52 protein-coding genes, 2 tRNA genes and 1 riboswitch (2 of these 55 running past the window's edge) are annotated in these 57,671 nt (G+C 58.8%); of the genes, 15 read left to right on the top strand and 39 right to left on the bottom strand.

Annotation, left to right across the window (positions count from 1 at the left end; genetic code table 11):
* The 8 genes from ileS to GOX21_RS18380 all read right to left on the bottom strand — a co-directional run.
* On the bottom strand, positions 1 to 639 hold the 5' end (the start) of the coding sequence (gene ileS / locus GOX21_RS18415; RefSeq protein WP_170379035.1) for an isoleucine--tRNA ligase. The gene continues 2,274 nt to the left of window position 1, outside the view; the window shows 639 of its 2,913 coding nt (coding positions 1-639); its start codon is at positions 637 to 639; its stop codon lies off the left edge, out of view.
* 165 nt (positions 640 to 804) lie between these two features.
* The gene (locus GOX21_RS18410) at positions 805 to 3,492 is read right to left on the bottom strand and encodes a DUF2339 domain-containing protein (protein ID WP_170379033.1); all 2,688 of its coding nucleotides are present in this window, start codon (positions 3,490 to 3,492) and stop codon (positions 805 to 807) included.
* A gap of 93 nt (positions 3,493 to 3,585) precedes the next feature.
* Complete coding sequence (locus GOX21_RS18405; RefSeq protein WP_170379031.1) at positions 3,586 to 4,065, bottom strand: DUF2269 family protein; 480 nt, start codon at positions 4,063 to 4,065, stop codon at positions 3,586 to 3,588.
* Positions 4,065 to 5,372 (bottom strand): SDR family oxidoreductase, encoded by a 1,308-nt coding sequence (locus tag GOX21_RS18400; protein ID WP_254428613.1) that lies wholly within the window; start codon positions 5,370 to 5,372, stop codon positions 4,065 to 4,067. Before GOX21_RS18400 ends, GOX21_RS18405 begins: the two co-directional genes overlap by 1 nt.
* A 93-nt stretch (positions 5,373 to 5,465) precedes the next feature.
* Entirely contained in the window at positions 5,466 to 6,176 is a 711-nt protein-coding gene (locus tag GOX21_RS18395; RefSeq protein ID WP_170379029.1) for a VIT1/CCC1 transporter family protein, read from the bottom strand.
* A 54-nt stretch (positions 6,177 to 6,230) separates the two neighbouring features.
* The gene (locus tag GOX21_RS18390; RefSeq protein ID WP_170379027.1) at positions 6,231 to 7,220 is read right to left on the bottom strand and encodes a YcjF family protein; all 990 of its coding nucleotides are present in this window, start codon (positions 7,218 to 7,220) and stop codon (positions 6,231 to 6,233) included.
* Complete coding sequence (locus tag GOX21_RS18385; protein ID WP_170362419.1) at positions 7,213 to 7,668, bottom strand: GNAT family N-acetyltransferase; 456 nt, start codon at positions 7,666 to 7,668, stop codon at positions 7,213 to 7,215. Before GOX21_RS18385 ends, GOX21_RS18390 begins: the two co-directional genes overlap by 8 nt.
* Positions 7,665 to 9,077, bottom strand: coding sequence for a YcjX family protein (locus GOX21_RS18380; RefSeq protein ID WP_170379025.1), 1,413 nt, complete (start codon positions 9,075 to 9,077; stop codon positions 7,665 to 7,667). Before GOX21_RS18380 ends, GOX21_RS18385 begins: the two co-directional genes overlap by 4 nt.
* 107 nt (positions 9,078 to 9,184) lie before the next feature.
* On the opposite strand from GOX21_RS18380, the gene truA reads away from it, so the two are divergent.
* Positions 9,185 to 9,952, top strand: a complete 768-nt coding sequence (truA, locus tag GOX21_RS18375; RefSeq protein WP_170379023.1) for a tRNA pseudouridine(38-40) synthase TruA — start codon at positions 9,185 to 9,187, stop codon at positions 9,950 to 9,952.
* On the opposite strand, the gene GOX21_RS18370 is transcribed toward truA, so the two are convergent.
* From GOX21_RS18370 to GOX21_RS18360, 3 genes are all read right to left on the bottom strand, one after another.
* Positions 9,949 to 10,884 (bottom strand): nickel/cobalt transporter, encoded by a 936-nt coding sequence (locus GOX21_RS18370; RefSeq protein WP_170379021.1) that lies wholly within the window; start codon positions 10,882 to 10,884, stop codon positions 9,949 to 9,951. The two genes, truA and GOX21_RS18370, sit on opposite strands and share 4 nt — an antisense overlap.
* Positions 10,869 to 11,468 carry a DUF1007 family protein gene (locus tag GOX21_RS18365; RefSeq protein ID WP_254428612.1) on the bottom strand — a complete coding sequence of 200 codons (600 nt, stop codon included), beginning with the start codon at positions 11,466 to 11,468 and terminating at the stop codon, positions 10,869 to 10,871. The genes GOX21_RS18370 and GOX21_RS18365 overlap by 16 nt, the downstream gene beginning before the upstream one ends.
* Positions 11,469 to 11,589: 121 nt before the next feature.
* Positions 11,590 to 12,396, bottom strand: coding sequence for a thioesterase family protein (locus tag GOX21_RS18360; RefSeq protein WP_170379017.1), 807 nt, complete (start codon positions 12,394 to 12,396; stop codon positions 11,590 to 11,592).
* A 152-nt stretch (positions 12,397 to 12,548) separates the two neighbouring features.
* Between GOX21_RS18360 and GOX21_RS18355 the strand changes: the two genes are divergently transcribed.
* Positions 12,549 to 13,484, top strand: a complete 936-nt coding sequence (locus tag GOX21_RS18355; protein WP_170379015.1) for a 2-hydroxyacid dehydrogenase — start codon at positions 12,549 to 12,551, stop codon at positions 13,482 to 13,484.
* 7 nt (positions 13,485 to 13,491) lie between these two features.
* On the opposite strand, the gene GOX21_RS18350 is transcribed toward GOX21_RS18355, so the two are convergent.
* Positions 13,492 to 13,848, bottom strand: coding sequence for a hypothetical protein (locus GOX21_RS18350; RefSeq protein WP_170379013.1), 357 nt, complete (start codon positions 13,846 to 13,848; stop codon positions 13,492 to 13,494).
* 363 nt (positions 13,849 to 14,211) lie between these two features.
* Between GOX21_RS18350 and GOX21_RS18345 the strand changes: the two genes are divergently transcribed.
* The 4 genes from GOX21_RS18345 to GOX21_RS18330 all read left to right on the top strand — a co-directional run bounded on the left by GOX21_RS18345 (position 14,212) and on the right by GOX21_RS18330 (position 21,755).
* Positions 14,212 to 14,535 carry a hypothetical protein gene (locus tag GOX21_RS18345; protein WP_170351739.1) on the top strand — a complete coding sequence of 108 codons (324 nt, stop codon included), beginning with the start codon at positions 14,212 to 14,214 and terminating at the stop codon, positions 14,533 to 14,535.
* Positions 14,536 to 14,589: 54 nt separating this feature from the next.
* A complete protein-coding gene (locus tag GOX21_RS18340; protein ID WP_170379011.1) occupies positions 14,590 to 15,576 on the top strand; it encodes a type I glyceraldehyde-3-phosphate dehydrogenase in 987 nt (328 codons plus the stop codon).
* A gap of 294 nt (positions 15,577 to 15,870) precedes the next feature.
* Entirely contained in the window at positions 15,871 to 17,676 is a 1,806-nt protein-coding gene (locus GOX21_RS18335; protein WP_170379009.1) for an autotransporter assembly complex protein TamA, read from the top strand.
* Complete coding sequence (locus GOX21_RS18330) at positions 17,673 to 21,755, top strand: translocation/assembly module TamB domain-containing protein (RefSeq protein ID WP_254428611.1); 4,083 nt, start codon at positions 17,673 to 17,675, stop codon at positions 21,753 to 21,755. Before GOX21_RS18335 ends, GOX21_RS18330 begins: the two co-directional genes overlap by 4 nt.
* Here GOX21_RS18330 and GOX21_RS18325 read toward each other — a convergent pair.
* The 7 genes from GOX21_RS18325 to ychF form a co-directional block, all read right to left on the bottom strand.
* Positions 21,752 to 22,264, bottom strand: a complete 513-nt coding sequence (locus GOX21_RS18325; RefSeq protein ID WP_170379007.1) for a thioesterase family protein — start codon at positions 22,262 to 22,264, stop codon at positions 21,752 to 21,754. The two genes, GOX21_RS18330 and GOX21_RS18325, sit on opposite strands and share 4 nt — an antisense overlap.
* Positions 22,257 to 23,045: a cyclase family protein gene (locus tag GOX21_RS18320; protein ID WP_170379005.1), complete on the bottom strand. Its 789-nt coding sequence runs from the start codon at positions 23,043 to 23,045 to the stop codon at positions 22,257 to 22,259. The genes GOX21_RS18325 and GOX21_RS18320 overlap by 8 nt, the downstream gene beginning before the upstream one ends.
* Positions 23,046 to 23,157: 112 nt before the next feature.
* Entirely contained in the window at positions 23,158 to 25,941 is a 2,784-nt protein-coding gene (fdhF, locus tag GOX21_RS18315) for a formate dehydrogenase subunit alpha (RefSeq protein ID WP_170379003.1), read from the bottom strand.
* A gap of 13 nt (positions 25,942 to 25,954) precedes the next feature.
* Positions 25,955 to 27,658 carry an NAD(P)H-dependent oxidoreductase subunit E gene (locus tag GOX21_RS18310; protein ID WP_170379001.1) on the bottom strand — a complete coding sequence of 568 codons (1,704 nt, stop codon included), beginning with the start codon at positions 27,656 to 27,658 and terminating at the stop codon, positions 25,955 to 25,957.
* An 85-nt stretch (positions 27,659 to 27,743) separates the two neighbouring features.
* Positions 27,744 to 28,625, bottom strand: a complete 882-nt coding sequence (locus tag GOX21_RS18305; protein WP_170378999.1) for a LysR family transcriptional regulator — start codon at positions 28,623 to 28,625, stop codon at positions 27,744 to 27,746.
* A gap of 95 nt (positions 28,626 to 28,720) precedes the next feature.
* Positions 28,721 to 29,179, bottom strand: a complete 459-nt coding sequence (locus GOX21_RS18300; RefSeq protein ID WP_170351747.1) for a hypothetical protein — start codon at positions 29,177 to 29,179, stop codon at positions 28,721 to 28,723.
* A 217-nt stretch (positions 29,180 to 29,396) separates the two neighbouring features.
* On the bottom strand, positions 29,397 to 30,494 hold the full coding sequence (gene ychF, locus GOX21_RS18295; RefSeq protein ID WP_170378997.1) for a redox-regulated ATPase YchF: 1,098 nt from the start codon (positions 30,492 to 30,494) through the stop codon (positions 29,397 to 29,399).
* A gap of 198 nt (positions 30,495 to 30,692) precedes the next feature.
* Here ychF and GOX21_RS18290 point away from each other — a divergent pair, with 198 nt between their 5' ends.
* The 7 genes from GOX21_RS18290 to GOX21_RS18260 all read left to right on the top strand — a co-directional run bounded on the left by GOX21_RS18290 (position 30,693) and on the right by GOX21_RS18260 (position 36,694).
* Positions 30,693 to 31,178, top strand: coding sequence for an acyloxyacyl hydrolase (locus GOX21_RS18290; protein WP_170351749.1), 486 nt, complete (start codon positions 30,693 to 30,695; stop codon positions 31,176 to 31,178).
* 79 nt (positions 31,179 to 31,257) lie between these two features.
* Entirely contained in the window at positions 31,258 to 32,049 is a 792-nt protein-coding gene (gene trpA / locus GOX21_RS18285) for a tryptophan synthase subunit alpha (RefSeq protein WP_170378995.1), read from the top strand.
* Between the two features lie 138 nt (positions 32,050 to 32,187).
* Entirely contained in the window at positions 32,188 to 33,354 is a 1,167-nt protein-coding gene (locus GOX21_RS18280) for an alpha-hydroxy acid oxidase (protein ID WP_170378993.1), read from the top strand.
* 234 nt (positions 33,355 to 33,588) lie between these two features.
* The gene (locus tag GOX21_RS18275; RefSeq protein WP_170378990.1) at positions 33,589 to 34,245 is read left to right on the top strand and encodes a 50S ribosomal protein L25/general stress protein Ctc; all 657 of its coding nucleotides are present in this window, start codon (positions 33,589 to 33,591) and stop codon (positions 34,243 to 34,245) included.
* 138 nt (positions 34,246 to 34,383) lie between these two features.
* Positions 34,384 to 35,064 carry an aminoacyl-tRNA hydrolase gene (pth, locus tag GOX21_RS18270; RefSeq protein ID WP_170378988.1) on the top strand — a complete coding sequence of 227 codons (681 nt, stop codon included), beginning with the start codon at positions 34,384 to 34,386 and terminating at the stop codon, positions 35,062 to 35,064.
* An 82-nt stretch (positions 35,065 to 35,146) separates the two neighbouring features.
* Positions 35,147 to 36,310: a serine hydrolase domain-containing protein gene (locus tag GOX21_RS18265; RefSeq protein WP_170378986.1), complete on the top strand. Its 1,164-nt coding sequence runs from the start codon at positions 35,147 to 35,149 to the stop codon at positions 36,308 to 36,310.
* A 9-nt stretch (positions 36,311 to 36,319) separates the two neighbouring features.
* Positions 36,320 to 36,694, top strand: coding sequence for a DUF2237 family protein (locus GOX21_RS18260; RefSeq protein WP_170351755.1), 375 nt, complete (start codon positions 36,320 to 36,322; stop codon positions 36,692 to 36,694).
* A 42-nt stretch (positions 36,695 to 36,736) separates the two neighbouring features.
* Here GOX21_RS18260 and GOX21_RS18255 read toward each other — a convergent pair whose 3' ends face one another.
* From GOX21_RS18255 to rpsA, 9 genes are all read right to left on the bottom strand, one after another.
* Positions 36,737 to 37,882, bottom strand: coding sequence for a slipin family protein (locus GOX21_RS18255; RefSeq protein WP_170378983.1), 1,146 nt, complete (start codon positions 37,880 to 37,882; stop codon positions 36,737 to 36,739).
* 399 nt (positions 37,883 to 38,281) lie between these two features.
* Positions 38,282 to 38,356 (bottom strand) — tRNA-Cys (locus GOX21_RS18250).
* Positions 38,356 to 38,428, bottom strand: a tRNA-Gly gene (locus tag GOX21_RS18245). The genes GOX21_RS18250 and GOX21_RS18245 overlap by 1 nt, the downstream gene beginning before the upstream one ends.
* Before the next feature lie 293 nt (positions 38,429 to 38,721).
* Entirely contained in the window at positions 38,722 to 39,969 is a 1,248-nt protein-coding gene (gene trpB / locus GOX21_RS18240; RefSeq protein ID WP_170378981.1) for a tryptophan synthase subunit beta, read from the bottom strand.
* 67 nt (positions 39,970 to 40,036) lie between these two features.
* Positions 40,037 to 40,372, bottom strand: a complete 336-nt coding sequence (locus GOX21_RS18235) for a hypothetical protein (RefSeq protein WP_170378980.1) — start codon at positions 40,370 to 40,372, stop codon at positions 40,037 to 40,039.
* A 47-nt stretch (positions 40,373 to 40,419) separates the two neighbouring features.
* Positions 40,420 to 41,061, bottom strand: coding sequence for a phosphoribosylanthranilate isomerase (locus GOX21_RS18230; RefSeq protein ID WP_170378978.1), 642 nt, complete (start codon positions 41,059 to 41,061; stop codon positions 40,420 to 40,422).
* Between the two features lie 9 nt (positions 41,062 to 41,070).
* Entirely contained in the window at positions 41,071 to 41,424 is a 354-nt protein-coding gene (locus GOX21_RS18225; protein ID WP_170378976.1) for a lipopolysaccharide assembly protein LapA domain-containing protein, read from the bottom strand.
* 3 nt (positions 41,425 to 41,427) lie between these two features.
* Entirely contained in the window at positions 41,428 to 41,712 is a 285-nt protein-coding gene (gene ihfB, locus GOX21_RS18220; RefSeq protein ID WP_037310872.1) for an integration host factor subunit beta, read from the bottom strand.
* A gap of 271 nt (positions 41,713 to 41,983) precedes the next feature.
* Complete coding sequence (rpsA, locus tag GOX21_RS18215; protein ID WP_010438032.1) at positions 41,984 to 43,660, bottom strand: 30S ribosomal protein S1; 1,677 nt, start codon at positions 43,658 to 43,660, stop codon at positions 41,984 to 41,986.
* Positions 43,661 to 43,968: 308 nt separating this feature from the next.
* On the opposite strand from rpsA, the gene GOX21_RS18210 reads away from it, so the two are divergent.
* Complete coding sequence (locus tag GOX21_RS18210) at positions 43,969 to 45,432, top strand: sulfatase-like hydrolase/transferase (RefSeq protein WP_254428610.1); 1,464 nt, start codon at positions 43,969 to 43,971, stop codon at positions 45,430 to 45,432.
* 187 nt (positions 45,433 to 45,619) lie between these two features.
* Here GOX21_RS18210 and GOX21_RS18205 read toward each other — a convergent pair whose 3' ends face one another.
* Both GOX21_RS18205 and GOX21_RS18200 read right to left on the bottom strand, forming a co-directional pair.
* Positions 45,620 to 47,305 carry a tryptophan halogenase family protein gene (locus tag GOX21_RS18205; RefSeq protein WP_170351761.1) on the bottom strand — a complete coding sequence of 562 codons (1,686 nt, stop codon included), beginning with the start codon at positions 47,303 to 47,305 and terminating at the stop codon, positions 45,620 to 45,622.
* A gap of 220 nt (positions 47,306 to 47,525) precedes the next feature.
* Positions 47,526 to 48,050, bottom strand: coding sequence for a hypothetical protein (locus tag GOX21_RS18200; protein ID WP_170378974.1), 525 nt, complete (start codon positions 48,048 to 48,050; stop codon positions 47,526 to 47,528).
* Positions 48,051 to 48,268: 218 nt separating this feature from the next.
* Between GOX21_RS18200 and GOX21_RS18195 the strand changes: the two genes are divergently transcribed.
* Positions 48,269 to 48,748, top strand: a complete 480-nt coding sequence (locus tag GOX21_RS18195; RefSeq protein WP_170351763.1) for a YHS domain-containing (seleno)protein — start codon at positions 48,269 to 48,271, stop codon at positions 48,746 to 48,748.
* Between the two features lie 18 nt (positions 48,749 to 48,766).
* Here the strand turns inward: GOX21_RS18195 and GOX21_RS18190 are convergent, their stop codons facing one another.
* From GOX21_RS18190 to GOX21_RS18150, 9 genes are all read right to left on the bottom strand, one after another.
* A complete protein-coding gene (locus tag GOX21_RS18190) occupies positions 48,767 to 49,384 on the bottom strand; it encodes a (d)CMP kinase (protein ID WP_170378972.1) in 618 nt (205 codons plus the stop codon).
* A complete protein-coding gene (gene aroA / locus GOX21_RS18185; RefSeq protein WP_170378969.1) occupies positions 49,381 to 50,727 on the bottom strand; it encodes a 3-phosphoshikimate 1-carboxyvinyltransferase in 1,347 nt (448 codons plus the stop codon). Before aroA ends, GOX21_RS18190 begins: the two co-directional genes overlap by 4 nt.
* 68 nt (positions 50,728 to 50,795) lie before the next feature.
* Positions 50,796 to 51,506: a tRNA (guanine(46)-N(7))-methyltransferase TrmB gene (gene trmB / locus GOX21_RS18180; protein WP_170378967.1), complete on the bottom strand. Its 711-nt coding sequence runs from the start codon at positions 51,504 to 51,506 to the stop codon at positions 50,796 to 50,798.
* A 132-nt stretch (positions 51,507 to 51,638) separates the two neighbouring features.
* Positions 51,639 to 52,820 (bottom strand): methionine adenosyltransferase, encoded by a 1,182-nt coding sequence (gene metK, locus GOX21_RS18175; RefSeq protein ID WP_170378965.1) that lies wholly within the window; start codon positions 52,818 to 52,820, stop codon positions 51,639 to 51,641.
* A 5-nt stretch (positions 52,821 to 52,825) separates the two neighbouring features.
* Positions 52,826 to 52,874: riboswitch (SAM-SAH riboswitch) on the bottom strand.
* A gap of 42 nt (positions 52,875 to 52,916) precedes the next feature.
* On the bottom strand, positions 52,917 to 54,413 hold the full coding sequence (gene lnt / locus GOX21_RS18170; protein ID WP_170378963.1) for an apolipoprotein N-acyltransferase: 1,497 nt from the start codon (positions 54,411 to 54,413) through the stop codon (positions 52,917 to 52,919).
* A complete protein-coding gene (locus tag GOX21_RS18165) occupies positions 54,410 to 55,300 on the bottom strand; it encodes a hemolysin family protein (protein WP_170362449.1) in 891 nt (296 codons plus the stop codon). Before GOX21_RS18165 ends, lnt begins: the two co-directional genes overlap by 4 nt.
* Before the next feature lie 35 nt (positions 55,301 to 55,335).
* On the bottom strand, positions 55,336 to 55,830 hold the full coding sequence (gene ybeY / locus GOX21_RS18160; protein WP_170351770.1) for an rRNA maturation RNase YbeY: 495 nt from the start codon (positions 55,828 to 55,830) through the stop codon (positions 55,336 to 55,338).
* A gap of 33 nt (positions 55,831 to 55,863) precedes the next feature.
* The gene (locus GOX21_RS18155) at positions 55,864 to 56,886 is read right to left on the bottom strand and encodes a PhoH family protein (protein ID WP_170378961.1); all 1,023 of its coding nucleotides are present in this window, start codon (positions 56,884 to 56,886) and stop codon (positions 55,864 to 55,866) included.
* A gap of 144 nt (positions 56,887 to 57,030) precedes the next feature.
* Positions 57,031 to 57,671, bottom strand: the 3' portion of a protein-coding gene (locus tag GOX21_RS18150; protein ID WP_170351772.1) for an outer membrane protein. The gene runs 124 nt beyond the window's last position; the window shows 641 of its 765 coding nt (coding positions 125-765); its start codon lies off the right edge, out of view — the gene reads right to left on this strand; the stop codon is at positions 57,031 to 57,033.

The following is a 57,671-nucleotide window of genomic DNA, read 5'->3' as shown; positions in this document are numbered from 1 at the left end:
GTCGTGATACTCGACCTCAGCTTCGGCCAGCGCGGTCTTTTCGATGGGCGACCACATCACGGGTTTCGAGCCCTGATAGAGCGTGCCGTTCATCAGGAACTTCATGAACTCGTCCGCGATCACGGCTTCGGCATGATAATCCATGGTGATGTAGGGATCGGGCCAGTTGCCGGTGATGCCCAGACGCTTGAACTCTTCGCGCTGGATGTCGATCCAGCCTTCGGCGAACTTCCGGCACTCCTGGCGGAAATCGACGATGTTCACCTCATCCTTGTTCTTGCCCTTCTTGCGGTATTGTTCTTCGATCTTCCATTCGATTGGCAGGCCGTGGCAATCCCAGCCGGGCACATAGCGCGCATCATGACCCATCATCTGATGGGACCGGACGATCATGTCCTTGATCGTCTTGTTCAGCGCGTGGCCGATATGCAGGTGGCCGTTGGCGTAGGGGGGGCCGTCATGCAGGGTAAAGGGCGTGCGGTTTTCTTTTTCACGCAAGCGGTCATAGACGCCGATGGTCTCCCACCGCTCCAGCCATGCGGGCTCGCGTTTGGGCAGGCCGGCGCGCATGGGGAAGTCGGTTTTGGGCAGGTTCAGCGTGTCTTTGTAATCAGGTGTCTGGATCGTGTCGGCGCACATTGGGGGCGTCCTTTGGATGATCTGGTCGTCTTATGGCTCGAAGCGGTCGGTGCGAAGTCTCAAACACCTTTGCCCGGCGTCTCAATGGGTCAGAGCGCCGGGGATATAATTCGAATAATGATGGCCATCCGGTCATACATGGCCGCGCTTATAGGACGCCCGCCCTCAATGGTCCAGAGGTTCCGGGTCCTGCGGCGAATGGCGCAGCTTGGCCCATCGGTTCAGCCATGCCAGCCCTGCCAATGCCAGGCCCAGCGCCAGCAGCGAGAACACCCGGATCAGCCCACCCAGGCCAGCGATATCGATCAGGAACACCTTGGCCACGGCCAGTCCGATCACCACCAGACCCGCCTTGCGCATCAGGTCGGATCGGCGCGCCAGCGATTGGTAGAACAGCACCGCACCAATCGCCAGCAGAGCCATGGTGTAGGTGTAAAGTTCGGGCTGTGTCACGCCGTTGCCTTCATACATCCCAGCGGCGCCCTGCCAAACATGGCGGATCATCAACCCCAGCCAAAGGGCGGCAAGTACACTGGTCAATCCCCAACTGGCACGCTTTAGCCAAAGCGGGGTTGCGTAAATGCGCCAGACCGAGAAACCGATAATCAGCGCAGGCAGCAGATAGGCCACCGCCAGCGTATTCAGAACCGGCGGTCCCAGAACCGGTGGCACGGCTGTGCCGAGCAGCGGGTTCGCCTCGACCACCGCCTGCGCCAGACGCAACAAGCCGTGGCTGGCAAAGAATGCGGCCAGCAGATAGCGGACGTAGTTCAGCTTACCCCCCAGCTCCAACCGCCGGACTTGCGCGAAGGCTAGAAGCAGCCAGATGATCGCCAGCAAGCCCAACCCCCAGTGGCTGTTGGTGGCGTTGCCTTCGCCAAAGCTTTGCAGCCAGCGCTCCAAAAGCAAGGACAGCAGAATGCCCCCGGTTGCCCAAGCCGCGCTTTCCAACAACAGGCTCGCCACCGGGCGATGCATCGGCCGCAGTAGCAACCACCCGATCACAAATCCCAAAGTGGCCCCGCCATACACCAGCGCCATCTCAGGCACCGGTGCATAGCTGGCCCAGGCAAGGCCCGGTGTCAGAACCAACCGAACGGTGATGGTGAACACGCCTGCCCAGATGAACCAAGTCATCGGTGGCAGATTGAATTGGCGATCCAGCGCCGCTGCCACCACGACCATCACAACCAGCGCAATGGTTAACGCGGCCGAGCTAAGAACAATGATGCAGGCAAAACTCAGGCAGGACAGGGCTGATATCGTAGCCAGCGCCGGACGCATCCGGTCCTCGCCATCCGCGCGTGCAAAGCGTTCCGCCAGAACGACCATCAGCACGCCCAGCGCAATTGCGTGCAAGGCCCAAGGGTATGCCCCGATGACGTGGGCCGGATGCCAGCCGACCTCAAGCGCGATGGCCAACGCGGGGGCAAACACCGCCGCTGCTCCGGCCCAGATTGCCGCGTATCTTTGCGCATTCATCGACCGCCATGCCGAAGTGATCGAAATCACCACGCCAAGGGCGATGAGAATGGTTACCACCCAAGGAAAGTCAGCCTCGGGCGTTTCTGCAAAGGTCTCGGCAAACTGGCGCAAAACGATCCCGTTGTCCAAGCCATGCATCAGGACAAACCAGACGAGACCAAGCGCAGGCAGTGCCGTAGCATCCTGCAACGCTTCCGCCCGCTGTGCCCACAACATCAATCCAAGGGTCATCCCGGATGGCAGAACAACGCCCAACCAGAACTCATCAACACTGTCCGCCCAGTGCAGCGACACAATCGCCGAGCTGACAACGACCGCGCCAAAGCCCAGTCGGGTCGGGAATTCCGGCCATGCATCGCCCTTTTTCCAGCTAACGATTTCGCAGATCATCGACCCGCCATGATTGGGCCAAACGCGCCGGACCGGAATTGCGATGGCGATCACAGCCAATGCCGTCACGCAAATCAAGTATGCGGCCTCGGTCAGGGGCGAAGACAACACCAGCAGTAGGCAGGTTGTGTAGGCCCCAAACAAGGTCAGGACCGAAATCCATGCCCATCGCCGCACCGTGTCGATTCCCAGACCCAGAACAGCGATGACAACGAAATAGGCATACAGCCAGCTTGGGTTCTCTGACGTGCCACCAACCACGAAGGGGGCAGAAAACGCACCCATTAATCCGACAGCGGCCAGCAAAGGGCCGTGAAACCAGCCCAAAACCAATCCCACCAGCGCAACCGCGACCATTGCGGTCAAAGCGACCTCGGGGCCGATCAGGTCATAAAGCTGCCGCGCGGCCAGAACGCCTCCGAACAGCGTGACCAGCCCAGCACCGGAAAAGACCGACGGCAGATAGGCAGTCGCTGTGCTTTCGTCATCACCATATCTGCGCCGGATGACCTCGCCAGCAACAATCAGCACTGCACCGAAAAGCAACGCCGCGATCACCCGAGCGAATGGCGGCAACAGCCCGCTTTCAACGCCGTACTGAACCAGAAATATCCCCGCCAGCGCCAGCGACAGGGCCGAGACTGCATAGAACCAGTTCTCGCGCAGCCAGATTGTCAGCGCGGCCAGACGATCCTCGCGGAAGACAACGGCTGCGGGTGGCGTTTGCTCGGCCACAGGTTTGACCGATTGCGCCTTGGCTGCAGACCAAGGGGCGGGTTTTGATGCCCTGTCCGGCTTTTCGGTCGGTTTGCGCGGCTCAGCCTGCTGTGGTTCCGGCGCATCGCTGCCAAGGGACAGTATTTGGCGTTCCAGATGCTCAACCCGTCGACGTAGGCGTGTGTGGTTGACTAACAGCACAACGATGGTGACCGGAATGGCCAGCACGATCAATCCGACAAGGACAAGAAGGGATTCCAATGAGTTCTCCGGGCGGTTTCGATGTCAGGCTACCCGAGGCGCACAGTCAGCAACAGCCAGAATTCCCGATAAATTGTTTGTCGGTCTTTAGGGCTACACCCAACCAATCGACGGACGGGCGATCATCAGCCAGATGATAATCAAAACCGACGCAAAGGCAGGAAATCCGCAAGCGAACCAGATGCGGAACAGACGGTGATAAGCCCAAGGCAGCGGCGCGTCCGCAACTGCAGAGGCCTGCGCCAACCTGCGCATTCGAACCTGTATCCACACCACCGGCAACCAAAACGCCCCCGCAACCGCATAGAGCACCAGCGAGGCCAAAACCCAACCTTCGGTCAAAGGCCAGCCCAACCGCCACGCCAGCAATCCGCCTGTCACCGGTTGCAGTAAAACCGCCGTTGCCGTGAACAGCAGATCGGCCAGCACCACGGTTCCTGCGGTCTGCGCGATGAACCTGGCGTCACCAGAACGATGCGCGATCAGCATGAAAAACGCGATGCCTGCCCCCGTGCCCAACAGGACGCAGGCGCCGATAACGTGTAACCAACGCAGGATCAGGTCAGGGTCCATCAGCGGCTCTGCAACAGGGGCCAGGCGATAAGCGACAAGGTCATCGCCGGCAGGATTTTGATCAACGGGCCAAGCGGGTCCAGCCACAGGTCGGGTACGGTTAAACTGGCCGCCAGCAAATAGAACAAGGCCACCGCGACCTGCGCCAGACAGGCGCGCGCAGCCCAGGGTCGCCACAGGATCGCAAGCCCCAGAAAAATGTCGACCAATGACCAGAACAAAACGCTGGCAACGGCCATTCCGGTGCTCCACCCGGCCCCGGTCAGAACCGATGTAGCCTTAGGCAGACCAATCAGCCCGAAAAAGCCGGACAGCAGCCAGAACAGGCTGAGCGCGGCGACGACCAGTGGCATCAGCAAGGACATTCGCGCAACCAGCCGATGTTCACGGGCGCAAGTCAGGCCTGCATAAACCTGGGGCAAGGGTGCCAGTGACCGGCCTGTTGCGGCGCGATATGGTTCCGGATCACCAACCACACCCTCGCCCATCACGGTCATCGCATTGCTGCGCAGAGGCGAGCGCCAACCCAAATGGCCCAACGCATCAGCGCCGCGTGCGATTATGGCTGTAACAACCGCCGGCATTCTCACAGTGAATCGCGCTGCGGGAAAACCCATCCAGCGCCGTGTCTCGGCCAGGACCTCAGATAGTGGGGCGGGTGTGTCTTCGGCCAGATCGTAAGTACCCTGTGGGGCCTCATCCGCCACGGCTGCGGTCACGGCGCGGCACAGGTCCGACATGCCGACGCATTGAACCAAAACATGCGGATACGCGATGGGTTGTACCAAAGGAACCGCTGCCAGCATGCGCAGCAGCGCTGTTCCGCCATAATCGGATTGCCCGATCACCAGACCGGGTTTAAAAATCCAAAGCGGCACATCACAGGCCCGCAGCGCAGCGTCCCCAGCCGCCTTGGTGCGCATGAAATCCGTTTCTGCATCGAGGTCAGCACCAATGGCCGAGATTTGAACCACCGCAATGCCCCTTTGCGCGCAGGCTTGCCCCAAGGCCGCAATGGCGGTGTGATGCACAGCCTCGAGATCATCGGCGGGACCGTCCTGCAATGCTCCTGCACAGTTCACGACACAGTCAACGTGCTCCAGATGCGCGCCCCAGTCCTTGGGCTGCAGACAAGCCCGCAAATCGCCTTGCACCTGCGTGACATCCGGCAGAACCTGCACCCCGGTTTTCAAGTTACGCACAAAGGCCGCCACATGCGCGCCCTCGGCTTGCAGAGATCGCGTCACCGCAGCGCCGATAAAGCCATAAGCCCCTAAAACCAGGACATTTTTATTCTCAATCCGCAATGATTGCTCAACCCGATGAACCTGCTTGCGGCAGCGTAACCGTTGGCCAGCAATTGACCAGCCCTATGGGACTCACTGCGACAATCTTGGCCGTCAGGGGTGAAACAGCGAGCCGACAAGATAAGCGATCAAGGCTGCTGCACCGCCGATCAAAAAGGTCTCGAGCCCGGACCGCCACCACGGGGACAGCGACCAATGGGCTTTGAAGGCTCCAATGGCAAAGAAAACACCCATCGTCATGCAGGCCGAGATGACAAAGGCATGATCGACCGATAAAAGGAATGGCAGCAATGGCACCATGCCCGCGACAAGAAAGGCGATGAAGGTCGCCATGGCAGCTTTGAACGGATGGGGGTCGACGCTGCCCAACCCGTATTCGCCTTCGACCATCAGGTTGATCCAATTGTCGTGGTTGGCGGTGATTGCATCGGTGGCCTCATCCAGAACGTCGCCCGACAGGCCCTTTTGGGCTAGTATCTCGCGCACCTCGCGGCGCTCGCCCTCCGGGTAAAGGCTGATGTGGCGTTCCTCGATGGCGCGGATGCGGCGGATGTTGTCCAACTCGGCCTTGGTGCCCGAGTAATTCCCGGCAGCCATGGAAAACCCGTCGGCCAGAACATTGGCAAGCCCCAGCGCCACGATGATGAACGGCGAAAGCCCCGCTCCGGCAACCCCGGCTACGATGGCAAAGGTGGTGACCGATCCGTCGATACCGCCATACACCACGTCCCGCAGCACGCCTCGCCCCGGAGGCGCATTGATCCGCGCGGCGATTTCCTGCTGGCTGTGTCCGTGATCGGTCATGGCTGGCTCCGGCTTTGTTATGCACACCAGCGAGCCACAGGACTTTGCGTCAGGTCAAGTTTTGGAAAACAACCCGCTGAGCGCGCGTTTGATCATCCCACGCGTAGATGGCTTGTGCCGGTCGGAAAACGGCAGTGGTCGGCAGACCTCCATCGCAGCCACACCAACCCGCGCGCTGAGCGCGCCGTTCACCAGCCCCTCGCCAAACCGGCGCGACAGTTTGCTAAGGACCGATCCGCCCAGAATAGGTTCCAGCAGATCATCACCCACGGCCACGGCCCCGGTCGCCACCAGATGCACGAACACTGCACGGGTCAGGCGCCAGCTGCCCAGAAATCCAGCGCGTCCGCCATAAATCTCAGCAACCCGACGGATCATCCGTAATGAGGCCGCAAGCGCCGTCACAACATCGGCCAACGCTAAGGGCACCAGTGCGGTCACCGTGGCAACCTGACGGGCGGCGGCCTCGACCTCACGGCTGGCGGCAGCGTCCAGCGGGGCCAGCATTTCGTCCTCGGCCAAGGTCAGCAGGGTTGAGGCGTCGAATTGCTCTTCCATCCGTTCAGCCAGACGGTCACGGCCCCACCGGGTTTCTTCGCGCCCTTTGTAAAACGCGACCAGGCGGTTGGTGACCGCACGGGCCTGTGCCAAATCCGCCTCAGCCAACGCGGCATCTGCGGCGCGGCGCATCCCATCCACGCGGGACAAGCGCCCGATGGCTGCCAGCTCCCGTAGGGCGATGATCAGGGCGACCAGAACCAACGCACCGATCAGACCAGTTACAACCCAGCCCAATATCGGTGACCGCAACAACAGCGAGGTGGCGAAATCCCATGCGGCAACAGAAACCACCGCGCCAATTACGGCCAGCGCCAGACCCCAAAACCATCGTGACAGAACCGAGGGTTTCCGCGCAGCCAAGCGGGCTGCCGCTTGCATCGCCTGACCTTGAGGTGGCTCAATATCGGGGACCGGCGGAGCCTGTGCTACGTCGGCGGCAGGTTCTTCCGTATCGAGATCAATCAGTACCGGACCTTTAGCCATCCGCCACCCCTTTCCGCCGCCAGACATATTTGATGTCTGGCAGATTTTCATCGTTATCGGCCCCGTCGCTGCGGGCAACTTCGGCAAAACCGTTGCGCTCATAGAACCGGCACGCCCCGTGGTTGGCCTGAAACGCAAAAAGGGACAGTTCGATCTGATCGGACTTGGCGTGGTCCAACAAGCGCTGTCCAATGCCTTGTCCACATTCTGGCGGTGTCAAATACAGGGAATGAACTTCTGTTTCATTGAGCGCAAGAAACCCCACAACGCCAGTATCGGTTTCGGCCACCGTGACCCACCCTAGATCGATCATCCAACCGCAAAAGGCGATGGTTTCAGCGCAGGTATGTAGCTCGGGCATCCAATCGTTTTCGCGCGAAAAGCCGTGCAGGATCTCTCCGATCTTTCCGGCATCCGTGGTACGAGCGGGGCGGAGGGTCACGGTCACAGGCGGTCTCCGATCAGAAACTGCGTGGCGCGGTCCAGCCGGATATGGGGCGGGCCATCGCCCGGACGCAAGGTCAGATGCGCTGGGGCAAAGGCCATAAACCCAAAATCCTTATCCAACCACTTTTCAGCCCCGTTACGGGCCGGACCCAGTAAATGCGCCGGGTCATCAGGCAGATCACCGGGATAAAAGGCCGCCTGTTTGCCGTTCAGCAACGTCCCACGCACACAGGGCAGTTCCGTTCCGTTATGCGTCCGGATTTCCTCGGTCGTGGCGCGCAGGGCGGCCAGCGACAGCGCCGCCGTCTCGGCCCCAGCAAAGCTGGCCCGATCGCGGGCATCCCGGGTCAGAGCCTCCATGATATGGGTAAGACGGGGGTGCTGTGTGTGGTGCAGGTGATCGGCCTTGGTGGCTGCGAACAGTATACGTTCAACCCGCTTGCCCAACAGCAACTGGCTAAGCCACGCATTGCGCCCCGGTCGAAAGGCCGAGAGGATATCGGCCATCGCGCGACGCATATCCTCAACCGCTTGCGGCCCCTTGTGGATTGCGCCCAGCGCATCGACCAGAACCACCTGACGGTCGATCCGCGAGAAATGATCGCGAAAGAAGGGTTTCACCACTTGCGATTTATACGCCTCATACCGCCGCGCCATTTCGCGGTGCAGGCTGCGGCGCGGCGCGTGGCCCTCCACCGGCAATGGCGCAAAGGTCAGCACCGGAGAACCCGCCAGATCGCCGGGCAGTAGAAACCGCCCCGGCGTACAGTCGTAAAAGCCTGCATACCGTGCGGCGTTCAAATACGCAGCAAAGGCTTTGGCCAACGCCTGAGCCGTGGGTTCGTCATGAGCATCCGCAGGGTTTGCCACCCGGGCCTGCGTCAAATACGCAGCCGCTTCGGTCCGCGTTTCGATACGGTTTAAGGTTTCGGCTGACCAGGCCTCGTATGATTTGTCCAGTAGTGCCAAGTCCAGCAGCCACTCACCCGGATAGTCCACAATATCCAGATGAACCGTGCGCGGCCCCTGCAGACCCGCAAGCAACCCAGCCGGACGGGCCTTGAAGGAAAGGCGCAGCTCGGACACGGCGCGCGTGCTATCTGGCCAATGAGGCTGCGGCCCGGTCAGCGCCGCCAAGTGGTTTTCATAATCAAAGCGCGGCACCGTATCGTCCGGCTGGGGTTGTAAGTAGACCGAATTGATGCGGCCCTCCTGCTGCGCGACCAATCCTGGCATACGCCCCCGGTCCAGCAGATTCGCAACCAGGGATGTGATGAACACGGTCTTTCCCGACCGCGCCAACCCGGTAACGCCCAGACGGATGACCGGTTCAAACAGAGTTTCAGACACACGGTCGCCCACGGATTCGACACCGCGCACAAGACTGTCTGCCAGGGATGAGATGACCAAACTGTCGCCCCGCTTTTATCGTTTCGCTCAAGATAGGTAGAGGGCGCCGTACATGCCAGAGCTTTCCCACCCTTGCCCCCTTTCGCAGGGCGGGTTACCAGCGGCCCATGCCTAGATACGCGCTGAAAGTCGAATACCAAGGGGAACCGTTTGCCGGATGGCAGCGGCAAAAGGAATTACCGTCTGTGCAGGGAGCAATCGAACAGGCCTTGTCGCGAATTCAACCCGGTGATCACACCATTGCTGCAGCGGGCCGCACCGATGCGGGCGTTCATGCGCTGGGTCAAGTCGCCCATTGCGATCTGGTCAAGGATTGGGACCCGTTCCGCCTGTCTGAGGCGCTGAACTATCATCTCAAGCCGCAACCGGTGGCCATCGTTAAAGCCGCACAGGTTGACGAAGACTGGCACGCCAGGTTTTCCGCGTTAGAGAGGCAATACCTTTTCCGCATCCTGATGCGTCGTGCACCTGCGACCCATGACGCCGGGCAAGTCTGGCAGATCAATCACCGGCTGGATGTCGATACCATGCAGGCCGGGGCGGATATGTTGATCGGGCAGCATGACTTCACCACCTTCCGCTCATCCATCTGTCAGGCCGCGAGCCCGGTCAAAACGCTGGATGAGTTGCGGGTTGAACAGGTCGATGGTTTCTCGGGACCTGAGATACATTTCCACGTCCGCGCCAGGTCGTTCCTGCACAATCAGGTGCGCAGCTTTGTCGGAACGCTGGAGCGTGTCGGTGCGGGCGCGTGGACGCCCGAAGATGTGTGCGACGCGCTGCAGGCCGCTGATCGCGCCGCCTGTGGGCCGGTATGCCCGCCGCAGGGCTTGTACCTAGCGCGGGTCGGGTATCCGGAACCGGTCTTCGGTTAAATCGTGCGCAGAAGCAAACCGCTGGCAATCACCGCTATCGTCAGCCCCGCCACCAATTCAATGGTCGGGGCCAGCACAGATGCAAACCTTGTGGCCGAGGCAGAGGCCAGCAATCCCCCGCGCAACCCGAACGACGTCCACCCGACCAGGGTCGTGACCATCGCCGTACCCAACGCCATGGCAAACGCCCCAGCGATGCCAACCATCGCGATCCCCATCTGCCATGTCAGGATCAGCACAAACAGCGCCCCAGTACAGGGTCGGGCCGCGATACCGGCAATCAACAACAACGCCTCGCGCAGGCTGCCGACCTGTGCAACCTCTTCCACTGAGGGGCCGTGGCGATGGCCGCAATCTGAACAGACATCGTGGTCGTGATGATGGTCGTGACCATGGTGATGATCGTGGTCGTGATGCGCTTGCACTGTGTTACTGCGGTGTCTGCGGGCAAAGCTGCGAATGGCGCGAAACACCAGCCACAGACCGATCGCGGCGATGGCACCATAGCTGATTGGGGCCATGACCTGTTCGGTTGTTCCCACAAGGCTTTCGCGTGACATCTGAAACACCAAAACGCCAGCGTAAACCAGCACGACTGCTGTCACTGCCTGCCCCAGACTGGACAGCACGCTGATTGCGGATAACCGCCAAAAGGCGACCCGACGACCCAGCCCGTACCCGCCGATCAGCACCTTGCCATGACCTGGACCGATGGCATGAAAGAACCCATAGGCGAAACAAACCGTCAGCAGGGTGGCGACGGCCTCGGGCTGTTCTGCCCGTGCGGCGCGTAAGGATCGGGCGATCTGGTTCTGAAACTCGCGCTGCTCACCCGCCGCCCACGCGGCCAGACTGTCAAACCCACCGCTGCCCCAAAACCACAGAAGCAACGCAATGGCGATGGCAACCGGAACAATCAGGTATTTGGACATGAAACGAAAATCTCGGTCGCAAAGTTTTCCCCGACCAGCGGGATATCGTTTTCCTCAAGGTCGTAATCGGCGTCCAGTGTCAACAAAAAGGCCTGCATCTGCGCCAGCTGACCATCGATATCGGGGTCGATCCGATCCATCTGACAGGACGCAGGGCCACTCACCGTCACCGGGCGGGTCAGTTCATAGGCAATGTAGAACGTCTCATCAAAAGCCTTCGCCGTCAGCGAAGATGCAGACACCGCGTCGCCATCAACCGCGCGCAAATGGGTTGTCACGATACGACCATCTTCGGTGGTTGCTGTCGGTTCCAATGGGCCGGACAGCGACACGGGCACGCCATCTGCAAAGACGACCAGATCGCCATTGTACCCTTCGATCCACTGTGCGTCGAAACCGGCTAGGAATTTCTCTTCATTTTCAGTGAGAACTCCGTCGAAATCCTGATCCAATTTCATGTCTTCAAGTTGATACAACGAGTAAAGTTCATCATAAGCCCAGGTCACCCGCACATGGGTCAGTTGGCCGGCGTCATCCACAATGAATTCCAGCCCGGTGTCGATAAAGACATGCGGGTGCGCCATGGCGGGGATCGGGAGGCAGCAGGTCAACAGGGTTACAATCCAACGCATGCGTGAAAGATAGGGCCTGCGTCCGCGCGCGGCAATGCGATTCAATCAGCGCCCGCAGAAACCGGCCAAAGGGTCATTTTGGCGGGAACAGAACCAGCGTTTGCAGGGCCGTACCGACAGGACCTTGCGTGTCATACAATACGGACTGGGACATTCCGATCCCCGACGGCTGCCAATGGCACAGCGATTCTGAGGCCAGCCAATCCGACCCCGGCTCACGATGGATTTGCACGGTCAGATCGGTGTTCATGAACCCCATCTCGGTCGTCGGTGCGTTCCACGAGATGCCGTTGCCACAATCGGCCAGCGGGCACAGTGCCTGAATCGGCGAAGGGTCCTCGCCCTCAAGCAAAGCCGGGGTGCGCATCCAGACCGTCTTGGGACCGGCGCCCTGATTGCCGCCTTTCGGGTACAGCACTTCTGAGTGGTTGGCGAAGCCTGGTAGTCCGTGGCGTATCTCACCGATCGGAAATGGCCCCGTCACCGCATCTTCCAGCCGGGGTGGAGCGATCGTGACATTCGGGACCGGTCCCAGGTTACGGCGGGCCAAGTGCATCGTGGTCGCGGTGGCGCAGAGCGTGTCATCCAGATCGTGAACCGTTACCCGCGTGGTCGCCAGTGTCTTGGTATGGCGCGTAGTCTCGGCAGCCACGCGCAGCCCTGCCAAGGGTTGTGGGCGCAGCAGATCGACCGTCAGGCGGGTCAGCATCTTTTCCGGTCCCACCTCGGTTTCCGCGGCACGCACGATCAGACCGCTGACAGGCCCAGCGTGGCAGTGATCGGCCGACCACGGCCCCCGGGCGGGGTCATTGCCCACAAAAGCGCCATCAGGGCGCAGATGAAAATAGGCCTGTTGGCTCAGGTCTTGTGTCCCGTTCATACGCTGCCTCAAAAGTTTTCTGTGCGTGTCTGGTCATCCGATCCGATGACCGGGCTTTACCTTGGGCCAAAGAATGACTTAGCTGCGGCAACGATGTCCAGTTCAGTGACGGCACGTCATCACTGGCAAATTGAAGCAGAGGGGGGCGCGACATGGCGTTGCTGATCGAAACCGGGTTGTCCGACTGGATAAGCGACAACGACATCGCCCAAGACATTCGGCGGCTGCACCCGGACATGGATGTACGCACGCCTGAAACCCTTGGTGATCCGACCGACATCACGATGGTCGCCGTCGTCGTGCTGAGCAACGATCACCCCAAGCGGCTGCCCAACCTGAAACTGGTGCAAAAACTGGGCGCCGGGGTCGAAACCATCGTCAGCAATCCGCACCTGCCCGCGCATGTGCGTATAACACGGCTGAAACCGGACGCCCCCGCGCAGGGTATTGCCGAATGGTTCGTCGCTTATGTTCTGCGCCATCAACGACACATGACCTTTCATGAAAAGGCGCAAAACCGCGCGGAATGGGCCCCCAGAGCACCACTCTATTCGCCAGACACCGTGGTAGGTGTGCTGGGTCTGGGCCATATCGGTGCCCGCAGCGCCAAAATGCTACGCGCCGTCGGGTTTCAAGTGATGGGTTGGAGCCGCTCAGCCAAGCAGATCGATGGGGTTACCTGCCTGCATGGCGACGCGGCTCTGCCAGAACTGCTGGGTCAGTGCGACCATGTCTGCGCGATCCTGCCTTCGACCCCGCAGACAATCGGTTTGTTCGATGCAGGGATGCTGTCGGCAATGAAGCCAGGTAGCCAGTTACTGAACGCGGGTCGCGGGGATCTGATTGAAGAAACCGCCCTGATCGTCGCGCTGGACCATGGTACACCCGGTCATGCGGTGCTGGACGTGACTTCGACCGAACCACTTCCGTCCGACAGCCCGCTCTGGACACATCCCAGTGTCACCATCACGCCGCACGTGTCGGGTTGGCATCTGGGCGAAGCGCTAGCTGATGTGGGCGAGAATTTCCGCCGCCTGAGCGCCGGAGGCCTTTTGCTGCACGAAGTCGACAGGACCCGCGGTTACTAGACCCAGATCAGGGTGTCAGGATCCAGTTTCCGCCTGCGTCGCGACACCGGCGGGTTCTGACCTCGCGGGTCTGATCCGATCCTTCGGGTCGAATGAAATGCTGCAGGTGTACGCAGTTGTCACGTACGTCGCGGACGCGAATCGTGCCTTTCGAACCGGTGGCTTCGTTCACCCAGGAACTTTCCTCACCCACCCGAGGTGTCGCGCCTGATAGCATCGCGTCAGCGGCTGAGTTCACAACCTCGAAATCGGCAGGTGTCAGCCCCATTTCTGCGATGATTCGGGAAAGCGGCTTGGCCTGCACGGTCGGGATTGCCGCCAGAACAACAACAGCCACCAATGTAGTAGATATCCAGGCTTTCATGATCGCCTCGCCTTGCTGAAATAGATTTGCATTCAAGACTATACCGGCAGCGAACGGGGGCCAAGCCCTGTTGGGCAAACGCTAAAACTATCTAGAACAATTCTTTTGACAGTCTAAGGCCGCTACTGGCATGGCATTCCATTCGTGGCGTTCGCCCGGCACAACTGAGTTACCCCGCACGAATGCCCCCTAAGGTGCGTGGGCGGACCGAAACAACCACGATCAACTGTGCAAAGACGCGAACCAGCAACCACCCCGTAACTGGCTAACCACTTACGCCGATTCAGTTTTTCCCGCGCAGGGGTTCACAGAAGCGCTTGAATCTGGTGAAATAGCACCGTTTTTAGCACTGGAGATTGTTCAATGGTACTGCGCGGATCCCTGCTGGCACTGGCAGCTGTAATTGGCCTGACGGCCTTAGAGGCGACGCCTGTAGTCGCCAAAGAGGAAACCAAATCGGTCTTCGTCATGAGCCGCACATGGGCCGTTACGCAGGTCTCGGATGCTCCGGTCGTGTACCGCGCAACGCGTGACAACAACAATCTGAACCCGTTCGGTCCGCCACCCCGCCTGCGCACCATTCAAGCTATGGCCGCCATTCAGGCAGCCACCGGATGCAAGCCTATCCGGGCCAGCATGTATCAAAACATCTCAGGCCAGTTCTTTTCGCAGGTCAGCTGCAATTGATCTTGCCGCGAAACGGGCATTGAGGTCAGCGCGGCCCACTGCCATAGCTTGCGCATGAAACTCGCAATCAATGGATTCGGTCGTATTGGCCGCACGATCCTGCGGCAGCTGCTGGCTTTGCCGTGGGGCAAGGATATTGAGCTGGTGCTGATCAACGATATCGCACCGCTGGAAACCTGTGCCTACCTGTTCAAATACGACAGCACGTTCGGCCCCTACTGTGGGCCTGTCGATACCGGCGACGGAACCCTTGTCATCGACGGCCACACAATCCCGGTGACCCACAGCCCAGACCTGTCCCGCGTCGACCTGAGCGGCGTGGATGTCCTGATGGATTGCACCGGCGTCGCCCGTACCTCGGATGTTGCCAGCCAGGGGCTGACCGCCGGGGCGGGCAAAGTGCTGATCTCGGGCCCCTCGCCCGCAACCGAAGTCACGATCGTTCTGGGCGCCAACGAAGCGCAGTTGGGCAACGCCCGGATCGTTTCGAACGCGTCCTGCACCACCAATGGGCTGGCCCCACTGATCAAGGTGCTGGATGGAATCGGCGGCATCGCCTCGGCCCATATGACGACCATCCATTGTTATACCAACAGCCAACCCATGATTGACGCCCCGCGCGGCGATCTGGCCCGGTCACGCGCCGGGGCGCTTTCCATGGTGCCCACCACCACCAGCGCCACGCACTTGATTGATGAGGTCATGCCGCATCTCGCGGGTCGCATCTCGGGCGCGGCGGTGCGTGTCCCCACAGCCAGTGTGTCTGCGGTGGATTTGGTCGCAATACTTGAGCGCGGTATGTCCGCCACTGACTTTGAAGCCGAGCTGCGCAAGACGGTCGCGCAGTCTCCCGTTCTGGGATGGACCGATCACCCGCTGGTGTCGTCAGATTTGCGTACACGACCGGAATCTTTGGTCATTGCAGGCCCCGAGACGCGGATGGTCGGCGACCGGCAGGTTCGCATTTTCGGCTGGTATGACAATGAATGGGGCTTTTCAGCACGTATGCTCGACGTCGCCCGCCTGATGGCACAGCCTTGAATTTGCGGAACCGCAGCGCGCGGGCCTGCCCGGGCGCTGCCCGGCCCAACGGGTCACGAGCATCCTTGATGCGATGGGATCGGGCGGGAGGAGCCCGTCAATGCGTTCATGGGTTGGCGCCACATTACCGCCCCGCAAACGGGGCTGACGGGGCACACAAACCGGTAATTTGGCATCTCATTCGATAAGTTCTTTCCCTGTGTGGAAACTGATGCTCTAACATGAACGGTATCAGCCGTTGTTTTTCATAAGACGGTGAAATTGATTTCGACTTGGGGCAGTTGGAGCCATTCGATGCGGGGAAGCAGGCCACAGGCCTTTGTGAAATATTGTCTGCTTGGCGTTATTGCCGCCGCTCTGCCCTCAACTCTGGCCGCGCTGGAAACATCCCTGTCCGCGCCCGGTGCGCCACAGGACGTGGTTGAACGTATCGAAGAAACCTCCTCGGTCTTAACGGCAGATGAACGTGGTTTGGATACACCGCTTGAGGTTCTGTCCGCTGCCCTGTCGGATTACCGCACGCTCGTACAGATACTGTATGACGAGGGCTATTTCAGCCCCGTCGTCAGCATCAAGCTGGATGGCCGAGAAGCGGCTGACATCAGCTCGCTAACCGTACCCAACACGATCAACCGAGCGGTTATCACGGTAAATACCGGACCGACCTTCACTTTTGGAACGGCTATCGTCGCCCCTGTTACGCCGGAGACAATCCTGCCAGAGGAGTTTGCTCCCGGAAAACTGGCCACGACCGGTGCCATCCAACAGGCGGCCTCGGCCGGGGTACAGGGCTGGCGGGACGCCGGTCACGCCAAAGCCCAACTTGAAGACCAAACCGTCATCGCTCGCCATGCGCAGAGAAAGCTGGATGCTGAAATCGACCTTGAACCCGGTCCGCGCCTGACCTTCGGCAAGATGTTCATCAAAGGCGATACAGATGTACGCCACCACTCGATCAACAAGATCGCCGGCTTTCCCTCGGGCGAGGTTTATTCACCAGCGGAAATCCAGAAGGTCGGCACCCGTTTGCGTCGGACAGGCACGTTCAGCATCGTTTCGATCGAAGAACATAAAACGCCCAATCCCGATGGCACGTTGGATTTCGATGCAACTTTTGAGGACATGCCCAAACGCCGCCTGACCTTCGGGGTCGAGCTGGCCTCGAATGCAGGGCTGGACGTCACCGCGACCTGGACCCATCGCAACGTCTTCCGCCGCGCGGAACGGCTGCGGTTCGAAGCCGCTCTGCGCAATATCGGCGGAACCGAGGATTTGGACGGCCGCATTGGTTTGCGCCTTGATCAACCCGACCGGCTGGGCCCGGACGACAACACCTTTTGGAGCGCCCTGCTGGAGCGCCGCAACACTGACAACTACAACGTCTCAATTGCGTCGCTGGCTTACGGTGCAAGGCGAACCTTCTCTGATCGGCTTTATGCCGAAGCTTCAGCCGGGTTTCAGTGGTCGGACGCGGATGACGCCTATGGCAGCGGCCGTAAGTTTCGCTATTTTATCATCCCAACCCGGTCGGAATGGGACGAGCGTGACAGTAAAGTCAGCGCGACCCGCGGGTTCTATCTGGATGCGCAAATCATGCCCTTTGTAGGTTTTTCCGGCACAGACACGGGCATCAGGCTGTTCGCCGACACACGCGCCTATACCAGCCTGGGCACGGGCGGGCGGCTCGTTTTGGCTGGTCGGGCTCAGATAGGATCGATAATCGGTCCTTCCCCAAGCAATGTGACACCGGATTTCCTGTTCTTCTCGGGTGGTGCCGGCACAGTGCGTGGGCAGCCGTTCGAAAGCCTCGGCATTCCAGTCAACGGTGGTGAAGCAGGCGGCAAGTCCTTCCTCGGTCTGTCGGGAGAAGTCCGTGGCAAGATCACCGACACGATATCGCTTGTCGGGTTCTATGATTTCGGTACTGTGGACACTTCTTCTTTCATCGGCAGCGGTGCAGAATACCATTCCGGTGCCGGGCTTGGGGTGCGGTATGATCTTGGGGGGTTCGGCCCTCTACGCGTTGACTTAGCCCTGCCGGTTCAGGGCGACACTGGCGATGGTCTGCAATTCTATATCGGGATCGGACAAGCGTTTTGATACGGCAGTTTTCATATCCGGTTGTGACAACTGTGCTGATCCTGACAGCGCCGCCCGTACTCGCGCAAGAGGATGACGGCGGCGGCAGCATGCTGGAACGTTTTCTGCAGGACACCCTGTCGGGGGATGATCAGAACGTAACTGTCAAAGGGTTGCAAGGCGCGCTGAGCGCCCGCGCGACGATTGAAGAGATCACCGTATCGGACGACGAAGGTGTCTGGCTGACCATCAAAGACGCTCAGCTGGACTGGAACCGGCTGGCCCTGATCCGGGGTCGATTTTCCGTCAATGCCCTGACCGCGCAGGAAATCGACATCGCCCGCACGCCGGGCAAAACCACCAAGGACACGCCTGCGCCGACAGCCGAAACCAAACCGTTCGAACTACCGGAACTGCCCGTTTCCATCGAGATCGGTGAAATCAGGATTGATGAGCTGTCACTGGGTGAACCTCTGATCGGGGTTGCCGCCGATCTGACGGTGACGGGGAACCTGTCACTGGCCGATGGTACATTGGACACCAACCTGGATGTCACCCGCCTGGACCGCGGAGGGGATGAGGTGACACTGACCGCCGGGTTCCAGAACACCTCGCGCGAGATCAATCTGGACCTGCAGGTGAAAGAGGCCGCAGGCGGCGTGATATCAACTGCGCTGAATATTCCCGACAGCCCACCGATCGGCCTGTCGGTCACAGGCTCGGGCCCAGTGACCGATTTCACTGCTGATATCGCCCTGAGCAGCGACAATCAGCAACAGGTAACAGGGCAGATACAGCTGCGCGCCGCTGAAACCGGTGCGGCAGACGGGATCGCCTTTACCGCCGATCTGGGTGGCGACCTGACCCCCTTTATGGCCGAGGATCTGGACCCGTTCTTTGGCCCGAAAACACGCCTGTTCGTGGACGGCCAAACCAAACCGCAAGGCGCGCTGGACATCCCCGATCTGGAATTGACCACCCAAGCCCTGGACCTAAAGGGTGAGTTGCAATTGGCTGAAGGCGGCACGTTGCAATTGGCGGCCTTGCAAGGCCGGATCACCCCGCCGGACGGAACAACGGTGGTTTTGCCGGTCAAAGGCGGCGAAACCTCGATTGAAGCGGCGCAGATTTCCGCTTTGTTCGATCAGAAAAACGGCAATTTGTGGGACCTGAGCCTGACGGCGAATGCGTTTAAATCTCCGCAAGCGAAACTGGACACGGCCCGCATCACCGCGCAGGGCACGTTGGAACAGGGCACTTCATTCAGTGTAACGGGAGACCTTCAGGCCATCGTGGACGGGATCGATCTGAATGATAAGGCCCTGAACACGGCCTTGGGAGAGAACATCACGCTGGATGGGCAGTTCGATTACGGCATCGATCAGTCGCTGAACCTGTCGGGGTTCGAACTGGTGGGAACCGACTATACCCTTGGGCTGGATGCGTTGATCGACGGATTGAATAGTGGCCTGACGGTTGACGGTTCGGCCACGCTTGAGGCATCGGACCTGTCGCGTTTTTCGGACCTGGCGCAGCTTGATCTGGGCGGTAGTGCCTCGGCCCGCGTTGACGGCACAGGCTCACCATTAGAGCGTAGCTTTGACGGCAAACTGGTGCTTGAGGGCAGCAATCTGGTCACCGGGCGCGACGATATCGATCCCGTCATCAAAGGCGAAACCACCATCACATTGGATGCCAGCCGAGGCAGCGACGGCATCACCATTCGCGAGTTTGACCTGAACAGCGAAGCTGCGCAGGCAAAGGCCAGCGGCGAGGTCACGACACCTGACGGCAACCTGACCATTGACGGCAAGGCCCGCGTGAATGCGTCTGACCTGTCGGTCTTTTCCGGTCTGGCCAAGCGTGAACTGGGTGGCGCCCTGCGGGCGGAAATGGACGGCAAAGGCACCGTGCAGACTTTGGAATTCGACGGCACGGCCAGCGTGATCGGACAGGATTTACAAACCGGAATGTCCGACATCGATCCGCTGCTGACCGGCAAGACCACGATCACCTGGGACGGGGCACGCACGACCGATCGGATTGAAATCCGCGAAGCGACGGTCAACGGTACCGCCTTAACCGCAAAAGTCGCCGCAACGGTGGATGACCCTACCGGAGAGCTTTCGGTTGACGGCACCGCCCGTGTGAACGCCCCGGATCTGTCGCTGTTCTCGGGGTTGGCCAAGCGGGACCTCGGCGGCTCGGTCACCGCGAATGTGCAGGGCAACGGAAATCTCGCCAATCGTGTCTTTGACGTTCAGGGCAATGTGGACGCTGACGACCTTCAGACCGGGATTGATTTGGTCGATAAATTGATCCAGGGCCGCACGACCCTGAACATTGATGCCGACAAAGACGACGACGGCATGGAAGTCCGTAAGTTTAGCCTGAAGGGCACTGCCCTATCCGCCAATGCCTCGGGCAAACTGGATCGAGAGGCGGGTGGCTTGACCTTCTCGGCCCAGCTTGACGACCTGTCCCGTGTCATGACGTCGATGTCCGGCCCGCTGACGTTGGACGGGAATGTCGCCCCAACGGGATCGGGACTGGAAGGAGACATGCGCCTGAGCGGCCCGGACAGTTCCTATGCAGCCCTGACCGGAACAGTAGACACCGATGGTTCGGCCGATTTGGATTTCGACGCCAAGTTGAACAGGATCGAACGGTTCGCGCCAGAATTCCCTGGCACCGTTGCGGCAACCGGCACGGCCAAGCGCGACAACGGCGTCTGGACCATTGACGGGTCAGCCAATGGTCCGGCCGAGATCAACAGCACTATCGCTGGAACCTTCGATGAAAACAGCGGCGAGGCCGATCTGCGGGCGCAGGGTGGCATCAATCTGGGCGTCGCCAACATCTTTATCTCACCCAACAAGATCGAAGGATCGGCCCGGCACAATCTGCGGCTCAAGGGAAAGCCCGAGCTCAGTTCGCTCAGCGGTTCTATCACCACTTCAGGCACGTCAATTGCGATCCCTGAGATCGGACAGACAATAACCGGCATCAGCGGCTCGGTCGAATTGGCGCAGAGTCGCGCCAATATCTCGTTGAATGGTGGCATGCGCGCGGGCGGCACTTTTACCATCTCGGGGCCATTGGACCTGACACCGCCGCTGAACGCGAACATTGTTACGCGGCTCAATCAGTTGGTGCTAACAGACAAGCTTCTGTATGAGACCACGCTGAACGGTGAGATCGCCATGACCGGAGCGCTGGCGGGCAACAGCGCCATTTCCGGACAGATCACGTTCGAGGAAACCAATATCAACCTCGCTGCCGCGGCTGGTGCCGTGGGCGCCGCACCGATTCCCGAGATCAGGCATGTCAATGAAAGCGCGGCTGGTTACCTCACACGGGAGCGCGCGGGCCTTGTTGTCGAGGAAGGCGCGGAAAAAAGCGATTCACGTATCGCGCTGGATGTCAGCCTGCTGGCGCCCAAGGCGGTTTTCGTGCGCGGCCGGGGTGTGAACGCCGAACTGGGGGGGCGGCTGAATATCGGCGGCACGACCACCGCAGTTATCCCATCCGGCCAAATCGAACTGATCCGGGGAAATTTCGACATTCTGGGCCGCAGGCTGGCCCTGACAAAAGGCATCGTGACACTGCAAGGCGACCTGACGCCGTATATCGAGTTCGCCTCATCCACCAGCACGTCCGATGGCACCGCCACAATCGAAATCGCGGGCCCGCTGGATGCGCCGGAGGTTGACGTTTATTCCGACCCTGAACGCCCAGCCGAAGAGGCGCTGGCCATGCTCTTGTTCGGCAACCGGTTTTCCGAAATTTCACCCTTTGTCATCGCCCAGATGGCGGCGTCTCTGGCGCAGCTCAGCGGTGCCGGGGGAGATGCAACCAAAGGGCTTCGCGATTCGACCGGCGTTGACACGGTGGATATTGGCGCGTCCGAAGGCGGTGCGGGCCGACTGGGGGCCGGCGCGTATCTGAGCGACAATCTCTACACCGATTTCACCGTCAATACCGAAGGTGACACCGAGGTGAACCTGAACCTTGACGTGTCGGACAGTTTTACTGTCCGCGGTTCAGTCGACGGGCGTGGAGAAACCGGGGTTGGCGTGTTTTTCGAACGGGATTATTAATCGCTGCGGCGGATGCCAATGGTGTGCCCAACCTGCGGCGCGGGGTCCAATGGTGCATGATCTTGAACCATCCGGGCCAACCGCGTGACCGCCCAATCTGGGTAGGGTGCCGAACGCCCAGTCGTGTGGCTGACATTCATGAACAGCGCCTCTTGCGTAGCGCAGAGCGTGTTCTCACCAGATAGCATCTGTGCAAAGTAATGCCCCCGCTTCTGATCGGAATCCAACATCCGAAAGCGAAACCAGAACGGTTCGTCCTGCCTAATCTCGCGCAAAAAATTCATATGCGACTGCAGGATGTAAGGCCCCTGCCCCAATGCGTCGACCTGCGCCTCGCCCAGACCCAGATGATCATCCATCAAGTGATCCAGCGCGCGGTCGAAGGCCACGCCATAGAACCCCACATTCATGTGGCCGTTATAGTCGATCCACTCAGGCAAAACTATAAACCCTCGTATTTCAATCGGGGCGTCATAGGGCCCATCGTGACCACTGAGGGGGTTAGTCATCTGGATCTTCCTCGAATATTGCGACGGCGCGCACAAAACCCGCCGAGGCGCCCTTGATCTTGAACGGAAAACACGAAATTTCGAAACCTGTTGGTGGTAGGTCTTCCAGATTGGTCAATTTCTCAATGTGGCAATAACCGATGTCCATCGACGCCCGGTGGCCCTCCCAGATAATCGACGGGTCGCGCGTTTCGGCATATTCCTGGGCCGTCAGCGCAAAGGGTGCGTCCCAGCTCCAGGCGTCTGTGCCAGTGACCCTTACGCCGCGTTGGGTCAGATACAACGTCGCTTCACGCCCCATACCGCAGCCTTTCATCAGGTAATCGGGTTTTCCGTATTGCGTACCGGCTGAGGTGTTTACGACCACGATATCCAACGGCTGCAAGGTATGCCCGATCCGCTTCAACTCGGCCTCAACATCGGCGGCAGACACCACATAGCCGTCGTCGAAATGGCGAAAATCCAGTTTTACGCCGGGGTTCATGCACCATTCCAGCGGCACCTCATCGATGGTGATCGCCCTTTCGCCATTATTCATGGTCGAGTGGTGGTGATACGGCGCGTCCAGATGGGTGCCGTTATGCGTGGCAATTTGCAGCCGCTCGATGGCCCAGCCTTCGCCGCCCGGTAGGTCCTGTTTTTGCAAGCCGGGAAAGAAGGACATGACCTGTTCTGCGGTCTGATCATGGGTCATGTACTCGATTTCGGGCAGCATGATTGGCGGGTCCGAAACGATCCCGGTTTCCAACGGAACGGACAGATCGACAAAACGGCGGGTCATGTAAAACTCCTGCACCAGTGACGGCGACAGGGTTGGCTGCAAGTAACTTACTGTCAAGGAAAGAAAAAAGGCGGCCCAATCGGCCGCCTTTCATGCTGCGTACGCAACAAGGTTATTCTGCCGCGACCGCGTCTTCGATTTTTTCAACCCGGATAGCCGAGAACTTGAACTCGGGGATTTTGCCAAACGGATCGATGGCCGAGTTGGTCAGGATGTTCGCCGCCGCCTCGACATAGGCGAAGGGAATGAACACCATGTCCTCGGCAATGGCCCGGTCCGCGCGTGCCATGATCTCGATCGAACCACGCCGTGTGGTCAGACGGATCATTTCGCCCGGTTCGATCCCCATCAGCTTGAGCGTTCGGGGGTTCAATGAACAGTTCGCTTCCGGTTCTACGGCATCCAGAACCTTAGCACGGCGGGTCATGGACCCGGTGTGCCAATGTTCCAACTGACGGCCGGTCGTGGCGATCATTGGATATTCGTCATCCGGCGCTTCGTCCGGTGGGATGACGCTGGCAGGGGTAAACCGCGCACGGCCATCGGCACGCGGGAAACCATCGCCAAACACAATCGCCTGACCCGGATCGGTTTCGCTGAGCGACGGGTAGGTGATCGTTTCTGTTTCCAGACGCTCCCACGTAATGTTATCCAGCGACGCCATGGTCAGCTTCATCTCGGCAAAGACCTGAGACACATCCGTGTAATCCCAGTTCAGACCGATGCGCTGCGCCAGTTCCACCGTGATCTTCCAATCCTCGCGCGCCTCACCCGGAGGCGTCACAGCGGGGCGCACCCGCTGCACCTGACGGTTGGTGTTCGACACGGTGCCGTTCTTTTCATACAGCGCCGAGGCGGGCAGGATGATGTCAGCATAGTTCGCCGTTTCGGTCAGGAAGATATCCTGTACGATCATCAGATCCAGCTTGGCCAGTGCCTCGCGCGCGTGACCCACATCCGGGTCGGACATGGCCGGGTTTTCACCCTGAATGTACATCCCCTTGATGTTGCCCGCGTAAGCCTGATCAATGATCTCGGTAACCGTCAGGCCCTTCTCGTTCGAGAAATCCTCAGAGTTCCATACGTTGTTGAACTTGGCGCGGATGTTGTCGTCAGTAACCGACTGATAATCCGGCAAGAACATCGGGATCAGACCCGCATCAGAGGCGCCTTGCACGTTGTTCTGACCGCGCAGCGGGTGCAAACCCGCGCCCGGCTTACCAACATTTCCGGTCATCAGTGCCAGCGAGATCAGGCAGCGCGAGTTATCCGTGCCATGGATGTGTTGGCTGACCCCCATGCCCCAGAAGATCAGACCGGCTTTGGCCTGCGCAAAGGTGCGGGCGACACGGCGCAGCTGGTCCGGTTCAATGCCGCAGATCGGCGACATCGCTTCGGGTGTGAACTGTCGCAGATGTTCTTTCTCGGCCTCCCAGTTCTCAGTCCAGCGGTGGATGTATTGGCTGTCATACAGCTCTTCCTCGACGATCACATTCATGATCGCATTCAGCATCGAGACATCCGCACCGGGGCGGAATTGCAGCATCTCATCCGCGAACTTGCGCATTCCAACGCCGCGCGGATCCATCACGATCAGCTTGCCACCGCGCTTGGTGAACTGCTTGAAATAGGTCGCTGCAACGGGGTGGTTTTCGATCGGGTTGGCCCCGATGATGATCGCCACATCCGCGTTTTCGATCTCGTTGAAGGTCGCGGTCACAGCGCCGGAGCCTACGTTCTCAATCAGGGCCGCAACCGACGACGCGTGGCACAGACGGGTGCAGTGGTCGACGTTGTTGTGGCGGAAGCCCTGACGGATGAACTTCTGGAACAGATAGGCCTCTTCGTTGGTGCATTTGGCCGAGCCAAAGCCCGCAACGCTGCGCGGGTCCTCGTCGCGCATCGCCTTCAGCTTGGTGGCCGCCAGATCCATCGCCTCTTCCCAGGTCGCTTCGCGGAAATGGGTCGATAGGTTGCCGGGATCGACGTTCAGGCCCTTGGCAGGCGCATCCTCGCGCCGGATCAGCGGTTTGGTCAGGCGGTGCGGGTGGTGGATATAGTCGAAGCCAAAGCGGCCTTTGACGCACAGACGGCCTTCGTTTGCGGGGCCGTTGATGCCTTCGACATACTTGACCTTGCCATCCTTGACCTTCAGCGAGACTTTGCAGCCAACACCACAGAACGGGCAGACGCTTTCGGTTTCAGAGTCGTAATCCTTGCTGTCCCCCTGTTGCTGATCGTCCAGCACGGTGGCCGGCATCAAGGCACCCGTCGGGCAGGCCTGAACACATTCGCCACAAGCTACGCAGGTCGAAGTCCCCATCGGGTCGTTCTGATCGAACACCACCTGCGAGGTATGTCCGCGACCGGCCATTCCGATCACGTCGTTGACCTGCACGTCACGGCAGGCGCGGACACAGAGGTTACAGTTGATGCAGGCGTCCAGATTGACGCGCATCGCAACGTGGCTGTCATCCAGCAGCGGGATCTTTTCGGCCTCTTTGGCCGGGAAGCGGCTGTCGCTGACATCGTTCAGCTTGGCCATGTCCCAGAAGTGGCTGGACACATCATGCGGCTGTTCGGGCTGGTCAGCGACCAGCAGTTCCATGACCATCGCACGCGATTTTTCGGCGCGGTCGGTGTCTGTCTTGACAACCATACCTTCCGAGGCAGGGCGGATGCACGAGGCGACCAGAGTGCGCTCGCCTTCCACCTCGACCATACAGGCGCGGCAGTTACCGTCGGGTTTGTAGCCCGGTGCCGGTTTGTGGCACAGATGCGGGATTACCAGTCCACGGCCGTTGGCCGCGTCCCAGATCGTGGTGCCTTCGGGCACGGTGACGTCGTCGCCGTTCAGGTTGAAGGTGACGGTCTTGGTTGGGCTTGCATCAAGCATGGCTCTGTCTCCCTCAGATTTCGTCAGCGAAGTGTTTCATGACCAGGCGGATCGGGTTCGGGGCCGCCTGCCCCAGACCGCAGATGGACGCGTCGCCCATGACTTGACACAGATCCTCCAGCAGGTCCTGATCCCACTTGTCGGCCTGCATCAGCTTGACCGCCTTTTCACAGCCCGCCCGGCAAGGCGTACACTGGCCACAGCTTTCATCCTCGAAGAACCGCAGCATATTCAGCGCCGCATCACGCGCGGTGTCTTGATCAGACAGAACCACCACGGCGGCCGAGCCGATAAAGGTGCCATGTGGTTGCAACGTGTCAAAATCCAGCGGGATATCGTCCATCGATGCAGGAAGCAGACCCGAAGACGGTCCACCTGGCTGATACGCCTTGAAGGTCTGACCTTCGGCCATGCCGCCGGCAGCCTCGATCACATCCAGAATGGTCGAGCCTGCGGGCAGCAGGTAAACGCCAGGCTTCGCCACCCGGCCCGAGACCGAATAGCTGCGCAGGCCCGTGCGACCGTTCTTTTCAGTGCTGTTGAGGCATTCCGGCCCTTCACGGCACACTTTGGTGACCCAATACAGCGTCTCAACATTGTGCACCAAGGTCGGGCGGTTAAAGACCCCAACCTGCGCCACGAACGGAGGACGATGACGCGGCAGGCCCTTTTTGCCTTCGATCGACTCGATCATCGCGGATTCTTCACCGCAGATGTAGGCGCCAGCCCCCCGGCGCAGGTCGATATAGCCTGACTCAACGATCCCGGCCTCTTCCAGCGCTACAATCTCACGGTGCAGGATTTCCAGCACTGCCGGATATTCGTCGCGCATGTAAATAAAGCAAGTCTCAGCCTCGACCGCCCAAGCGGCGATCAGCATGCCCTCAAGGAAAACATGCGGCGTGCGTTCCAGATAGTAACGGTCCTTGAACGTGCCGGGCTCACCCTCATCGCCGTTCACAGCCAGATAGCGCGGACCTTCGTTCATGCGAACGAAGCCCCATTTCTTGCCGGACGGGAAGCCAGCGCCACCCAAACCACGCAGGCCCGAGGACAGGACGTCTTCCTGCACCTTCTCCCAATCGCCACCGTCGCGCAGCTCTTTCAGTTTGGCATAACCGCCGTTTTCGGCATAGGCAGCGAAGGTTTCATAGTCGGGCAAATGGGCGTGGGTATCACCGGCAGCAATCGCGGCCTGCACCTTTTCCGGCGTCGCATGGTCGATATGGTTGTGGCCGATCTCAAGCACCGGGGCCGTATCGCAGCGACCCATGCAGGGGGCACGGACTACGCGAACCTCGGACGCGTCCAGACCATCCTCAAGCGCCTTTTGCAATTGCTGGGCACCAGCCATTTCGCAGGACAAAGAATCACAGACCCTGATCGTCAACGCGGGCGGAGGGGCCTCGTCTTCTTTCACTACATCGAAGTGGGCATAGAAGGTTGCCGTTTCATAGATCTCTGCCTGCCCCAACCGCATTTCGACCGCCAAAGCGGCAATGTGGTCGGCGCTGATATGGCCGTGTGCGTCCTGAATTAAATGCAGGAATTCAATCAGCAGATCGCGACGGCGTGGGCGGTCGCCCAGCAGACGTGCAATTTCCGCCTGTGCCTCATCCGTGAATTGACGGCCTTTGGGCGTGTGCCGCCCCTTGCCTTTACCTGACTTCCAGACGCCCTTGGGTGCGCCTGATGGCTTGGTGTCTAATGGTGCCATGATGCCCTCCGATTGAGGCTCCGTGTCTCATCAGAATAGCATATCGTCAAATCGCATATTTCAATCGCACGATAACGACAGTTTATCACCGCAAAGACGTCACCACGGCACGCAGCGCTTCGACTGTTGGCAATTCGGGATCCCGTGTAAGGGTCGCAAGACAAATCGGCTTGCTGACAACGGGATCGACCAGTGGCAGCACCTTTGTTCCCTTAAGATCACCCAACGCTCGCACCAGCACCCGAGGGACCACGGTGGCCGCCAACCCCTCGCGCGCCATGACCATCGAAGCGGTAAATCCGCTGGTTTCGGCGACGACATCCGGGTGCAGGCCCTGTTCAGCGAAAATCCGGTCGAGGATGCGCCGGTTCTGCATCTGTGGCTCTAGCAGGCTGAGTGGGAATTCGGCCACACTTGCCCATGGTATGGGGCCGGTTTCATCCGTCATATGCGACGGCACCAGCAAGACATAGGTCTCTTTGTACAAAGGTTGCACCTGCCGCAGATCGGTTCCGATGCTATCCCCATAGGTGATGCCCGCGTCCAGACTGCCCTCGTCCAGACGGTGCTGGATCGCTGTGGCAGACATTGTCTCGATGCGCGTAATGATGCGGGGATGCGCATCCCGCAACCGTTTGGTCAGCCGCCCGGTAAAGGCAATCGCGGTCGGGATCACACCCAGTATCAGGGTGCCGGTGATCTCACCTTTGGCGGCCAGCACCTGCTGTTCCAGCGCCTTGGTGTCATCAAGGATACGCCGTGCCCGCTGGACGATCATCTCGCCCTCTTCGGTCAGGCCCTGAAACCGGTTGGCGCGGCGGACGATCGACACGCCCAAGCGATCTTCGAGGTTGCGGATACGCATTGAAAAAGCGGGTTGCGATATCCCGCATTCCTCGGCCGCTTTGGCAAAATGACGGTGCCGCGCCAAAGCGCTAAGCAGTTGCAGGTCACGGATTTCGATCATTTTGGGATGTCTCAAAGAACGGATCAACCCTATAATAGATAGGATTTCGACGTATAGGAACTCGTCGCCAGGCTGGGAACATTTTGAACTAAACCTCAGCGATCCTTGAGTTCAATATGCACATTGAAACACCGGAAAACCGCATCTGAAATTTTATGTGAGAAGTGGACATGCGTCTCAGGATTTCCAGAGTCCACAAATTGCATATCTCTGCTGGTCGTCCGGTGATCAATGGTCACGCCGTCTGAACCTTCCGAAAGGAGAGCAGAAGCACCTGGAGTGTCCGGCAAACTTGAAGCCTCAACGTCGCTGCCCTGATAGATACGGCAGGCAATCACTTGGCCAAGAGAAGTGTTTGGGATCACGACCTGATAGGGGTGAGCCATCATGAGCGGGAATGATCTGACTTCGAATTCGTAAATTTCATCATAAGTCACGACCGCCCGTGGGTTATAGGGGCTACGACCCGTGGACCCGGCAATCGATGCGAAAGGTAGAGAGGCGAATAGCAAGACTGGTAGCAACTGGTGTGCAATTTTCTTAGGTCGCGTCATATCTAACTTGCTTCAATTCTGGCTGTTGCCTCAGAAATCTTAGGCTTAAGCCTAAGATTAAGAGCACCACTTTGACAAAATTTCGACCCGAGTGGCGGATTTATTTTTTTCCTCAAACGGCAGAGTCCACTGTTGCAACACCTGCGACCTCAACCGCAGGGCAATCAAGGTCCTGCAATAAACACACCGAACGATTGCCCGGCGAAGCTTTTTAGGATCAGGTATTGAACAAAAAGTGCATTACGTCGCCGTCCTTGACGATGTAGCCCTTGCCCTCAGCCCGCATCTTGCCGGCCTCTTTCGCGCCCTGTTCGCCTTTTGCCGAGATAAAATCGTCATAAGCGATGGTCTCGGCGCGGATAAAGCCTTTTTCGAAGTCGCCATGGATCACACCAGCAGCCTGTGGTGCGGCGGTGCCTGTGCGGATGGTCCAGGCGCGGGCCTCTTTCGGGCCGACGGTGAAATAAGTCTCAAGCTTCAACAGGTCGTAACCAGCTTTGATCAGACGGTCGAGGCCGGGTTCCTCCAAACCCATCTCTTCCAGGAACATCTGCGCTTCGTCTTCTTCCAACAGGCTGATCTCTTCTTCGATCTTGGCGCTGATGATGACATGGGCATTGCCCTGCGCCGCGGCCATCTCGGCGACTTTCGCAGAGTATTCATTGCCGTCAGCTGCTTCTTCTTCGGACACGTTGCAAACGTATAGCACTGGTTTGGTGGTCAGCAATTGCAACATCTTCCACGCTTTGGCGTCTTCGTCCGAGACCTCAACCAGACGCGCGGGTTTGCCATTTTCCAGCATCGCCTGCGCCTCGGCCAGCAAGCGTTCCTGCTGCTGTGCTTCCTTGTCGTTGCCTTTCAGCTTGCGCACCAGATTGGCGCGGCGCTTTTCGATGCTTTCCAGATCGGCCAACATCAGTTCCGTCTCGATCGTGTCGGCATCGGCCACAGGGTCGACGCGGCCGTCCACATGGGTCACGTCAGCATCTTCGAAACAGCGCAGCACATGGGCGATGGCGTCGGTCTCGCGGATATTGGCCAGAAACTGGTTGCCCAGCCCTTCACCCTTGGACGCGCCTTTAACCAGACCAGCGATGTCCACAAAGGTCATCCGTGTTGGGATGATCTGCTTAGAGCTGGCAATCGCCGCCAGCTTGTCCAACCGGTCATCAGGCACGGCCACGTCCCCCACATTGGGCTCAATGGTACAGAACGGGAAATTTGCCGCCTGAGCGGCTGCGGTTTTGGTCAGCGCGTTAAAGAGGGTCGACTTGCCCACATTCGGCAGACCCACGATTCCCATTTTAAAACCCATAGCGGCCTCCTGATGCCATTCGAGGGGTGCTTCTATGCAGGTCCGGATCAATGCGCAAGCCAGACTGCGGAAACGAGGAAAAGACCAATTTACAACATCACGAAATCGTTCGTCATTCGTGAACTTGCCCGGATTGAAATTGGCACACTAAGATCACCACGTAAGGTGTTGCAAACAAACATATAGTGAATGTGTAATATGAAGTTTACCTCTGCAATTTTCGCGCTGCTTTTGGCCGCGCCAGCAGCGCAAGCTCAATCCCTTGTCTTTGGCGCAGGATTTTCAGATTTCTCGGATAGCCAATCCGAGGACGAGGCTGTGTTCGCGCTCGAGTATCAGCATCGCCCCTTTCACGAGGCCTCCCGTTTTGCCGCTTCATGGGGTAGTGCCCTGACTGTGGATACCGCAGGTGATATTCATATCGGTATCGGCCTGATCGGAACCTACGGGTTTGCCGAGCGTTGGTTCGTCGAAGGCAGTGTCATGCCGGGGTATTTTTCAGAGGGCGAAGGCCGCAACGATCTTGGGGGAGAGTTCCAGATTCGCACCCTGTTGGGTCTCGGATACACCTTAGAAAGTGGTAACAAAGTGTCCTTGGCAATCACCCACAAATCCAATGCCAGCACACAGGATGACAACCCGGGTGTTAATTCGGCGCTGGTGCGATATCATTTCGCATTCTGACGGTATCCCGCGGGACCGGGATTGATTTTCGCGCAAAGTTTCTGCACATCAGGTCCAAACCTGACTGCAAGGACATCCGATGACCCGTATCGACGCCAAGTTCGCCGCCCTGAAGGCCGAAGGGAAAAAGGCTTTTGTCGCCTATATTATGGCGGGGGACCCCGACTATGAAACTTCGCTTGAGGTGGTCAAGGGCCTGCCGGGCGCTGGTGTGGATGTGATTGAGCTGGGCTTGCCGTTCACCGATCCCATGGCGGATGGCCCGACCATTCAGGCCGCAGGGCAACGGGCATTGGACGGTGGCATGACTTTGCAGCGGACACTGGACCTGGCCCGCGCCTTCCGTGAAACCGACGACACCACCCCGATTGTTCTGATGGGCTATTTCAATCCGATCTACAGCCGCGGCGTGGACACCTTTCTGGCCGATGCGCAAGCTGCCGGTATCGACGGTCTGATTGTCGTCGACCTGCCGCCGGAAGAAGATGAGGAACTGTGCCTGCCGGCCCAGGCCGCCGGTCTGAATTTTATCCGCCTGGCGACGCCGACCACCGATGACAAACGCCTGCCCCGCGTTCTGCAGAACACTTCGGGCTTTGTCTATTACGTCTCGATCACCGGCATCACCGGCGCTGCCGAAGCGCAAGCCACGAATGTCGGCCCCGAAGTGGCCCGGATCAAATCCGCGACCGACCTGCCCGTGATCGTGGGATTTGGCATCAATACACCCGAGAAATCCAAGGCCATCGCCAGCGTTGCCGACGGCGCGGTTGTCGGCTCGGCCATTGTCAGCCAGATCGGAGCAGGAAAGCCCGTGGCCGAGGTTCTGGACTTTGTAAAAACTCTATCCGACGGCGCCCATTCTGCCTGATCGACCAATCACAAGATCCAATAAACAAAACCGCAGCAAGCCTCCGGCCTGCTGCGGTTTTTTTCGCGCCTCAGCCAATTGCGCCCTTGATGTTGCGCCAGTAGAACTACCTGACCGATCAATCAAAGGCGCTGCCTCATGCCCATAATCACCACTATCGAAGATCTTCGACGTATCTATGAACGACGGGTGCCTCGGATGTTCTACGACTATGCCGAAAGCGGTAGTTGGACCGAACAAACGTTTCGCGACAACAGTTCGGATTTCTCGGATATCCGCCTGCGTCAACGGGTGGCCGTGGATATGGCGGGACGATCCACCGCTTCGCAGATGATCGGTGAAGATGTGGCGATGCCGGTCGCGCTGGCGCCGGTTGGATTGACGGGCATGCAGCACGCGGACGGCGAAATGAAGGCCGCCAAAGCCGCCGAGGAATTCGGTGTGCCTTTTACCCTGTCGACCATGTCGATCAATTCAATCGAAGACGTGGCCGAGCACACGTCAAAACCGTTCTGGTTTCAGCTTTATACGATGAAGGATCAGGACTATGTCAGCCGCCTGATCCAACGGGCCAAAGATGCGAAATGCTCGGCCCTGGTCATCACGCTGGATTTGCAGATTTTGGGCCAACGGCACAAGGATTTGAAAAACGGCCTGTCTGCACCGCCAAAACTGACCGCGAAAACGATTGCGAACCTGATGACAAAGTGGTCCTGGGGCATCGAAATACTGGGGGCGAAACGGCGCGAGTTTGGTAATATCGTCGGCCATGTCGAGGGTATCTCGGATGCGTCGTCCCTAGGTGCGTGGACGGCTGAACAGTTCGACCCCAGCCTCGACTGGGCCAAGGTCGAAAAGCTGATGAAGCAATGGGGCGGCAAGGTCATCCTTAAGGGTATTCTGGATGCCGAAGACGCCAAAATGGCCGCGAAACTGGGGGCCGATGCCATCGTCGTGTCAAACCATGGCGGGCGGCAGTTGGACGGTGCGCTCAGCTCTATTCGGATGCTGCCGCAGATCATGGATGCTGTCGGTGGCGACGTCGAGGTCCACATGGATAGCGGCATCCGATCTGGTCAGGATGTGCTGAAGGCGTTGGCATTGGGGGCCAAGGGCACCTATGTCGGTCGCGCTTACGTCTATGGTTTGGGGGCAATGGGACAGAAAGGCGTGACTACTGCGCTGGACGTCATTCAGAAGGAACTCGACACAACCATGGCGCTGTGTGGCGAACGCAACGTGGGCGATCTGGGACGTCACAACCTGCTGGTTCCCGAGGATTTTGGCGGTCGCTGGCAAACTTAACTGGTCGAAAAGAAGGCAGAGCCTCGTAAAAATTTATCCTTCAAAAAAGCTCAAAACTATCCTTCCAAAGACCAAATTTTATCCTTCCAAAGTACAATTAAACTATCCTTTCATAGTTCATTCAAACTATCCTTCAAAAATACCTTTCCAAACCCAATGAATCGAGATAAGGACGCGGCTTCACGCGGGCATACAGCCTTGGAGGATGCTCGCCCTAACATTGGAGAATTTATCATGGCTGGAGAGATTCCTGATCTCGTAGCTCTGGAACGGACGGGGACAGGCAAGGGCGCCGCTCGTCAAGCACGCCGCGACGGCATGGTTCCGGGCATTGTTTTTGGTGGCGATAAAGAGCCGCTGCCGATTCAGATCCCGTTCAACGTCCTGTTCAAGCGCCTGAAAGCAGGCCGGTTCAAGTCGACCCTGTGGAACTTGAAGGTTGAAGGCCACGAAGACGTTCGTGTCATCTGCCGCGACGTTCAGCGTGACGTTGTCAAAGACCTGCCGACCCACCTGGACCTGATGCGCCTGCGTCGGACCACCAAGATCGCGCTGTTCATCCCGGTTGAGTTCATCAACGAGGAAGAAGCCCCCGGCATCAAAAAGGGTGGCGTTCTGACCGTTGTCCGTCCGGAAGTCGAATTGATGTGTACCGCAGGTGACATTCCTGAAAAGATCGTTGTCGACGTGACCGGCATGGAGATCAACGACGTTGTCACCATCTCAGCCGTGGACCTGCCCGCAGGCACTAAGCCGACCATCGACCGTGACTTCGTGATTGCGAACGTTTCGGCACCGACCGGTCTGTCGACCGACGACGATGAGGAAGAAGGCGAAGAAGTGGCCGTTGACGAAGTTGAAGTCGTCGGCCAGGAAGAAGCAGAAGAATAAGTCCGGACCCAACAATTCGGATTTGGAATCGGGGCCTTGATCGGGCCCCGTTTTCTTTTGGCGCACATGGGCTGGAAAACCGGTGGCATTCCGTGTCATCAACCACCTGCACATGTTGCAATGCACAAGGACGAGACTATGAAGTTGTTTGTCGGATTGGGGAACCCGGGATCGAAATACGCCCGCAACCGGCACAATATCGGCTTTATGGCTGTTGATCGCATTGCCGAGGATCACCGCTTTGGCCCGTGGAAATCCAAGTTTCAGGCCGAGATCTCCGAAGGTCGGTTAGGCCACGAAAAGGTACTGCTGATCAAACCGCAGACCTTCATGAACCGTTCTGGTCAGTCCGTGGGTGAGGCGATGCGGTTTTACAAGCTCGACTCGACCGATGTGACGATCTTTCATGATGAGCTGGACCTCGCCCCCGGCAAGGTGCGCGTCAAGGCGGGCGGCGGGCATGCCGGGCACAACGGGCTACGTTCAATCCACGAACATATCAGCCCCGCCTATGATCGAGTACGGCTGGGGATCGGGCATCCGGGCCGGAAGGAAATGGTCTCTCCTTACGTCCTGGGCGACTTTGCCAGGGCCGACGCTGACTGGCTTGACGACGTGTTGCGCGGCGTGTCGGACGGTGCAGGCTATCTGGCCGACGGGGATGGCGGCAAGTTCATGAACGCCGTCGCCCTACGCACAGCCCCGCCCCGGTCGTCAAAGTCACCGGCCGAGGCGCCCAAAGCAACCGCCAAACTTGCTGCAGAACCAGAGGTCGATACGCGCTCGGCCATGCAGAAGCTACTGGACAAGTTCAAATAAGACGGGTGACCTTGCCGCAACGTCCCAATTGCACAACGGCTTTTGGCGCGTTCCAATGCAGCATGGATCGGGGAGGCGACATATGAGATCTATGTTGAAATGGGTGCTGCGCATCGTGTTGATGCTGGTGCTGGCAGCGGTCGTTGTCGGGTTCTGGAAACGCGAAGAACTGCAACGCCTTATGGCCGTGAACTCGTTATTTTCCGAGGAAAAGATCGTTCACAACTTCTCTCATATGAACGACGCTTTCCTGACGGTCGACTTGCCCCGTGGCAACGGGCCGACCTGGGAATTGCCTTACGGACCCGGCTTTGATCTGCCCGAGGATACCGATGCGTGGATCGAAGATCGCGCTGTCACCTCTCTTCTGGTGATGCAGGACGGGCAAATCCGGTTCGAAGAATACTATCTGGGCACCACGCCCGAGGATCGCCGGATTTCGTGGTCGGTGGCCAAAAGCTATCTGTCCGCACTTTTCGGCATCCTGTTGGCCGAGGGCGCAATCGACTCGCTGGACGATCCCGTGGTGAAATATGCGCCGCAGTTGGAGGGCACCGCTTATAACGGCGCGTCGATCCGCAATGTGTTGAACATGGCCAGCGGAGTTACTTTCGATGAGGATTATTTCGACCCGAATTCGGACATCAACCGAATGGGTCGTGTCATCGCCTTGGGCGGAGAGTTGGACGATTTCGCGGCCTCACTGCAGGATACGTTCGCCACGCCGGGCGAGACCTGGCAATACGTGTCGATCGACACCCATGTAATCGGGATGGTCATCCGTGGGGCCACGGGGCGCAGCGTGACGGAATTACTGGTCGAAAAGATCATACAGCCACTAGGGCTGGAACACGACGGCTATTACGTGACTGACGGTACCGGGGTTGCTTTTGTGTTAGGTGGATTGAACTTCACCACGCGCGATTTCGCACGCTTTGGTCAGATGATCCTGCAAAATGGCGTCCATGACGGCCAGCAACTGGTCCCGGCCGACTGGATCACCGAATCCGTCCTGCCCAGCGCACCCACTGCGCCCGGCAAGATCGGCTATGGTTATCAATGGTGGATTCCCCTCGGTGCGCACGAAGGCGAGTTTCTAGCCCGTGGTGTGTACGGCCAGTACATCTATTTCGACCAGCCGCGCGGCGTGCTGATCGTCACAACCGGCGCAGATCGCCAGTTCCGCGATCCCGGCATCAACGAAGCAAACATAGAAATGTTCCGCAAGATCGCCCAAAGCCTGTAAGGTGGTCCTATGCAAAAACAAGACAGTATCAATGTATTGGGCGGCGTTCTCAGCCCCTGTTCCCGTGATCCGCTGACTGGTTTCTTTCGGGACGGGGCCTGCAATACCTGCCCCGAAGATCAGGGCAGCCACACGGTTTGCGCGGTGATGACGGCCGAGTTTCTGGCCTTTTCGAAATACGTTGGAAACGACCTGAGCACCCCGCGCCCGGAGTTCAACTTTCCGGGTCTGAACCCAGGTGACAGTTGGTGCCTGTGCGCCGCGCGCTTCCTGCAGGCCCATGACGAAGGTTGCGCCCCCAAGGTGCATCTTGAAGCCACCCACCAGCGGGCGCTTGAGATCATTCCGCTACGCCTTCTGAAAGAAAACGCCGCTTCAGAGTAAGCGGACCGGCCCAGAAACCCCCGGACCGGCCCTTATTCGGGATCACTCCCGCAGTTTGACAAGGTCAGACATCAGCCCTTCAGTCCCGTTATGGACCGTCAGCCGCTCGACCTTCCCGGCGATGGTTTCCAAAGCTTCCAGCTCTTTCAACCGCAGCATCACCGGGTTTTCCGCCATCACCTTCGCGGTGTTCAGTAGGGACCGCGTGGCGTTGGTTTCTTCCCGCCGCCGGATGACGTTGGCCTCAGCCTTTTTCTCGGCGGCGACCACGGCGGTCAGGATTTCCCGCATCTCACCGGGCAGGATGACGTCTTTCAACGCGATCTCCCCCACTTCGATACCGATCCCGGCCATCTGTGTCCGCACCCGATCCGCAGCCTCGGTGTCGACGGTCACCTTCTCGGCCAGCAGCCGGTCCAGCGTCATCGCCCCCAAAGTCTTCCGGAACGCCAGTTGCAGCGCCCGGTGCAAGGCCTGATCGAAGTCCTTGACCGACCCTACCGCCGTGACCGGATCAATGACCCGGTAATCGGCGGACAGGTTGACCCGGATGGTAACCCGGTCCTTGGTCAGGATCTCTTGCCCTGTCACCTCATGGGTCCGTTGCCGCAGGTCGATCTGTTTAACCTCGACGTTTCGCCCCACTTTCCAGAAGGCATGCGCCCCAGGGTCCAGCTGATCCACCAGTACCCCGTCAACCGTCAGCAGCCCGGTATGCCCTTCGGCAACCTCGACCTGCGTCAGGTTCAGCCGCAGCCCGGCCCGAACCAACCGCTGAGCCGCCACTTTGGGAACAACCATGGTCTCGGTCAGCGCGTGATGCTCGACCTTCCACGGCCCTGCGGCCTTCCAGACCAGCGCCCGCGCTTCGGGGTTCAGCACCCGAACAGGGACCCCATCCCGCAGCAGAACCAGAATTTCGTCAGGCCCAGCCCGGAACTCGGTCAGATGCTTGGCAGCCAGCTCGGGCCGGTTCTGCATCAGTGCCCGTTCATAGGGCGACACGAAAAAGAGCTTCTCCAGATCGTGCAACTCGGTCAGCACATCCTTGCGCGGCAGCCGGTGTTTCCCGGCACCCAGGATTGCATCGAACACCCCGTTGCGCAGGACCAGCATCCGCTGGGTCTCGGTCAGGGTCAGCCGCCGATGGCCGGTCAGCCGGTCAATCAGATCTTGGAACAGTGTCATATCATTTCTCCTTTTCGTCTCGCTCTATCGTCGTCGCAAATGCGAACTCCTTTTCATGTTTTCAGTGGGTTGCACCCCGAACGGGTGACAGGTGTGAGGCCTTCGGACGAAGGCAGGAAAGATCCGAGCATCCCCCGCGCCATGCCCCTGCGCGGGAAGGTCAGAGAGAGGGGCGCGGGACCGATGCGCCACCTTGCCCAAAGGGCTAAGCGGGGCACCGATCCGGCGGCACCGTCATCTGCCCTCCGGCCCAAGACCAGAGCAGCGAAGACCCCTGCCCCGCCCTGCCAAAGCCTGACGTTGCGCGGTGTCACCCCTGCTGGGGAACACCCGGACCCTTATGATTTTGGACCGTTTTCACGGGCCGGCGTGGAAGGCCGGTGCTGACTTAACAGCTTTGTCAAATGACGGGATTCGAACCCGTTACATATCGATTTGCGGTCGATTGCTCTCACCAGAATGAGCTACATTTGGAGCTTTGGAAGGGATCGAACCTTCGCCTACAGATGGGAAACCTGCCGCTCTATCCAACTGAGCTACAAAGCGTACCAATCCCCGGTTTCGGCCCTGGCATACGGTTTCGGCAGCGCCGTCCGCACCGAGAGAGTGATCACCTCTGCCCGCTAGGGTCCGGCCCGATGTGACCGGTAACGGCGGGTTTAGGCGAAAGGTCTGGATTCGCTCAATAAATTTCTGAAGGTCAAAATCGCACCTGTAGCGGTCACGCAACAAAGTTACCCAGTTGCGCAACATTTGAAAAGGCCTGTATCCAAAAACAAAGCGGCACACCCGTTTCAGGCGCGCCGCTCTTGTCAAAAATTTCAAATTTTACCGCTTGGTCAGTCTGCGCTGCGGCCTTCGGTATCCGACATGTCGAAGTTCAGATATTTGGCCACGGTCTGTACGTCCTTGTCGCCACGCCCACACATATTCATGCAGATCAGGTGATTCTCGGGCAGTTCGGGTGCAATTTTCATCACATGCGCCAGCGCGTGGCAGGGCTCCAACGCCGGGATGATGCCCTCGGTCGCGCAGCACAGCTGGAACGCTTCCAGTGCCTCTTTGTCAGTGATCGAGACATAGTTCGCCCGGCCAATGTCGTGCAGCCACGAATGCTCGGGTCCGATACCGGGGTAATCCAAACCGGCCGAGATTGAATAGCCTTCCAGAATCTGTCCGTCGTCATCCTGCAGCAAATAGGTGCGGTTGCCGTGCAAAACGCCCGGACGTCCGCCGGTTAGCGAGGCGCAGTGCTCCATCTTCTCGTTCACGCCTTTGCCGCCGGCCTCAACGCCAATGATGTTGACGTCTTTGTCGTCGAGGAACGGGTAAAACAGGCCCATTGCGTTCGATCCACCACCAATGGCGGCAATGATCGTGTCGGGCAGACGACCTTCGGCCTTCATCATCTGTTCCTTGGCTTCCTTGCCAATGATCGACTGGAAATCCCGGACCATCGCCGGATACGGGTGCGGACCTGCGACGGTACCGATGCAATAGAACGTGTCGCGGACATTGGTTACCCAGTCGCGCAGCGCGTCGTTCATCGCGTCTTTCAGTGTCCCACGGCCAGAGGTCACCGGTATCACCTCGGCCCCCAGCAAGCGCATGCGGAACACGTTCGGGGCCTGACGCTGCACGTCATGCGCGCCCATGTAGACCACACATTTCAGACCGAACTTGGCGCAGACGGTGGCGGTAGCCACGCCGTGCTGCCCTGCCCCGGTTTCCGCGATTATCCGGGTCTTGCCCATGCGCCGCGCCAGAATGATCTGGCCCAGAACGTTGTTGATCTTATGCGCGCCGGTGTGGTTCAGCTCATCGCGTTTCAGGTAGATTTTCGCACCGCCCAGATGCTCGGTCAGGCGTTCCGCGAAATACAGCGGTGACGGGCGGCCCACATAATTCGCCCACAGATCGTCCATCTCAGCCCAGAAGGTGGGATCGTCCTTGGCCTTTTCATATTCCTCTTCCAGCGACAGGATCAGAGGCATCAGCGTTTCGCTGACAAAGCGCCCGCCGAATATGCCGAAACGGCCCTTTTCGTCGGGACCGGACATGAAGGAATTGAAAAGATCGTTGGCCATGGGTGTCTCCCTCGTCGTACCCGTTGTTCATAGGAGGTGACGACAGGATTTGCCATGGCAAAACGTATCATTCCGCCGCTTCAACATGCTGTGCCCAAACCTGTAACGCCTGCTGGTTGCTGGGCACGGCAATACAGGGAAAGTGGTAGAACTGATTCACATCTGCCAGTCGATTGGCCGCTAGAACGACCTGGCGGTGGGGACCCGACTGGGCAAAGGTTAACATGGCTTCGAGATCGTGCCAGACGCTTAGCGAGAAATACAGCCCCTGGTGTGGAAACACGCCAGCATGCAGGCACAAGGGGTCACCGCGCGCTTGTAGCAATGCCTGACGGGCGCGCCAGAAGAACTCTGGCCCATAGTACCATCGTTTCAATGAAACTCCGCCGATCGCCGCCAGCATGATTACGTCCTCCCCTATCGGGGATACGCAGGTGTTTGCCGATCAGATCACCGGGTCGCGTCGATAAAAGCCCGGAGCAATGCCGAATCCTTGACCCCGGGTGCACCTTCGACTCCTGACGAGACATCCACCTGTCGCGCACCGGTCATGCGGATCGCCTCGGCGACGTTCTCGGGCGTCAGCCCCCCGGCCAGCATCCACGGACGTTGCCAGTATTTGCCTCCCGCCAACAAACGCCAGTCAAACGCCAGACCATTGCCACCCGGCAGTTCCGCGTTACGTGGCGGCTTTGCGTCGATCAGCAGCTGGTCGGCAACTTCGGAATAGAGATCAATCGCAGCAAGGTCTTCTGCCTCGGCCACGCCGATTGCCTTCATCACCGGCAAACCAAAACGGTCGCGAACCTCGGCCACCCGATCCGGGCTTTCCTTGCCGTGCAGTTGCAACATGTCCAGCGGTACATTGGCGACGATCCGGTCCAACTCCACATCCGTCGCATTCACCGTCAGCGCGACCTTGGCAACCCCGGCGGGCGCCAAATGGGCCAGTTCTGCGGCGGCTGGGATCTCAAGATGGCGGGGCGATTTGGGAAAGAAGACAAACCCGACATAGCGTGCGCCAGCATCCACCGCTGCGCGCACGTGATCAGGGGCGGTCAGACCGCAGATTTTGACGGATACATCAGACATAAAAGGGCCTCAGCTGGCCTCGTCCAAAAGCGCCAGAACTTCGTCTTGCCCTTCGTTCTGCTTTTTCTTGAGCTTCTTGACTTCACGCTCAAGCTTGCGCACTTCGCTTTTCTTTGTGGACGCATCGCGGCGATGCTTATGCTCGCGCAGCCATTCCCACAGGAAACCGATGATCAGGCCCGCAACCACACCGCCCAGCACCACGACAAACAGCGGCAGCGACGTGCTGAGGTTAAAGCCCAAAAGCTCGGCAAAAGCTTCGGGCATCAGGGTCAGTTCAACCGTTTTGCGATTGGCCAGCGAGACGGAGATGAGAACGATCCCGAGGATCGCCAGAAAAGCATATCGAAGGTAGCGTATCATGCCCTAGGCTTTACCGTTCAATCGGTCCCTAAGCAACTTGCCAGTTTTGAAAAATGGAACACATTTTTCTTCGACCTGAACAGTTTCGCCGGTGCGCGGATTGCGGCCAACGCGCGCGTCGCGCTGTTTTACCGAAAAGGCACCAAAGCCACGTAGCTCTACGCGGTCACCGCGTGCCATGGCATCCGTCACTTCCTCGAACACGGTATTCACGATCCGCTCGACGTCGCGTTGATACAGATGCGGGTTTTCGTCGGCGATTTTCTGAATCAGTTCTGAACGGATCATAAGCGTTACCCTCCCAGGCGACCGGTTAGCCATCTCTATTTATTTGGACAGTATAGGAAAAAACCGTGATCGGGGGAACGTAAACTCTGTGTGCAAAGCCTTCATTTTCGCGCCAAGTCACGCGTTTTTTTGCTTGCGAGCGTGAAATTCACCGCAAAAGCGTGAACGACACCCGGAATAAGCCCAAATTTTGGAACATATTGATTCGCAACAAAAACGGCCCCGCGCGGATACGCGGGGCCGTAAATTCGGCTAAGGCTGAGGCCCGGGCTTAGTCGCCCGATTTCAGCGCTGCACCCAGGATATCGCCCAGCGATGCGCCCGAGTCGGAGGAACCATACTGTTCCACGGCCTCTTTCTCTTCGGCTATCTCGCGTGCTTTGATCGACAGGCCCAGACGACGAGTCTTGCTGTCGACGTTGGTGACGCGGACGTCGACCTTGTCACCAACCGAGAAACGCTCGGGGCGCTGTTCGGCACGGTCACGGCTCAGGTCCGAACGGCGGATGAAGGACTTCATGCCTTCGTATTCCACCTCGATGCCGCCATCTTCGATTGCGGTCACTTCGACGGTCACGATCGAGCCACGCTTCACGCCGCCCACGGCTTCGGCAAACTTGTCACCGCCCAGGGCTTTGATCGACAGCGAGATACGCTCTTTTTCCACGTCAACTTCCGAGACAACGGCTGAAACCATGTCGCCTTTGCGGTAGTTCTGGATCGCATCCTCGCCACGCTCGTCCCACGACAGGTCCGACAGGTGAACCATGCCGTCGATGTCGCCTTCGAGGCCAATGAACAGACCGAATTCGGTGATGTTCTTGACTTCGCCTTCGACCTCGGTGCCCTCGGGGTGTGTTTCTGCAAACACTTCCCATGGGTTGCGCTGAGTCTGTTTCAGGCCCAGAGACACGCGACGCTTGGCGCCGTCGATTTCCAGAACCATGACGTCGACTTCCTGGCTGGTCGAAACGATCTTGCCGGGGTGGACGTTTTTCTTGGTCCAGGACATCTCGGACACGTGCACCAGACCTTCGACACCGGCTTCCAGCTCGACGAACGCGCCGTAGTCGGTGATGTTGGTGACGCGACCCTGATGGACCGAGCCCAGCGGATACTTGGCAGCAACCAGATCCCACGGATCTTCCTGCAGCTGTTTCATGCCCAGGCTGATGCGGTGGGTCTCTTTGTTGATCTTGATGACCTGAACCTTGATGGTTTCGCCGATCGTCAGGATCTCGGACGGGTGGTTCACACGGCGCCATGCCATGTCGGTGACGTGCAGCAGGCCGTCAACGCCGCCCAGGTCAACAAATGCACCGTATTCGGTGATGTTCTTGACGACACCCTCGACGGTCTGACCTTCGGACAGGTTGCCGATGACTTCGGCACGCTGCTCGGCACGCGATTCTTCCAGGATTGCGCGGCGCGAAACAACGATGTTGCCACGGCGGCGGTCCATTTTCAGAATCTGGAACGGCTGCTTCAGACCCATCAGCGGGCCAGCGTCGCGCACGGGGCGAACGTCAACCTGCGAGCCGGGCAGGAACGCGACTGCGCCACCCAGATCGACGGTGAAGCCACCTTTGACGCGACCAAAGATTGCACCTTCGACGCGCTGGTCGTCGGCATATGCTTTTTCCAGACGGTCCCATGCCTCTTCACGGCGGGCCATCTCGCGCGAGATGACAGCTTCGCCACGGGCGTTTTCTGCGGCGCGCAGGTAAACTTCGACCTCGTCGCCTACAGCGATTTCAGGGGCTTCGCCGGGATTTGCGAATTCTTTCAGATCAACGCGGCCTTCCATTTTGTAGCCTACGTCGATGATGGCTTGGCCGGCTTCGATCGCCAGAACCTTGCCTTTGACAACAGAACCCTCTTCGGGTGTGTCCATTTCGAAGCTTTCGTTCAGGAGGGCTTCGAATTCCTCCATGGATGCGTTAGCCATGTGGCGTTGTTTTCCTTTACATAACGTTTTTACTGGCCGAGCGGTTGTTTCCGCCGGTCTTGTTTCATGATGCCTTCAGGCGTGATCCGGGGCGCATCTGACTACACAAACACAAAGGGCCGAGGTAACCCGGCCCTGCTCAGATACGTCATCCGGACGTTGACCGCCCTTGTTCAGACGCGTGCTCTATAGCGAGTCTGCTGAAGCACTGCAAGTCAAAGCCGGAAAGCGACCCAGTTGTCGCAAGTTGAAGTCCTCCGTCGGCGAAACGGTGCTAGGCTCAATCCGGCGATCAAGGAGCAGACGATTTGAATTTTCTGGTCATAATTTCAGACGAACACCGTAAGGACGCGATGGGATGCGCTGGCCACCCGATCGTCAAAACCCCCAATCTGGACGCCTTGGCGGCGCGGGGTACGATGTTCACCTCGGCTTATACACCGTCGCCAATGTGCGTTCCCACCCGCGCCGCGTTGGCTACCGGAGAGTGGGTGCATACCACTGGTCACTGGGACAGCGCGACACCCTATGCCGGGCATCCGCGCAGTTGGATGCGTCAACTGCGAGACACGGGGCGCGAGGTCGTGTCGATCGGCAAGTTGCATTTTCGCTCGGCCGAGGATGAAAACGGTTTCTCGCAGGAAATACTCCCCATGCATGTCGTCGGAGGAATTGGTTGGGCCGTCGGCCTGCTGCGCGAGAACCCGCCCGCGTATGATTCAGCCGCCGAACTGGCGGGTGATGTCGGCACCGGGTCCAGCACCTATACCGACTATGATCTGGATATTACCGCCGCATCTGAGGTATGGCTGACCGATCCGAAACGTCACGATGCACCATGGGCCGCCTTTGTGTCCCTGGTCAGCCCGCATTATCCGCTGACTTGCCCCGAGGAATGGTACGACCTTTATGATCCCGCGGATATGGACCTGCCGGTGGGCTATGGCCACGGCCTCCCTGATCACGCAGAACTGCAAAACATTGCGTCGTTCTTCAACTACGATGACTATTTTGATGAACAAAAGATGCGCGAAGCCAAGGCCGCATACTACGGGCTAACATCCTTCATGGACGATTGCGTGGGGCGCATCCTGACAGCTCTGACCCAAAGTGGTCAGGCCGAAAATACGGTCATCGTCTATGTTTCAGACCATGGCGACATGATGGGCGATCAGGGGTTCTGGACCAAACAGGTGATGTATGAAGCCAGCGCCGGGGTTCCGATGATCCTCGCCGGGCCCGGTATTCCCAACGGCAAGCAAGTCTCAACCTGTACAAACCTGACAGACATTGCAGCAACCGCGCGGGACGTCTGCGGTGTTCCTGATGATGCAGGCAATGCCGATCAACCGGGCGTTTCGCTTATCGATCTGGCCACGGCACCGGATGATCCCAACCGAACCGGGTTTAGTGAATATCATGACGGGGGGTCAAAAACCGGCAGCTTTATGGTGCGCTGGGATAAGTGGAAATACGTCTATTACGTTGGGCATGACCCCCAACTATTTGATCTTGCATCGGACCCGAATGAACAGACCAATCGCGCCACGGACAGAGTTAACGACCCCGAAGTTCAAGCGGCGTTGGTCGAAGGCGAACGCCGTCTGCGCGAAATATGTGACCCCGAAGAGGTCAACGCGCGTGCCTTTGATGATCAGCGTAAGAAGATTGCCGAGCTGGGCGGAGAAGAAGCCTGTCGAACGGCATTCGTCTTCAACCACACTCCAACCCCGTCCGAGCAAGAAAAGCAGCGCGAAGGATCCGCGCTCTAGTTCAGAATTCCTCGCCTTTTTTTGAGAAGCTCGTATCAGCTCACGCTGTAGGTCACCGTACCCGAACTGATGTGTGCCGCCGCAATCGCGCGCCCAGAGCGTCAAAGACCCATTCTGAGGGTAGAGAATATAACACTCCACCCTCAGCTTCACCTCAAGCGCCCTCAGTAGCGAACGCAAAGAAGGTCTAGAACAGTTGCAAATCCTTCGCGCCGCTTTGGATTTCGGCAAAGTTCGGCATGTTTTGGATCGGTACGGATGATGGCGCCGCGCCCGGCATCGTAACTGTCGGCTTCGTCGCCATTGTCTTGCCGAATGCTGGTCGCTGCAACTCCCCTCGGATATCATGCAACAGCATTTTGTGATCCGGCATTTTGGTGAGGATCTGCGCAAGATGCGCTTTCGCAGTCTTCATACCCTGGAACCAAATCTGTCGCTTTAGTGGCCGCAGACGATCACGGATGCCGGTCCCGTAACCGGTATCATAAACCTGTTTGCCCAATAGAACCGTTTGGTAAACGCGAAAGTTGAACAACGTCGCAAATTCGATGTCATGTTCCATTGGCAGACGATGCTGCCATAGCTCCAGGTTTTCCGCCAACCGATCCGGTATCTTCATCTCTGTCCGCGCATCGATCCAATACTGATCGTCAGTGCGGTTACCCAATCGATAGTGAAGACAGATGAACTCCAGAACCTCATCATAAAGCTTGTTCATCTGCCGGTTATACCGCGTCCGCAAGGATGGCTCGATGTCTCGCGTGGGCAAGTGTTCCGCAAACCACCGCACCGCATGATCGACCATATGTATCGCCGTACTCTCTAGCGGTTCAATAAACCCGCCGGACAGGCCGATCGCCAAACAGTTCTTAACCCAGGCATTGCGCACACGCCCGATGCGCATGGGGATCACGCGCGGCGTCGCGCCCTTGCCGCTGTCACCCAGCCATTTGAGGTATTCATCCGCCGCCTGATCATCCGTGCGATGCGCGGATGAGAACACATAGCCCGTTCCCACACGGTTATAGAGAGGCACCCGCCAGGTCCAACCTGCGCCGAGAGCGGTCGAGCGCGTGACGCTTTCAATCTTCTTTGGGTTGGGATGCTCGATCTGCAACGCCATGGCACGATCATTTGGCAAATAGTCCGAGTAATCCATAAACGGTTCGCCAAGCGCTTGGTTGATGATCAAGCCGCGGAACCCTGTACAGTCTATGACCATCTCGATGTCATGGCGGCCCTGGCGTTCCAACATCAGATGGCTGACATTGCCCTGTTCATCCAGTTCGACCGATTTCACCTCATCTTGAATATGCTCCACACCGCGCTTGGTGCAGACTTTGGTGAGCATGCCGGCAAATTTCACAGCATCCAGATGATACGCATAGCCAAACCGCTGTTCGTATTCAGGCTGCCCCAACTGCCGTGCGCCTTTGCACAGACGGGCCAGATCATCATGTGGTGAGATGGACCGCGTAAAATCCCGATCCCCATTGCCAAAGCGCAAGAAATACTCGGCTGTTTCCAACCCTTCCAACAATTGGCCATGCGCAAAGGGGTTCACATAATCGATGCGATTGCCTTTGCGGTCCTTGTTCCAGTTGCAAAACTTCACACCCAGTTTGAACGACGCGTTGGTTTCGCGAAAAAAGTCCCGCTCGGAAATACCCGCCTGACGGAGCGTGACCGGCATGCGCGGCACTGTCGCCTCGCCCACACCCACTGTCGCGATATTGGGGCTCTCGATCAGGCATATGCGAGGGCGATCCTTTTCCGCTGACGTGCGTGAAAGCACCATTTCCAGTATCAGCGCGGTCATCCACCCTGCTGTGCCGCCACCGACGATGGTGATCTTGCGCAAACGATTATTCATGTTTTTTTGTCCCTGTTGGCTCAAGGGATATTATAGCTACGTGCCCATTTTTTGTGTTTTGGACTTAGATCGCAGCTTTCCCTTATGGCGTATCGAAGACTATAACAGCTTTATTGCGTCCAGCTAGGGCCTATAACACTGGGAAACTCAGACCTATCCTACAGGATTGAGACCTGAGGGGTGGGCAGGTATCATCACAGGCTCGAATCCTGAACGCTCGTCAAATCTCCTCACCTTTCTTCAGAAGATCTTCGATCAATTGTCGCTGCAATTCGTTGCTGTCACCGCCACCAAATTGAATCGCCCCTCCGGTGTAGGACGTGCCGTAAGTTGCAGCGATATTCACTGTCTGCGCCAAGCCCGAGATCAGTTGATCCTTCTTCAAAGACGAAAGCGGATGAATGAATGTTGCCCAAACGATTCCGTTGGCAATCGCATAGCGCGCATCCAAAGCGGTGTCGAAATTGGCCTGCATCATTCGGTGCAATTCCTCTTTTGACAGTTCATCAGCACTGCGGACTGCCACCATCGCACGCATGCGATCAGTGCTGATATCCGTGACGACCAGAACAGGCACATCCGACAGCGTCAAAGCAAAGCCCGGCCCCTGCGGCTGTGCCTCGGGATCAAGCGCAAAGAGGATCTTGCCCAGACGTTCATAGTCCATCGGTGGCTCGGTCTCAGGCGCATCTTGGGCCGCCAGACCTCCGGCCAGAAAAATCAACACTAGGGCTAGTCGGATCATGGCATCTCTCCTGCAGGCTACTCCCTTACAATAGGTACCTGCCTGGACCCTGACCAAACAAAGCTTAGTGAAGAGTATGTCGTGCGCCGCCACAAGTTTGAACGATCTGCAAGGTTTGCCGACCTTACTGCGATAGCCCGTTCAAAACACTGCCCCTAACTTTGTTTCAGCGGTTGGCTCCCCCGCCGACCCGAACCTGAACAGGAAAGGAAAACACAATGAAATCTCTGGTTCTGACAACCCTGATCGCCACCTTGCCCCTGATCGCCGCACCGGCCTTTGCAGCGGATGAGATCAATGTCTCGAACGGCATCTCGGCCGCGGGCGCGCCCTTGGCAGCACATGGCGTCGATCTGGTGGCCCTGGTCAACGAAGGTAACCCGGTCGAAGGGTTTGCCACCCATTCCTCGACCTACGACGGGGCATCGTACTACTTCACCAGCGCCGCCAATCTCGAGGCGTTCGAGGCCAACCCCACCGCCTATCTGCCACAGCACGGCGGGTTCTGTTCCTTCGGCGTGTCTGTCGGCAAGAAATTTGATGGCGACCCGGACCAGTATCTGGTCACAGACGGCAAGCTGTATCTGTTCCTGAACGCTGAAACTCGGGCTGCGTTTCTGAAAGACGTGCCAGCCACAGCAAAAACCGCTGATGATCAGTGGGCGCAGATCAAATCCGTCGCCGTAGGCGAGCTGTAATTACCTCTCCCCGCGGCGTTAGGACGTTGCGGGGCGTTTGCTTTCGACAAGAGCTACGGCCTGGGTCAAAGCAGCTTCGATACTCAGATCAGACGTATCCAACAGCACAGCATCTGCAGCAGGCTTCATCGGCGCAGCACTGCGTTCGGCATCCCGCACGTCGCGTTCGCGCACATCTGCAAGCACAAACTCTCGGGTCACATCAGCGCCCTTTGCGCGCAGTTCCAAAAAGCGGCGCTCTGCCCGCACTTCGGCACTGGCGGTAACAAACAGTTTCACTTCGGCCTCGGGGCAAATCACCGTTCCGATATCGCGCCCATCCAGCACAGCCCCCCCTGCCCGACGGGCAAAGGCGCGCTGGAAATCCACCAACGCCGCGCGCACCTCGGGGATCACTGCCGCTTTCGAGGCCGCCTGCGCAATCTCGGCCGTACGCAAATCGCCTTGTTTCAGTTCTTCCGCAGTCAAAGCCTGCGCCGCCTCGATGGGGTCAGTCCCGTCCAGCGTTCGGCGCCCGACCGCGCGATACAGCAGCCCCGTATCCAGATGCGCAAAACCGAACAGCGCCGCCACCCCTTTCGAGATCGTCCCCTTGCCCGCCGCCGCAGGGCCGTCGATGGCGACGGTGAAACTCATGTGCGTTCGACCTTGGCACCCAGGGCGGCCATCAGCGGCTCGAAAATCGGGAACGAGGTCGCGATTGGCCCGCCGTCATCCACGGAAACCGGAGACTTCGCACCCATCCCCATGACCATGAACGACATGGCAATGCGGTGATCAAGATAGCTTTCGCAGGTGCCACCACCGGGGACGTTACCGATGCCCAACCCTTCGACCGACCACCATTCTTCGCCCTCGTCCACGGTCACACCATTGGCCCGCAATCCGCGCGCCATGGCGTCAATCCGGTCGCTTTCCTTGACGCGCAGCTCTTTCACGCCGCCCATCATCGTGGTGCCGTTGGCATTGGCCGCAACCACAGACAACACAGGATATTCGTCGATCATCGAGGCCGCGCGTTCGGGCGGCACATTGATCCCCTTCATATTCGGAGAGTATTTCGCGCGCAGATCAGCGACGGGTTCGCCGCCCTCTTCCCGCTCATTTTCGTACGTCAGATCCGCGCCCATTTCGCGCAATGTGGTGAACAGCCCCGCGCGGGTCGGGTTCAGGCCGATGCCCGGCACCAACACGTCAGAGCCCGGCGTGATTAGTGCCGCACATACCGGAAAGGCCGCGCTGGACGGGTCGCGCGGCACAGCGATGACCTGCGGTTGCAACTCAGGGCGGCCGGTCAGCGTGATCACCCGGCCTTCATCCGTATCCTCGACGTTGATTTCGGCCCCGAAACCGGCCAGCATCCGTTCCGAGTGGTCACGGGTGGCCTCTTTCTCAATCACAACGGTCTTGCCCGGCGCGTTCAGACCGGCCAGCAGCACCGCGGATTTCACCTGCGCCGACGGCACCGGCACCTCATACCGCACCGGTACAGGCTCTGCCGCACCCACGATGGTCATCGGCAGCCGCCCGCCCGAGCGCCCAACCGATTGCGTTCCGAACAGTGCCAGTGGATCGGTGACGCGGGCCATCGGTCGCTTGTTCAGGCTTGCATCACCCGTGAAGGTCGCGGAAATCGGGCAGGTCGCCATCGCGCCCATGATCAGCCGCACACCGGTACCCGAGTTGCCGCAGTCAATCACCTGATCAGGCTCGGCAAATCCACCAACGCCCACGCCATGCACACTCCATTCACCGTCGCCGTGATCCGTGACCTCAGCCCCAAAGGCGCGCATGGCCTTGGCGGTGTCCAGAACATCCTCACCTTCCAGCAGGCCCGAGATTCTGGTCTCACCCACCGCCATTGCGCCCAGGATCAGCGACCGGTGCGAGATCGACTTATCACCGGGCACTTCTGCCGTGCCGGTCAGCGGGCCGCAGGGATGCGAGGTCATCGGGATGGGCGTGCCGTGTCCGGACATGGGGGCTCCTGTTTTCGCTATCAGTTCAAGGCGGATTAGCGAATTGGAGCCGGTTGGTCCAGCGGCAATCAGTCTTTGCGCCGGAAGGTCAGGTAATGTGGCGTCCGGCCTTCACGCAAAGCCTTTTGTTCATAGCGGGTGGAAATCCAGTCATCCCACGGTTCGCGCCAATCAGCGGGGCGTTCGGCCAGCCATTCAAACCCGGCACGTGGAACCTCCTCCAACGTCTGGCGGACGTAGTCGGGAATGTCGGTGGCAACGCGAAAAATAGAACCGGGCTTTAGCGTGCGGGCAAGTGGCTCCAGATGTTCCTGCGTCACAAATCGCCGACGGTGATGACGCGTCTTGGGCCATGGGTCAGGATACAAAAGAAACGCCCGTGAAATGCTGGCCTCGGGCAGCACATCGAATAAATCCCGCGCATCGCCGGGATGAACGGCCAGGTTTTCGACCCCGGCCTTGCGGATCTTGCCCAGCAACATGGCGACGCCGTTGATATACGGCTCGGCCCCAATGATACCGATATCGGGGTTGCTGGCGGCCTGATGGACCAGGTGCTCACCACCGCCAAAGCCGACCTCAAGCCAGACATCTTTACCGCCGAACAGTGCCTTTAGGTCCAGCGGATGACGTTCAGGATTTGCGTCCCAGTCCACCGCACCAGGCGACAAAGCATCGAGATCTTCGTTCAGATACGTCTTTTGACTCTGCTTCAGGGCCTTGCCCTTAAAGCGGCCATAGAAGTTTCTGCGGGGGCGTTGGGGTGTCTGGGTGCTCATGGCGGTGCCCATACTGCGCAGGCGGGGTCAAAGCAAGGGGCGGTCGCGTCAGATCTGTCGACACGCCGCCCCAAATTGCATTTCCTACAATGGAGCGCGCCCGCAAGGGCGCACCATTTCATTGTGGAACGGTCAGACTGCCGACTTCAGAGCGTCGGTCAGATCCGTACGCTCCCAGCTGAAACCGCCATCCGCATCAGGCTGACGACCAAAGTGGCCATAGGCCGCCGTACGCTGGTAGATCGGCTTGTTCAGTTGCAGATGCTCACGAATACCGCGCGGTGTCAGATCCATCACCTTATCAACGGCTTTCTCGATATCCGCATTCTCCACCTGACCCGTTCCATGCGTATCCGCGTAGATCGACAGCGGCTTGGACACACCAATCGCATAGCTCAGCTGAATGGTGCAGCGCTCTGCCATGCCCGCAGCAACCACGTTCTTGGCCAGATAGCGCGCAGCGTAGGCCGCCGAGCGATCCACCTTGGTCGGGTCTTTGCCCGAAAACGCGCCGCCCCCATGCGGTGCGGCACCGCCATAGGTGTCCACGATGATTTTGCGCCCGGTCAGACCGGCGTCACCATCAGGTCCGCCAATCACAAACTTGCCGGTGGGGTTCACGTGCCATTCGGTATCAGCGTTCAGCCAGCCGTCGGGCAGGGTTTCAGTGATATAAGGTTCGACAATGGCGCGGATGTCGTCCGAGCTCAGCGACTCATCCAGATGCTGAGTCGACAGCACGATCGAGCTGACGCCGACCGGCTTGCCATCCCGATAGATCACGGACAGCTGCGATTTTGCATCCGGGCCCAGCGCGGGCTCACACCCGTTCTTGCGCACCTCCGCCAAGCGCCGCAGGATCGCATGGGAATACTGGATCGGCGCGGGCATCAGCGCGGGGGTCTCGGTGGTGGCATAGCCGAACATGATGCCTTGGTCACCGGCGCCCTCGTCCTTGTTGTCCGAGGCATCCACACCCTGTGCGATATGGGCGGATTGTTCATGCAGCAGGTTCGTCACCTCGACGGTTTCATGGTGAAATTTGTCCTGCTCGTAACCGATATCCTTGATACAGGCGCGCGCGATCTCGTCGATGCGGCCCATATAGTCGTGCAATTTTTCCTGATCAGACAGACCTACTTCGCCGCCAATGACGACACGGTCGGTGGTCGCAAAGGTTTCGCACGCCACGCGGGCTTCGGGTTCTTCGTTCAGAAATGCGTCAAGTACAGCATCCGAGATTCGGTCACAAACCTTATCCGGATGCCCTTCGGATACGGATTCCGAAGTAAAAGTGTAGTTCTGTCGGGACATGAAAGTGCTCCATTAAGATTTCCCCATCACGCCAGGAAGCCGTTGTGACGAGCATGCGAGGGGATACGCCCACACAAACACAGGGTCAATCGGTAATTATGCATGCGCGCGCCGGGCGTTGCGCCAAAACAGCGCGAAGAGAGCCGCCAGTAGGACAAAGACCGGAACATCCCCATTCCTAGAATACACCGTTGAGACAAACGGAGCAGGCAGTTTTGCATCGAAATATCCAGCCTGACCCAAGGGAAGCGCCTGCGTGATGCGCCCCAAAGGGTCAATCATCGCCGACACGCCGGTATTGGCTGACCGCATCATCGGCAGGCCTTGCTCAATCGCGCGCATCTGAGCCTGGGCCAGATGCTGATAGGGTCCAGACCGTGTGCCGAACCACGCATCGTTGGTGATCTGCAACAGAAAATCCGCGCGCCCCGGCGCGGACAAAACATCCTGCGTGAACACAGCCTCATAACAGATCAACGGCAGCGCCTTGCCCAGCTTGCCCGCATCCATCAAAGCTGCCCCGGGCCCAGCGCTGAACCCATTGCCGTTGGTCGCCGCCATGCCATAGATACCAAATTTTGCCATCACCTCGCCGAACGGTACATATTCCCCAAACGGGGCCAGGTGGTGCTTGTCGTACAGACCCTGCTGCTGGCCCTTCTCATCCAGATAGATCATCGAGTTATAGATACGCGGTCCGTCACCACGCTGAATGCCCAAAAAAACCGGCGTGCCCTGCGCCGCATCGGCAATGGCATCCAGATAGGGCTGCGCGCTGCTCAGCCAGGCAGGTACCGAGGTTTCGGGCCAGACAATCAGATCGGGCCGAGGCTGCGCCGCAGTAAACTCTATCTGCCGTGCAAAGAACAAAGGCGCGTATTCGGGGTCCCATTTTTGATGTTGCGGCGCGTTCGGTTGGATCAGGCGCACGACATGATCGGTTTCCGTAACCGCCGGGCGCGCGGAGGCATAGCCCAGCGCCAAACAGGCCGCGCCTACTGTCAGTCCAAGCGGTAATGCAAATCCACCGCGTTGCGCCAGTGCCGCCCCCAAGGGCAAAGTCGCCAACAGGGTCAATGCGCCCAAACCATAGGGTCCGACCAATGACAACAGCTGGGCCACCGGAGAGCCGACCCAAACCTGCGCCAGCCCCGCCCATGGAAATCCTGTCAGCACATAGCCGCGGGCCATTTCCGCCAGCGACACGGTCACAACCAGAAAAACAGCTTGCGTGATTGCGCCGCCCGCAGGCCGCCGCGCGACCCAGAAGGCCAGCGCCCAGAACAACGCCAACCCTCCGGCCATGAAGATGAGGGCGAAAGGTGCCATCCAGGCATGACGTTCCGCGTCCACCAAGAACGGCTCGACAATCCAGCTGAGACCATGTGCGAAATACCCGGTGGCAAAAGCCCAGCCCAGCCAGGCGGCCCTGCCCCGTGTCTCGGTTGACAGAAACAACGGCGCCAACAGCACCAGAGCAACCAGCGTTGCCGCCCACACACCAAACGGGGCAAGGCCAAACGCCGCCAGCGCACCCAGCAGCGCCGCCAATGCACATTTCAGCCAAATGGACCAACCCTGTGCAGGGTTCATACAACGAGATCCGGCAACATGACGCGCAGACGCTTGATCCGGCGTGGATCGGCGTCGATCACCTCGAATTCAGGGCCTTCGGGATGCAAGACAACCTCACCCCGCGCGGGTACGCGGCCCGACAGCATGAAGACCAGACCGCCCAGAGTGTCGATCTCTTCCTCATCCACGTCCTCGTGACTGGTCAGCGAGCGCCCGATCTCGGCCTCGAACTCTTCCAACGGGACGCGGGCCTGAACGATGTAACAACCCGGCTTGTCCTGAACCCAAAGCTGATCTTCATCCGCGTCATGTTCATCCGCGATTTCACCCACGACCTGTTCGATCAGATCCTCAATCGTCAGCAGCCCGTCGACACCACCATATTCGTCGATTACCAACGCCATATGGCGACGTTCCGTCTGCATCTTGGTCAGCAGAACCCCAATCGGCATCGAAGGCGGAACGAACAGCAACGTCCGCAGCATCTTGACCAGATCGAATTCACTGGACCCACCGTTAAATCCGTGGGTTAGGGCAAAGTCCTTTAGGTGGACGAACCCCAAAGGCGTGTCCAGCGTGCCCTCATACACCGGAATCCGCGACAGACCGCTTTCGCGGAACACCTGCGCCAGCTCATCCTTGGTGATTGTTGAAGGGACCGAGATGATCTCGGCCGTTGGGATGGCCACGTCCTCAACCCGCATCCGCCGCAGGTTGATCATGCCGCGCGGCTGTGCCTTGTCGACCTCGTGACCGTTGGTCACCTGGCCTTCCTCATCCTCGCCCTGCGGCGAAAACGCATCCACTATTCGAGAAAAGAAACCGGCTTTCTCTTTACTATCTTCACCGCTGTTCCTGGTTTGCGCGCCCTGCGCCGCCATAGAACTGCCGTCTGTCTCGCCCATAATCCTATTCCAAATAATCGGCCTTGATGGCCCGTCTACATATTATATGGGTCATCGATACCCATTTTGCCAAGTATAGCGACCTCAACCGTTTCCATCAAAGTGGCGTCGGTGTCACGAATGTGATCGTAGCCCAGCAGATGCAAAGTCCCGTGAATGATCAGGTGCATGACGTGATCATTCATTGATTTCCCTGCCTCATCCGCCTCGCGCGCGCAGGTGTCGTAGGCAATCGCAATGTCCCCCAACGGGATTTCACCGGTGAAGTCCGGCTCAGGCGGCGTCGGGCTCTGCCCCGGTTCCTCGGCTGCCAAATCCTCGGCGGGCCAGCTGAGCACATTGGTCGGTGTGGGCTTTTCCCGAAACTCCGCATTCAGTTCGGCGATGCGCGCATCATCACAGGCCAAAAGGCTGACTTCACACAGGTCAGAGTCCAAACCGCAATAGTCCAACACCGCCTGAATGGCACGCGTGGCCAAGGGTTCCAGCCCCTGCCAACGTGCGTCTTCAATTGTCAGTTCAAGGTTCATCTCACCACGTCCAAAGCCTACGGCTGCGGACGATTACCCCGTCTCACGGCCCGAGTCGGCCTCATACGCTTCGATAATGGCGGCGACAAGCGGGTGGCGGACCACATCCTTCGAGGTGAAATAGTTAAAGCTGATATGCGGGATCGTTTTCAGCAATCGCTCCGCGTCTTGCAGCCCCGACTGAACCCCGCGCGGCAGGTCGACTTGCGAGCGGTCACCTGTGATCACCATGCGACTGCCCTCACCCAGACGGGTCAGGAACATTTTCATCTGCATGGTCGTAGCATTCTGCGCTTCATCCAACACCACAAACGCATTGGCCAGGGTTCGCCCGCGCATGAAGGCCAGAGGAGCAATTTCGATTCGTTTTTCCTCGATCAGCTTGGCCAGTTGTTTGCCGGGCAAAAAGTCATTCAGCGCGTCATACAACGGCTGCATGTACGGATCGACCTTGTCTTTCATGTCACCGGGCAGATAGCCCAACTTTTCACCGGCCTCGACCGCGGGGCGGCTGAGGATAATCCGATCCACATGCCCACCGATAAACATCGACACGCCAGCGGCAACAGCGAGGTAGGTCTTACCCGTGCCTGCGGGACCGATCCCAAACGCAAGTTCATTTTGGAACAGCGACTGAACATAGGCCTTTTGCGCGTCTGTGCGCGGCTCGACCAGCTTTTTGCGGGTCTTGATCTCAACCGTGCCGCCCTTGAACATCTCAAGCTGATCACCGTCGCGGCTGCCGGTTTCTTGTTCCGATCCGCCCATCCGCAATTCGCGATCCACATCGGCGGCCTCGACGTCGCGCCCACCTTCCAGACGGGTGTAAAGGGCCTGCAGCACCTCTATCGCCTGCTTCTGAGCGTCTTCATCACCCATGACAACCAACTGATTGCCACGGCGCACGATCTGGACAGACAGCTTCGTTTCGATTTCGGTCAGGTTGCGGTCATACTCGCCGCACAAATCAATCAACAACCGATTGTCAGGGAATTCAACAAACGCCTCACTTTGGGGCATGTCATCTTGCGGTGGGGTAAGGGCACCGATGGCCAATCCGTTCTCCTGTCTTGGCGTTTATACCCCGAGCGTAGACAACATTTCTCGGTGGGCGCAAGCCACAGTTTCAATTTTTCCCAAACAGATGGTAAAACCGCCGAAATCAGACGCAGCCGAGCACCACCCCAATCGCGGACAGCTTCAGAAGGTGTAATTCAATCCAAAACGCAAACCACGGTAGCGAGGGGTGGATTTTGTTGAGAACCCGTTGTCGAATTCAACCTCGCGCGAGTCGAATTGCACGTATTCAAACTCACCCGTGATCGACCAGTTGTCGTTCAGACTGTGTTCTGCACCGATACTGGCTGAAAACCCATTGCGAGAGTCACTGTCTTCAAAGGATTGAACCGTGCCGCCCGTGGACAGGCTGCTTGACGTTGTGATGTCACCCTGCACGTACCCGACCGAGACAAAATACAGAACGGTGCCGCTCTTGTTGGTCAAACCGTTGCGAAAACGTAGGGAAATAATGTCCGAAACCTCAGATCCGCCAGTAACAGCTACAGTGCCAATATCCATCGACACCTCATCGTCGATCTTTCCGAAGTCATAGCCGAGTTCGAACCCATAAACGTAATCCCGGCCGCCGATTGCCGGTAGAACACCACGCCAACCGCCACGGATACCACCGTAGCCGCCACTCAGGTCCAGCTCTCCGATTTCGAAAAGATCCGTCTGGGTACGCAGTCCGAATCGGTCCGTGCCACCCGATGCATAGGCCCCGCTCAGGCCCAGATAGAACGCGCTAACGTCGCTGCCCAAACGCTTGGGACTGACAACCG

This window comes from Ruegeria atlantica (assembly GCF_013032005.1).
GTDB lineage: Bacteria > Pseudomonadota > Alphaproteobacteria > Rhodobacterales > Rhodobacteraceae > Ruegeria > Ruegeria atlantica_A.
Note: the sequence above shows the minus strand (reverse complement) of the source record. Positions and strands in the feature narration are given on the sequence as shown.

Bases quoted from the DNA above. Each gene is read 5' to 3' on its own strand.
- GOX21_RS18365 (WP_254428612.1), bottom strand. From the start codon at position 11,468: ATGGCGCACCCGCATGTCTTTATCGACACCGGGCTGGAATTCATTGTG.
- ybeY (WP_170351770.1), bottom strand. From the start codon at position 55,830: ATGAACCTTGAACTGACAATTGAAGACGCACGTTGGCAGGGGCTGGAA.
- GOX21_RS18390 (WP_170379027.1), bottom strand. From the start codon at position 7,220: ATGGCTAAAGGTCCGGTACTGATTGATCTCGATACGGAAGAACCTGCC.
- GOX21_RS18310 (WP_170379001.1), bottom strand. From the start codon at position 27,658: ATGGCACCATTAGACACCAAGCCATCAGGCGCACCCAAGGGCGTCTGG.
- GOX21_RS18350 (WP_170379013.1), bottom strand. From the start codon at position 13,848: ATGAAAGCCTGGATATCTACTACATTGGTGGCTGTTGTTGTTCTGGCG.
- GOX21_RS18235 (WP_170378980.1), bottom strand. From the start codon at position 40,372: ATGCTGGCGGCGATCGGCGGAGTTTCATTGAAACGATGGTACTATGGG.
- GOX21_RS18320 (WP_170379005.1), bottom strand. From the start codon at position 23,045: ATGACCCGCCGTTTTGTCGATCTGTCCGTTCCGTTGGAAACCGGGATC.
- GOX21_RS18265 (WP_170378986.1), top strand. From the start codon at position 35,147: ATGAGATCTATGTTGAAATGGGTGCTGCGCATCGTGTTGATGCTGGTG.
- lnt (WP_170378963.1), bottom strand. From the start codon at position 54,413: ATGAACCCTGCACAGGGTTGGTCCATTTGGCTGAAATGTGCATTGGCG.
- GOX21_RS18405 (WP_170379031.1), bottom strand. From the start codon at position 4,065: ATGGACCCTGACCTGATCCTGCGTTGGTTACACGTTATCGGCGCCTGC.
- GOX21_RS18275 (WP_170378990.1), top strand. From the start codon at position 33,589: ATGGCTGGAGAGATTCCTGATCTCGTAGCTCTGGAACGGACGGGGACA.
- GOX21_RS18260 (WP_170351755.1), top strand. From the start codon at position 36,320: ATGCAAAAACAAGACAGTATCAATGTATTGGGCGGCGTTCTCAGCCCC.
- GOX21_RS18225 (WP_170378976.1), bottom strand. From the start codon at position 41,424: ATGATACGCTACCTTCGATATGCTTTTCTGGCGATCCTCGGGATCGTT.
- fdhF (WP_170379003.1), bottom strand. From the start codon at position 25,941: ATGCTTGATGCAAGCCCAACCAAGACCGTCACCTTCAACCTGAACGGC.
- GOX21_RS18300 (WP_170351747.1), bottom strand. From the start codon at position 29,179: ATGACGCGACCTAAGAAAATTGCACACCAGTTGCTACCAGTCTTGCTA.
- GOX21_RS18230 (WP_170378978.1), bottom strand. From the start codon at position 41,061: ATGTCTGATGTATCCGTCAAAATCTGCGGTCTGACCGCCCCTGATCAC.
- ychF (WP_170378997.1), bottom strand. From the start codon at position 30,494: ATGGGTTTTAAAATGGGAATCGTGGGTCTGCCGAATGTGGGCAAGTCG.
- GOX21_RS18190 (WP_170378972.1), bottom strand. From the start codon at position 49,384: ATGAGTTTCACCGTCGCCATCGACGGCCCTGCGGCGGCGGGCAAGGGG.
- ihfB (WP_037310872.1), bottom strand. From the start codon at position 41,712: ATGATCCGTTCAGAACTGATTCAGAAAATCGCCGACGAAAACCCGCAT.
- GOX21_RS18165 (WP_170362449.1), bottom strand. From the start codon at position 55,300: ATGGGCGAGACAGACGGCAGTTCTATGGCGGCGCAGGGCGCGCAAACC.
- GOX21_RS18345 (WP_170351739.1), top strand. From the start codon at position 14,212: ATGGTACTGCGCGGATCCCTGCTGGCACTGGCAGCTGTAATTGGCCTG.
- GOX21_RS18355 (WP_170379015.1), top strand. From the start codon at position 12,549: ATGGCGTTGCTGATCGAAACCGGGTTGTCCGACTGGATAAGCGACAAC.
- GOX21_RS18370 (WP_170379021.1), bottom strand. From the start codon at position 10,884: ATGTCCAAATACCTGATTGTTCCGGTTGCCATCGCCATTGCGTTGCTT.
- aroA (WP_170378969.1), bottom strand. From the start codon at position 50,727: ATGTCCGGACACGGCACGCCCATCCCGATGACCTCGCATCCCTGCGGC.
- GOX21_RS18255 (WP_170378983.1), bottom strand. From the start codon at position 37,882: ATGACACTGTTCCAAGATCTGATTGACCGGCTGACCGGCCATCGGCGG.
- trpB (WP_170378981.1), bottom strand. From the start codon at position 39,969: ATGGCCAACGATCTTTTCAATTCCTTCATGTCCGGTCCCGACGAAAAG.
- GOX21_RS18325 (WP_170379007.1), bottom strand. From the start codon at position 22,264: ATGACTAACCCCCTCAGTGGTCACGATGGGCCCTATGACGCCCCGATT.
- truA (WP_170379023.1), top strand. From the start codon at position 9,185: ATGCCTAGATACGCGCTGAAAGTCGAATACCAAGGGGAACCGTTTGCC.
- GOX21_RS18340 (WP_170379011.1), top strand. From the start codon at position 14,590: ATGAAACTCGCAATCAATGGATTCGGTCGTATTGGCCGCACGATCCTG.
- rpsA (WP_010438032.1), bottom strand. From the start codon at position 43,660: ATGGCTAACGCATCCATGGAGGAATTCGAAGCCCTCCTGAACGAAAGC.
- GOX21_RS18395 (WP_170379029.1), bottom strand. From the start codon at position 6,176: ATGACCGATCACGGACACAGCCAGCAGGAAATCGCCGCGCGGATCAAT.
- GOX21_RS18360 (WP_170379017.1), bottom strand. From the start codon at position 12,396: ATGAACGGGACACAAGACCTGAGCCAACAGGCCTATTTTCATCTGCGC.
- pth (WP_170378988.1), top strand. From the start codon at position 34,384: ATGAAGTTGTTTGTCGGATTGGGGAACCCGGGATCGAAATACGCCCGC.
- trmB (WP_170378967.1), bottom strand. From the start codon at position 51,506: ATGAGCACCCAGACACCCCAACGCCCCCGCAGAAACTTCTATGGCCGC.
- GOX21_RS18195 (WP_170351763.1), top strand. From the start codon at position 48,269: ATGAAATCTCTGGTTCTGACAACCCTGATCGCCACCTTGCCCCTGATC.
- GOX21_RS18290 (WP_170351749.1), top strand. From the start codon at position 30,693: ATGAAGTTTACCTCTGCAATTTTCGCGCTGCTTTTGGCCGCGCCAGCA.
- GOX21_RS18200 (WP_170378974.1), bottom strand. From the start codon at position 48,050: ATGATCCGACTAGCCCTAGTGTTGATTTTTCTGGCCGGAGGTCTGGCG.
- GOX21_RS18280 (WP_170378993.1), top strand. From the start codon at position 32,188: ATGCCCATAATCACCACTATCGAAGATCTTCGACGTATCTATGAACGA.
- GOX21_RS18305 (WP_170378999.1), bottom strand. From the start codon at position 28,625: ATGATCGAAATCCGTGACCTGCAACTGCTTAGCGCTTTGGCGCGGCAC.
- metK (WP_170378965.1), bottom strand. From the start codon at position 52,820: ATGTCCCGACAGAACTACACTTTTACTTCGGAATCCGTATCCGAAGGG.
- GOX21_RS18335 (WP_170379009.1), top strand. From the start codon at position 15,871: ATGCGGGGAAGCAGGCCACAGGCCTTTGTGAAATATTGTCTGCTTGGC.
- GOX21_RS18205 (WP_170351761.1), bottom strand. From the start codon at position 47,305: ATGAATAATCGTTTGCGCAAGATCACCATCGTCGGTGGCGGCACAGCA.
- trpA (WP_170378995.1), top strand. From the start codon at position 31,258: ATGACCCGTATCGACGCCAAGTTCGCCGCCCTGAAGGCCGAAGGGAAA.